This window comes from Dactylosporangium vinaceum (assembly GCF_019904175.1).
Taxonomy (GTDB): Bacteria; Actinomycetota; Actinomycetes; order Mycobacteriales; family Micromonosporaceae; genus Dactylosporangium; species Dactylosporangium vinaceum.
The window spans coordinates 7,637,065-7,693,670 of the sequence record NZ_CP061913.1; the positions used below are offsets into that span (position 1 = coordinate 7,637,065).

Annotated in this window: 53 protein-coding genes (1 of these 53 running past the window's edge); 27 read left to right on the forward strand and 26 right to left on the reverse strand. The window is 72.0% G+C overall.

Annotation, left to right across the window (positions count from 1 at the left end):
• The 6 genes in view from Dvina_RS34240 to Dvina_RS34265 are tightly spaced (at most 57 nt apart) and all read left to right on the forward strand, a layout consistent with a single transcriptional unit that may run on beyond the window.
• Positions 1 to 40: the end of a hypothetical protein gene (locus Dvina_RS34240; protein ID WP_223093414.1), read on the forward strand. 353 nt of this gene lie to the left of the window's left edge; 40 of the gene's 393 nt are visible here — the last part of the coding sequence; the start codon falls outside the window, past its left edge; it ends in the stop codon at positions 38 to 40.
• A gap of 25 nt (positions 41 to 65) precedes the next feature.
• The gene (locus Dvina_RS34245; protein WP_223093415.1) at positions 66 to 668 is read left to right on the forward strand and encodes a hypothetical protein; all 603 of its coding nucleotides are present in this window, start codon (positions 66 to 68) and stop codon (positions 666 to 668) included.
• Positions 669 to 720: 52 nt separating this feature from the next.
• On the forward strand, positions 721 to 1,428 hold the full coding sequence (locus Dvina_RS34250) for a response regulator transcription factor (RefSeq protein WP_223093416.1): 708 nt from the start codon (positions 721 to 723) through the stop codon (positions 1,426 to 1,428).
• Positions 1,425 to 2,744 (forward strand): sensor histidine kinase, encoded by a 1,320-nt coding sequence (locus tag Dvina_RS34255; protein WP_223093417.1) that lies wholly within the window; start codon positions 1,425 to 1,427, stop codon positions 2,742 to 2,744. Before Dvina_RS34250 ends, Dvina_RS34255 begins: the two co-directional genes overlap by 4 nt.
• On the forward strand, positions 2,741 to 3,229 hold the full coding sequence (locus tag Dvina_RS34260) for an aminoglycoside adenylyltransferase domain-containing protein (protein WP_223093418.1): 489 nt from the start codon (positions 2,741 to 2,743) through the stop codon (positions 3,227 to 3,229). Before Dvina_RS34255 ends, Dvina_RS34260 begins: the two co-directional genes overlap by 4 nt.
• 57 nt (positions 3,230 to 3,286) lie before the next feature.
• Positions 3,287 to 6,580, forward strand: coding sequence for an NACHT domain-containing protein (locus Dvina_RS34265; RefSeq protein WP_223093419.1), 3,294 nt, complete (start codon positions 3,287 to 3,289; stop codon positions 6,578 to 6,580).
• Here Dvina_RS34265 and Dvina_RS34270 read toward each other — a convergent pair whose 3' ends face one another.
• The 4 genes from Dvina_RS34270 to Dvina_RS34285 form a co-directional block, all read right to left on the reverse strand.
• A complete protein-coding gene (locus Dvina_RS34270; RefSeq protein WP_223093420.1) occupies positions 6,581 to 7,174 on the reverse strand; it encodes a DinB family protein in 594 nt (197 codons plus the stop codon).
• Complete coding sequence (locus tag Dvina_RS34275) at positions 7,171 to 8,154, reverse strand: SDR family oxidoreductase (RefSeq protein ID WP_223093421.1); 984 nt, start codon at positions 8,152 to 8,154, stop codon at positions 7,171 to 7,173. The genes Dvina_RS34270 and Dvina_RS34275 overlap by 4 nt, the downstream gene beginning before the upstream one ends.
• Positions 8,155 to 8,255: 101 nt before the next feature.
• Positions 8,256 to 8,714, reverse strand: coding sequence for a cold shock domain-containing protein (locus tag Dvina_RS34280; RefSeq protein ID WP_246656620.1), 459 nt, complete (start codon positions 8,712 to 8,714; stop codon positions 8,256 to 8,258).
• A gap of 31 nt (positions 8,715 to 8,745) precedes the next feature.
• Positions 8,746 to 10,131, reverse strand: coding sequence for an acyl-CoA synthetase (locus Dvina_RS34285; protein WP_223093423.1), 1,386 nt, complete (start codon positions 10,129 to 10,131; stop codon positions 8,746 to 8,748).
• A 196-nt stretch (positions 10,132 to 10,327) separates the two neighbouring features.
• Between Dvina_RS34285 and chvE the strand changes: the two genes are divergently transcribed.
• Genes chvE through mmsB form a run of 3 tightly spaced genes read left to right on the forward strand, consistent with a single transcriptional unit; the run spans position 10,328 to position 14,278 of the window.
• Positions 10,328 to 11,458, forward strand: coding sequence for a multiple monosaccharide ABC transporter substrate-binding protein (gene chvE, locus Dvina_RS34290; RefSeq protein ID WP_246655507.1), 1,131 nt, complete (start codon positions 10,328 to 10,330; stop codon positions 11,456 to 11,458).
• 53 nt (positions 11,459 to 11,511) lie between these two features.
• Positions 11,512 to 13,047, forward strand: coding sequence for a multiple monosaccharide ABC transporter ATP-binding protein (gene mmsA / locus Dvina_RS34295; RefSeq protein WP_223093424.1), 1,536 nt, complete (start codon positions 11,512 to 11,514; stop codon positions 13,045 to 13,047).
• Between the two features lie 7 nt (positions 13,048 to 13,054).
• Positions 13,055 to 14,278 (forward strand): multiple monosaccharide ABC transporter permease, encoded by a 1,224-nt coding sequence (gene mmsB, locus Dvina_RS34300; protein WP_223093425.1) that lies wholly within the window; start codon positions 13,055 to 13,057, stop codon positions 14,276 to 14,278.
• Positions 14,279 to 14,361: 83 nt separating this feature from the next.
• Here the strand turns inward: mmsB and Dvina_RS34305 are convergent, their stop codons facing one another.
• Positions 14,362 to 15,105, reverse strand: coding sequence for an alpha/beta fold hydrolase (locus tag Dvina_RS34305; RefSeq protein ID WP_223093426.1), 744 nt, complete (start codon positions 15,103 to 15,105; stop codon positions 14,362 to 14,364).
• An 85-nt stretch (positions 15,106 to 15,190) separates the two neighbouring features.
• Positions 15,191 to 16,606: an MFS transporter gene (locus Dvina_RS34310; RefSeq protein ID WP_223093427.1), complete on the reverse strand. Its 1,416-nt coding sequence runs from the start codon at positions 16,604 to 16,606 to the stop codon at positions 15,191 to 15,193.
• A gap of 56 nt (positions 16,607 to 16,662) precedes the next feature.
• On the opposite strand from Dvina_RS34310, the gene Dvina_RS34315 reads away from it, so the two are divergent.
• On the forward strand, positions 16,663 to 17,073 hold the full coding sequence (locus Dvina_RS34315; RefSeq protein WP_223093428.1) for a MarR family winged helix-turn-helix transcriptional regulator: 411 nt from the start codon (positions 16,663 to 16,665) through the stop codon (positions 17,071 to 17,073).
• 45 nt (positions 17,074 to 17,118) lie between these two features.
• Positions 17,119 to 17,853, forward strand: coding sequence for a hypothetical protein (locus Dvina_RS34320; protein WP_223093429.1), 735 nt, complete (start codon positions 17,119 to 17,121; stop codon positions 17,851 to 17,853).
• A gap of 52 nt (positions 17,854 to 17,905) precedes the next feature.
• Here Dvina_RS34320 and Dvina_RS34325 read toward each other — a convergent pair whose 3' ends face one another.
• From Dvina_RS34325 to Dvina_RS34335, 4 genes are all read right to left on the reverse strand, one after another.
• Positions 17,906 to 18,502 carry a TetR/AcrR family transcriptional regulator gene (locus tag Dvina_RS34325; RefSeq protein WP_246655508.1) on the reverse strand — a complete coding sequence of 199 codons (597 nt, stop codon included), beginning with the start codon at positions 18,500 to 18,502 and terminating at the stop codon, positions 17,906 to 17,908.
• Between the two features lie 27 nt (positions 18,503 to 18,529).
• Positions 18,530 to 19,564 carry a YhgE/Pip family protein gene (locus Dvina_RS54700; protein WP_246655509.1) on the reverse strand — a complete coding sequence of 345 codons (1,035 nt, stop codon included), beginning with the start codon at positions 19,562 to 19,564 and terminating at the stop codon, positions 18,530 to 18,532.
• Positions 19,565 to 19,723: 159 nt separating this feature from the next.
• Entirely contained in the window at positions 19,724 to 20,671 is a 948-nt protein-coding gene (locus tag Dvina_RS54705) for a YhgE/Pip family protein (RefSeq protein ID WP_246655510.1), read from the reverse strand.
• A complete protein-coding gene (locus Dvina_RS34335; protein WP_223093431.1) occupies positions 20,668 to 21,228 on the reverse strand; it encodes an ATP-binding cassette domain-containing protein in 561 nt (186 codons plus the stop codon). The genes Dvina_RS54705 and Dvina_RS34335 overlap by 4 nt, the downstream gene beginning before the upstream one ends.
• Positions 21,229 to 21,332: 104 nt before the next feature.
• On the opposite strand from Dvina_RS34335, the gene Dvina_RS34340 reads away from it, so the two are divergent.
• Positions 21,333 to 21,893 (forward strand): Clp protease N-terminal domain-containing protein, encoded by a 561-nt coding sequence (locus tag Dvina_RS34340; RefSeq protein ID WP_223093432.1) that lies wholly within the window; start codon positions 21,333 to 21,335, stop codon positions 21,891 to 21,893.
• 174 nt (positions 21,894 to 22,067) lie between these two features.
• Here the strand turns inward: Dvina_RS34340 and Dvina_RS34345 are convergent, their stop codons facing one another.
• From Dvina_RS34345 to Dvina_RS34355, 3 genes are all read right to left on the reverse strand, one after another.
• Complete coding sequence (locus Dvina_RS34345) at positions 22,068 to 22,352, reverse strand: hypothetical protein (RefSeq protein ID WP_246655511.1); 285 nt, start codon at positions 22,350 to 22,352, stop codon at positions 22,068 to 22,070.
• Positions 22,353 to 22,596: 244 nt separating this feature from the next.
• Positions 22,597 to 26,160, reverse strand: coding sequence for an HD domain-containing protein (locus tag Dvina_RS34350; protein WP_223093433.1), 3,564 nt, complete (start codon positions 26,158 to 26,160; stop codon positions 22,597 to 22,599).
• Between the two features lie 76 nt (positions 26,161 to 26,236).
• Entirely contained in the window at positions 26,237 to 27,115 is an 879-nt protein-coding gene (locus Dvina_RS34355) for a LysR family transcriptional regulator (RefSeq protein ID WP_223093434.1), read from the reverse strand.
• An 84-nt stretch (positions 27,116 to 27,199) separates the two neighbouring features.
• On the opposite strand from Dvina_RS34355, the gene Dvina_RS34360 reads away from it, so the two are divergent.
• Complete coding sequence (locus tag Dvina_RS34360) at positions 27,200 to 28,420, forward strand: MFS transporter (protein ID WP_223093435.1); 1,221 nt, start codon at positions 27,200 to 27,202, stop codon at positions 28,418 to 28,420.
• A gap of 319 nt (positions 28,421 to 28,739) precedes the next feature.
• Here the strand turns inward: Dvina_RS34360 and Dvina_RS34365 are convergent, their stop codons facing one another.
• The 4 genes from Dvina_RS34365 to Dvina_RS34380 form a co-directional block, all read right to left on the reverse strand.
• On the reverse strand, positions 28,740 to 29,396 hold the full coding sequence (locus Dvina_RS34365; protein ID WP_223093436.1) for a DUF305 domain-containing protein: 657 nt from the start codon (positions 29,394 to 29,396) through the stop codon (positions 28,740 to 28,742).
• Between the two features lie 969 nt (positions 29,397 to 30,365).
• Positions 30,366 to 31,214: an aminoglycoside phosphotransferase family protein gene (locus tag Dvina_RS34370; protein WP_223093437.1), complete on the reverse strand. Its 849-nt coding sequence runs from the start codon at positions 31,212 to 31,214 to the stop codon at positions 30,366 to 30,368.
• Positions 31,215 to 32,249: a LacI family DNA-binding transcriptional regulator gene (locus Dvina_RS34375; protein ID WP_223093438.1), complete on the reverse strand. Its 1,035-nt coding sequence runs from the start codon at positions 32,247 to 32,249 to the stop codon at positions 31,215 to 31,217.
• Positions 32,250 to 32,519: 270 nt separating this feature from the next.
• The gene (locus tag Dvina_RS34380; protein WP_246655512.1) at positions 32,520 to 35,993 is read right to left on the reverse strand and encodes a galactose-binding domain-containing protein; all 3,474 of its coding nucleotides are present in this window, start codon (positions 35,991 to 35,993) and stop codon (positions 32,520 to 32,522) included.
• Between the two features lie 274 nt (positions 35,994 to 36,267).
• Here Dvina_RS34380 and Dvina_RS34385 point away from each other — a divergent pair, with 274 nt between their 5' ends.
• The 3 genes from Dvina_RS34385 (at position 36,268) to Dvina_RS34395 (ending at position 38,676) form a co-directional block, all read left to right on the forward strand.
• Entirely contained in the window at positions 36,268 to 37,677 is a 1,410-nt protein-coding gene (locus Dvina_RS34385; protein ID WP_223093439.1) for a GH1 family beta-glucosidase, read from the forward strand.
• A gap of 241 nt (positions 37,678 to 37,918) precedes the next feature.
• Positions 37,919 to 38,110, forward strand: a complete 192-nt coding sequence (locus tag Dvina_RS34390) for a hypothetical protein (protein WP_223093440.1) — start codon at positions 37,919 to 37,921, stop codon at positions 38,108 to 38,110.
• A 41-nt stretch (positions 38,111 to 38,151) separates the two neighbouring features.
• The gene (locus Dvina_RS34395; RefSeq protein WP_223093441.1) at positions 38,152 to 38,676 is read left to right on the forward strand and encodes a DUF4865 family protein; all 525 of its coding nucleotides are present in this window, start codon (positions 38,152 to 38,154) and stop codon (positions 38,674 to 38,676) included.
• 409 nt (positions 38,677 to 39,085) lie between these two features.
• Here Dvina_RS34395 and Dvina_RS34400 read toward each other — a convergent pair whose 3' ends face one another.
• Positions 39,086 to 39,418 (reverse strand): STAS domain-containing protein, encoded by a 333-nt coding sequence (locus Dvina_RS34400; protein WP_223093442.1) that lies wholly within the window; start codon positions 39,416 to 39,418, stop codon positions 39,086 to 39,088.
• A gap of 96 nt (positions 39,419 to 39,514) precedes the next feature.
• Here Dvina_RS34400 and Dvina_RS34405 point away from each other — a divergent pair, with 96 nt between their 5' ends.
• From Dvina_RS34405 to Dvina_RS34415, 3 genes are all read left to right on the forward strand, one after another.
• Complete coding sequence (locus Dvina_RS34405; RefSeq protein WP_223093443.1) at positions 39,515 to 39,961, forward strand: response regulator; 447 nt, start codon at positions 39,515 to 39,517, stop codon at positions 39,959 to 39,961.
• A gap of 853 nt (positions 39,962 to 40,814) precedes the next feature.
• Positions 40,815 to 41,240 (forward strand): hypothetical protein, encoded by a 426-nt coding sequence (locus Dvina_RS34410; protein WP_223093444.1) that lies wholly within the window; start codon positions 40,815 to 40,817, stop codon positions 41,238 to 41,240.
• A 2-nt stretch (positions 41,241 to 41,242) separates the two neighbouring features.
• The gene (locus tag Dvina_RS34415; protein WP_223105871.1) at positions 41,243 to 41,467 is read left to right on the forward strand and encodes a helix-turn-helix transcriptional regulator; all 225 of its coding nucleotides are present in this window, start codon (positions 41,243 to 41,245) and stop codon (positions 41,465 to 41,467) included.
• On the opposite strand, the gene Dvina_RS34420 is transcribed toward Dvina_RS34415, so the two are convergent.
• Positions 41,443 to 41,727 (reverse strand): hypothetical protein, encoded by a 285-nt coding sequence (locus Dvina_RS34420; protein WP_223093445.1) that lies wholly within the window; start codon positions 41,725 to 41,727, stop codon positions 41,443 to 41,445. The two genes, Dvina_RS34415 and Dvina_RS34420, sit on opposite strands and share 25 nt — an antisense overlap.
• Positions 41,728 to 42,005: 278 nt before the next feature.
• Between Dvina_RS34420 and Dvina_RS34425 the strand changes: the two genes are divergently transcribed.
• Positions 42,006 to 42,965 (forward strand): NAD(P)-dependent alcohol dehydrogenase, encoded by a 960-nt coding sequence (locus tag Dvina_RS34425; protein ID WP_223093446.1) that lies wholly within the window; start codon positions 42,006 to 42,008, stop codon positions 42,963 to 42,965.
• Here the strand turns inward: Dvina_RS34425 and Dvina_RS34430 are convergent.
• Entirely contained in the window at positions 42,955 to 43,881 is a 927-nt protein-coding gene (locus Dvina_RS34430) for a DUF309 domain-containing protein (RefSeq protein WP_223093447.1), read from the reverse strand. The genes Dvina_RS34425 and Dvina_RS34430 overlap by 11 nt on opposite strands.
• Before the next feature lie 91 nt (positions 43,882 to 43,972).
• On the opposite strand from Dvina_RS34430, the gene Dvina_RS34435 reads away from it, so the two are divergent.
• The 4 genes from Dvina_RS34435 (at position 43,973) to Dvina_RS34450 (ending at position 46,038) form a co-directional block, all read left to right on the forward strand.
• The gene (locus Dvina_RS34435) at positions 43,973 to 44,236 is read left to right on the forward strand and encodes a hypothetical protein (RefSeq protein ID WP_223093448.1); all 264 of its coding nucleotides are present in this window, start codon (positions 43,973 to 43,975) and stop codon (positions 44,234 to 44,236) included.
• A 103-nt stretch (positions 44,237 to 44,339) separates the two neighbouring features.
• Positions 44,340 to 44,597 carry a hypothetical protein gene (locus tag Dvina_RS34440; RefSeq protein ID WP_223093449.1) on the forward strand — a complete coding sequence of 86 codons (258 nt, stop codon included), beginning with the start codon at positions 44,340 to 44,342 and terminating at the stop codon, positions 44,595 to 44,597.
• 17 nt (positions 44,598 to 44,614) lie between these two features.
• Complete coding sequence (locus tag Dvina_RS34445) at positions 44,615 to 44,764, forward strand: hypothetical protein (protein ID WP_223093450.1); 150 nt, start codon at positions 44,615 to 44,617, stop codon at positions 44,762 to 44,764.
• Positions 44,765 to 45,309: 545 nt separating this feature from the next.
• Entirely contained in the window at positions 45,310 to 46,038 is a 729-nt protein-coding gene (locus tag Dvina_RS34450) for an LppU/SCO3897 family protein (RefSeq protein ID WP_223093451.1), read from the forward strand.
• A 54-nt stretch (positions 46,039 to 46,092) separates the two neighbouring features.
• Here Dvina_RS34450 and Dvina_RS34455 read toward each other — a convergent pair whose 3' ends face one another.
• Positions 46,093 to 46,884 carry a maleylpyruvate isomerase family mycothiol-dependent enzyme gene (locus Dvina_RS34455; protein WP_223093452.1) on the reverse strand — a complete coding sequence of 264 codons (792 nt, stop codon included), beginning with the start codon at positions 46,882 to 46,884 and terminating at the stop codon, positions 46,093 to 46,095.
• 102 nt (positions 46,885 to 46,986) lie between these two features.
• Here Dvina_RS34455 and Dvina_RS34460 point away from each other — a divergent pair, with 102 nt between their 5' ends.
• Together Dvina_RS34460 and Dvina_RS34465 are read left to right on the forward strand one after the other, a co-directional pair.
• Positions 46,987 to 47,790 carry a phosphatase PAP2 family protein gene (locus Dvina_RS34460; RefSeq protein ID WP_223093453.1) on the forward strand — a complete coding sequence of 268 codons (804 nt, stop codon included), beginning with the start codon at positions 46,987 to 46,989 and terminating at the stop codon, positions 47,788 to 47,790.
• Positions 47,791 to 47,821: 31 nt separating this feature from the next.
• Complete coding sequence (locus Dvina_RS34465; protein ID WP_223093454.1) at positions 47,822 to 48,628, forward strand: DUF2127 domain-containing protein; 807 nt, start codon at positions 47,822 to 47,824, stop codon at positions 48,626 to 48,628.
• 132 nt (positions 48,629 to 48,760) lie between these two features.
• Here Dvina_RS34465 and Dvina_RS34470 read toward each other — a convergent pair whose 3' ends face one another.
• The 3 genes from Dvina_RS34470 to Dvina_RS55800 all read right to left on the reverse strand — a co-directional run bounded on the left by Dvina_RS34470 (position 48,761) and on the right by Dvina_RS55800 (position 51,221).
• Positions 48,761 to 49,426: a GntR family transcriptional regulator gene (locus tag Dvina_RS34470; protein ID WP_223093455.1), complete on the reverse strand. Its 666-nt coding sequence runs from the start codon at positions 49,424 to 49,426 to the stop codon at positions 48,761 to 48,763.
• A gap of 128 nt (positions 49,427 to 49,554) precedes the next feature.
• A complete protein-coding gene (locus tag Dvina_RS55795) occupies positions 49,555 to 50,436 on the reverse strand; it encodes an AMP-binding protein (protein ID WP_281428149.1) in 882 nt (293 codons plus the stop codon).
• Positions 50,430 to 51,221 carry an AMP-binding protein gene (locus Dvina_RS55800; RefSeq protein WP_281428150.1) on the reverse strand — a complete coding sequence of 264 codons (792 nt, stop codon included), beginning with the start codon at positions 51,219 to 51,221 and terminating at the stop codon, positions 50,430 to 50,432. Before Dvina_RS55800 ends, Dvina_RS55795 begins: the two co-directional genes overlap by 7 nt.
• Positions 51,222 to 51,280: 59 nt before the next feature.
• Between Dvina_RS55800 and Dvina_RS34480 the strand changes: the two genes are divergently transcribed.
• The gene (locus tag Dvina_RS34480; RefSeq protein ID WP_223093456.1) at positions 51,281 to 54,901 is read left to right on the forward strand and encodes a SpoIIE family protein phosphatase; all 3,621 of its coding nucleotides are present in this window, start codon (positions 51,281 to 51,283) and stop codon (positions 54,899 to 54,901) included.
• Between the two features lie 123 nt (positions 54,902 to 55,024).
• Here Dvina_RS34480 and Dvina_RS34485 read toward each other — a convergent pair whose 3' ends face one another.
• Entirely contained in the window at positions 55,025 to 56,221 is a 1,197-nt protein-coding gene (locus Dvina_RS34485) for an RNA polymerase sigma factor (RefSeq protein ID WP_380030863.1), read from the reverse strand.
• Complete coding sequence (locus Dvina_RS34490; protein WP_223093457.1) at positions 56,218 to 56,589, reverse strand: YciI family protein; 372 nt, start codon at positions 56,587 to 56,589, stop codon at positions 56,218 to 56,220. Before Dvina_RS34490 ends, Dvina_RS34485 begins: the two co-directional genes overlap by 4 nt.
• Positions 56,590 to 56,606 lie beyond the last annotated feature (17 nt).

A 56,606-nucleotide genomic window follows, 5' to 3' on the forward strand; every position in this document is an offset into this window, starting at 1 on the left:
CGCGACCGTCCGCCGCTTCCGGCGGCACATGGCGGGCTGAGACCGGACAGTGCAAGAATGCCGCGGTGCGGGTTGAGAAGGGCGCGGTGCCGGTCCTGCTGTGGTGCCTGGCCACCACGGCGAGTATCGGCGTGGCCACCCTCGCCCTGCGCCCGGTCCTGCGCACCGCCGTGCCCCAGGACTCGATCCCGGTCGCGGCCGACGACAGCCGCAACGACCGGCCGGTGACGACCCAGACCCTCCCGCCGCCGTCGGCCGCCGCGTCGAAGCCGCCCACGCCGAGCGCCGGGGACACGAAGTCGGCGACGTCGATCCCGGCGACCACCCCGGGCGCGAAGACCACCGGCGCCGCCCCGCCGACCCAGAAGACCACCACCCCGCCCCGGGTCGTCGACGGCTGGACGGTGGCCCCGGGCGACGACGGCGTGGACGTGTACCTGCGGTCGTTCCGCTCCGACGGCGGCGACGCCGTGATGCGCATCCGGGCCGAGGTCGTCTCGGTCGTCACGGCGACGCCCCGGCAGGGTTATTCGGTGTCGCAGGCACAGACCGAGCCGAGCCGGATGGTCGTGCAGTTCGTCAACGGCAACGGTGGCGCCGCGTATCTGGTCGACTGCATGTGGTGGCAGGGCGCCCCGCACGGTGAGGTCACGAAGATCGGCGGTTAGCAGCGCCTTAACGCGCATTGGGCAAGCATTTGACGTGCAGTAGTGTGCCCGCATGCCGCTGATCCTGCTGGTCGAGGACGATGTCGCCGTCTCCGGCGCCCTGTCGCGGGCGCTCACCGACGCCGGCCACGTCGTTCGCCCCGTCGGCAACGCCGGCTCGGCGCTGCGCGTCATCGCCACCGACCCGCCGGACCTGGTCATCCTCGACCTGGGCCTGCCGGACATGGACGGCCTCGACGTGCTGCGCATGCTCCGCGGGATCTCCAACGCGCCGGTCATCGTGGCCACCGCCCGCCGCTCCGAGCGCGACATCATCCGCCTGCTCGACGCCGGCGCCGACGACTACGTGACGAAGCCGTTCTCCAGCGCCCAGATGTCGGCCCGGATCAACGCGGTGCTCCGCCGCGGCCAGGGCACCCCGGGCCCGGCCCAGCCGCCGGCCGGCGTCACCGTCGGCGGCCTGCACGTGAACCCGCAGCAGCGCTCGGCGGCGCTGGACGGGCGGCCGCTGCAGCTGACGAAGAAGGAGTTCGACCTCCTGGCGTACCTCGCGCAGCGGGCCGGGCGCGTCGTCAGCCGGCGCGAGCTGCTGACCGAGGTGTGGCAGCGCCCCGACAGCTCCGGCGAGGACCAGACAATCGACGTGCACGTGTCCTGGCTGCGGCGCAAGCTCGGCGAGAGTGCGACGCAGCCGCGATACCTGCGCACCTTCCGCGGCGTCGGCGTGATGCTCGTCGACCCGGCGCAGCCACCGGCATGAGATCGGCCCTCTGGCGCCTGTCGTTCGCGATCACCTCGATGATCGCGCTGGCGTTCCTCGTCCCCCTCGCGTACGTCACCAAGCAGATCGCCCACGACCGCGCCCTGGTCGAGGCCCGGTCCCAGGCCGACGCGATGGTCGCCGCGCTCGCCTCCGCTCCCGGCGACACGTCGGCGTCGCTGGTCCGCGCCGTGGTCACGCTGCCGGCGGGGCAGTCGGGGCGGCTGGCGGTACACCTGACGGGCCAGCCGACCGTCGGCACCAGCCACGCGCTGGCGGCCGACGTCGAGCGCACCGCCCGCCAGCGCCGCTCGCAGACCGTCGACGCCCCGGGCGGCCTGGCCTACCTGCAGACAGTCGTGCTCGACGGCGACCGGACGGCCGTCGTGGAGGTGTACGTCTCCGACGACGAGCTGTCCCGGGGCGTCAGCGCCGCCTGGCTCGCCCTGGCCGGCCTGGCCGTCGTCCTCGTCGCCGGCTCGACCCTCGTCGCCGACCGCCTCGGCGCGCGGATCGTCGCCTCCACCCGCCGGCTCGCCGAGGGCGCCCGCGCGTTCGGCGACGGCGACCTGCAGGCCCGCGTCGAGCCGGACGGCCCGCCGGAGCTGCGTGACGCGGCCCGCAGCTTCAACCGGATGGCCGAGCAGATGGTCGCGTTCGCCGACGCCGAACGCGAACTGGCCGCGGACCTCTCCCACCGCCTCCGCACCCCGCTGACCGCCCTGCGCCTCGACGCCGACGCCATGCCGCCGGGCCCGATCGGCGAGCGGATGCGCCAGGCGTTCGACGCGCTCGACGACGAGATCGAGCAGATCATCACCCAGGCCCGCCGCTCCGTCGTCGACCGCGGCCCCGAGACCACCGACCTGGTCGAGGTCGTCGCCGACCGCCTGGCCTTCTGGTCGGTCCTGGCGGAGGACCAGAACCGCCCGTGGCGCGTCACGGGCGGCCGCGAGCCCGTCTACGTCCCCGTCTCCGAGTCCGACCTCATCTCCGCCGTCGACTGCCTGCTGGGCAACGTCTTCCAGCACACCGGCGAGGGCACCGGCTTCGAGGTCCACGTCTCCGCCCGCGGCCTCTTCGTCGACGACGCCGGCCCCGGCATAGCCGACCCGGCCGGAGCCCTGCGCCGCGGCGCGAGCGGCGCCGGCTCCACCGGCCTGGGCCTGGACATCGTCCGCCGCGTGGCCGAGTCCGCCGGCGGCCGCCTGATCATCGAACGCAGCCCCCTGCGCGGCGCCCGCATCGCCATCGAACTGGACCCGTTCGCCGCGGAGACCCCCACCCCACGGTCGGCCCGTAAAATCGTCAGATGATCGAGCTCCCCCCGTTCGTGGAGGGCGTCTATCTGGTCGGCTCGTCCGCCCCGATCACCTGGCACACCCTGGCCCACCACGGCGTCACGGTCCGCGGCCCCGAGCCGTCCACCCTGGACATCCACACGCACGACGCCGCCCTCGTCTCCTGGACCCGCGCGAACGCCGACTTCTACTGGCGCCCCTGGCTCCACCACAGCCGCTTCACCCTCCTGCGGGACTGGGGCGTGGCCTGGGGCGTCCTGGGCCTGAGCCGGATCGCCTGCACCATCCGGACCGCGGACATCACCGCGAAGGCCACAGCGGGCGAGTGGGCCCTGTCCGTCTACGACCACCACGCACCGATCCTGCGCGAGGCCCTCCGCCTGCGCCGCGGCGAATCGCAGCGCCTCTTCCACTCCCGCCGGACCCGCCGCGCAGCCGCCGCCGCGTTCATGCATGCGGTGCTGGCCGACGTCTCGGCCCACGGCGCGGAGGATGTCTAGCCGAACGACCGAATCAGTCCGGCACTGCTGCGGCGACGGGCCCCCTAGTGTGATCGGATGTCGCGGTCTCATTTCTCGTTCGCGCAGGCCCTCAAGCTCATCGGCGAGCACGGAGCCTCGACCGCACTGGACCGCCTGCTGGGCACCGCCCTCTTCGCCGGCGCCGCGGTGTCCGGCCCGGCCGCGCTTGTCGTCCTCAGCCTGGTGGACCCGAAGAACGAGGCCACCAAACTCCTGTCCGGCACGGTCGACACACTGGCCGCCAAGGCCCGTGGCACGTCCGGTCGGACGAGACAGGACCTCCTCATGGCCGCCCACACCATCACGGTCCTGTCCGCCTTCTTCGACGCCCTGGTCGAGCACACCGGCACCGACCTGCCCGACGACGACAAGCGCCGCCTCGCCGAGCTGCACCCACAGCTGGGCTTCGTGGACCAGGCCCTCAACGCCGACGTCCCGTTCCCGTCAGCCGAACACCCACTGCTCGACAACCTCCACACCCAGATCCGCCCGCTGTACACCGATCTCGCGCAACAGTCATTGGAGTTCCTGTCGGGCCTCGAAGGCTTCCACGGCCCGGCCGGCCCTGCTCCAGTGGTCGAACGAGCGGCGGCGCTCTACCTCGACCGCATGCTCCAGCTGGGCCCGGAACCACCGTTCGCCCTGTGGCTGACACTGACCGAACACGGCGCCACCCACCACGCACTCGGCGCCCTGGAGCAACTGCTGCGCCAGGTCGCGGCGGGCACCGCCCCGACCGCCGTCCGCGCGAGCCTGGCGACGCATGCCCGCGCGGTGCTGGATGAGCGACTGCTGCGCACCGGCGGCGATGCCGTGCTGACACCCACCATCCGCGACGGCTTCGTCGAACCGGCATTCCGCCATGTCCGCTATGACGCCGACAGCCTGGTATCTGCCTCCTCGTGGTGGGGCCGGCGGCCGGTCCGCGAGGGTCTGGTGGATTTCTTGGCTGCCCACCTGGCCAGTGCGGTCAGTGCAGAACTGCCGCTGCTGGTGCTCGGCGACCCCGGTGCCGGCAAGTCGCTGCTGACCGAGGTCCTCGCGGCCCGCCTTCCGGCCGAGTCGTTCGCGGTCCTGCGCGTGCCGCTGCGCGAGGTCAATCCGGGTGACCGCCTCCATGAGCAGATCACCAAACATCTACGCCGGACGCTGCAGACGGAGCGGATCGAGCTGCAGGATGTGCGCACCGAATGCGGCCCCTGCATTCAGTGCAGGGCCGCCGACCGGATCTGCTGGCATCAGGCCCGGATGGTCGTGCTCCTGGACGGCTTCGATGAACTGGTGCAGGCGACCGGCATCACGCAGTCCGGCTATCTCGAAGACGTCAAGACATTCCAGAAGGATTCCCGCGTACTCGGCGTCCCCGTGGCGGTGATCGTCACGAGCCGCACGCTCGTCGCCGAACGCGCCGAGATTCCCAACGGCGCGCCGATCGTCCGCCTCGAGCGATTCGACAAGCCGCGGATCAAACGTTGGACGACGGCCTGGAACACGGCCCGGGCAGGCGCCGACGGTTTCGTTCCGCTGTCATCGCAGGCGTTGCTGACGAACAGCAGCGTGGCCGAGCTCGTCCGCGATCCGCTGCTCCTGCTGGTGCTGGCGATATACCTGGCCGAGCTGGGACAGCCTGGCTTCGGTACCGAAGCGCTGACGCCCGCACAGCTGTACCGGCGGCTGCTCGACACATTCATCGAGCGCCAGGTCGACAAGGACGAAACCGACCTGTCCGCGGACGAGCGGGCGCGGCGGCAGCGGACCCAGCGCCGCGAGTTGCAGCTAACCGCGTTCGGCATGTTCAACCGCGGCCGCCAGCACATCACGCACGATGAGCTCGACAGCGATCTCGCCGCCCTCATCAAAGCACCCAAACGCGGGGCGACGCTGGCCGAGCAGCTGACGGAAGCGCAGCGGGTCCTCAGTGAGTTCCTGTTCCTGCACAACGCCACGATCCGCGATCAGCGCGGCGTGTACGAATTTCTCCACGCCACGTTCGGCGAGTACCTGGTCGCCGAACTCATCACCACCGAGCTGGCCCGGCTGACCCGGTTGTGTGACGTGGACGAGGACGCCCGGCTGGATGACGCCCGGCTCTGCGCTCTGCTGTCCCACGAGCCGATCACACAGCGCGCTCCGATTCTGCGGTTCGCCCGAGAGCAGCTCACCGAATCCCCGGTCAAGGTGCTGGAAAAGCTCATCCGGGACGCCCGCTACCGCCCGGACAGCGCAGAAGGCCGCTATCTGCCGGTCTCGTACGATCCGGTCCGCCGTCGGGCCGCGTACCTGGCCAACCTGGTCCTGCTGCGCGTGCATCTGGACGATCAACCGGTGCCGACAAGCTGTTTGGCCGACTCGGCTGAGTCGTGGGCGGCAACGGTCGGGCTGTGGCGGGCCGGCCTTCCGGACGCATCGTGGGTGAACGTCATGGGCGCCTTGAGACGCATGAACAATATCGACGCCATCGAGGCAACCAAATTCACCGACAATCCCTCATGGTCGGCGGATTCACGCGAAGCCGACCTGGCCGGCAACCGCTATACAGCCGCCGCCCGTGCCATTGGAGACCGGTTTGCCCGGCCGAGCGAAACCTGGACTGGTGACGATCTCGATGCGCACGAGCAGACAGGAAAGTTGCTGGCGTTTCCAACAGCCGCCCAGGCAACCGGGCAGCTTCTACCCTACGACCTCGATTTTTTGGACGAGTTTGTCGCCTTTTGCAATGCTGCGTCAAGCCTCAATACATCCAGCCGCCGACAAATCGGTAGAATTCTTGCTCGCGACGCTCGAAACCTCCCGTCCCGGCTCGTGGAACAGCTCGCGGCTCACGCGATACCCGGCAGCTCCTCGGCGGAACTGGCAGCGGCCGTCGCCGCGCACCCGAAGCTGCTCAATACGGTGCCTGGCCTCCGTGAGGCGGTGTCCGCTGATCCCGCAGAGTTCACCGATGTCGTAGCTGCCCTCTGGGCGGCCGAAAGCCGAGCCGCTCCAGCGGATGCGGGCCTGCTGCACGATCTGCGGTGCGACATTGATCGCACCGTTCGCAGGACACTCGATTTACAAGTGGATTCTGTATGGTTTTCGCCGGCTTACCTCACCTATTTGCGCTGTGCGCGGCCCAGCCACTGGACCGAGTATGTCCGCCTTCGCGAGCGCATCAACACCTTCAGAACCTCACACCTCCGGCGTATTGCGCCAGAGGATGGGGCGTTCCTGGCCGGGGATGACGGCGCGATTTTCGCCGGCAACTATCTGCGCAGCCGTGGCGTGGACTTCGAGGACGGCGGGGAGATTGCGGCGCTGCGGGAGTATGCCGAGCGCGAGCGCAGTTCGTAGTCAGCCCGCGTCGGCGGCGACGCGGGCGGCGTGCTCGATTTTGGCGTGGAAGGCCTTCAGCTCGTCCTGGGTGTCGAAGGCCATGTTGTCCTTGCCGGGGCGCCAGCCGACCGCGCCGTCGATGGTTTCGCGGATGATGTCGGCCTGGCCGCAGTGGCGTTCCACGTCGGCGATGACGTGGATCATGATTTGGGCCAGGGTCACGCCCGGGTCGTCGGGGCTCCACCACGGGACTCGGCCGGGTGCGTCCAGGTCCAGGGCGTCGAACGTGAGGTCGGCGTGGGCCCAGACGCGCTTGTACAGGCCCACGATGTCCTCGCGGGACTCGTCGGGAGTGGTGTACATGTCCAGGTTGACCTCGGCGTCGGGGTCGTCGAACCACGGGAGGGGCTCGGGGAATCGGCGGCCGAAGGTCTCGCCGAAGTAGCCGGCCTCGATCGAGGCGCAGTGCTTCACCAGGCCGAGCAGGTTGGTGCCGGTGGGGACCAGAGGGCGGCGGATGTCGTACTCGCCCAGGCCGTCCAGTTTCCAGATCAGGTTCTCGCGGGCGACCTGCAGGTAGCGGCGCAGGTGGGACTTGGCGCTGCCGCTCATGCCCGCCACCGCGCGACCAGGTCGTCCATCAGCTTGTCCATCCGTTCGTCGACGACCTGGCGGGCCGGGTCGGCGTCGTGCCAGGCGGCGATCTCGGTGGCGCCCTGGTGGAAGGGGATCGTCGCGGTCCAGCCGGGGGCGATGGAGCGGATCTTCGTGTTGTCGAAGACCATCGAGTGGGCCTTGTCGCCCAGGAGGCCGGCGCCCCAGTCGGGGTCGGCAGCGGCGATGGCGTCCGACGGGACGTGGACGATCTTCGGCGGCGGGGCGCCCAGGGCGGACGCCAACTGCTCCGCGATCTGGTTCCAGGTCAGCACGTCGTCACCGGTGATGTGGAAGGTGTCGCCGACGGCGCGCGGGTGGCCCAGGAGCGGGACGAAGGCGCGGGCGAAGTCCTCGTGGTGGGTCAGGGTCCACAGGCTTGTCCCGTCGCCGTGCACGACGATCTCCTTGCCGGCGCGGAGGCGGGCGGGGACGGTCCAGCCGCCGTCGAAGGGGACCAGGGTGCGGTCGTAGGTGTGCGAGGGGCGCACGATCGTCGCCGGGAAGCCCTTGTCGCGGTACACCTGGACCAGCAGGTCCTCGCAGGCGATCTTGTTGCGGCTGTACTGCCAGAACGGGTTGCGCAGCGGTGAGGACTCGAGGATCGGCAGGCGGGCCGGTGGGGTCTGATACGCGGAGGCGGAGCTGATGAACACGTACTGCCCGGTGCGGCCGCGGAACAGCTCGATGTCGGCGCGCACGTCGTCGGGGGTGAAGGCGACCCAGTCGACGACGGCGTCGAACGTCAGCCCGCTGATCGCCGCGCGCACGGACGCCGGGTCGTGGATGTCCGCGCGCAGCAGCGAGACGCCCTCGGGCAGGGGGCGCTGCCTGGACTCGCCGCGGTTGAGGACGTACAGCTCCAAGCCGTCGTCGACGGCCTGCTGCGAGCACGCCGAGCTGATGATGCCGCTGCCGCCGATGAACAAGACCTTCACGGCACCGACCCTAACCGCTTTCGTCCAGCCGCGCTGCGGCGCGGCAGGGGGTTCCCACCCTGCACCCCCATGCCCACCGGCGGGCACTCAAGCCGGTCGGCTCAGCTTTCCACCCAGCCGTGGCTGCGGGCGAACGCCACGAGGTGCTGGCGGGCCTGGGCGATCTGGGCACCGGTCAGCGACGGGACGTGCTGGATGAGCAGCTCGGTCACCTCGGCCGTGAACTCGCGGCTGGAGAGCACGTCGCACAGGCCGTCGTCGTCGCCGGTCGGGGCGTGGTCGGTGGTCACCGGCGTGAACGGGGCCGACGCCGAGGCCACGGTGCGGGTGTGCTCGCGCCGCGGCGGGGGCGGGGTGTCGAGGATGCGCACCGTCGAGACCTTGAGGCCGCGCTCGCCCTCCTCGACCTCGTATTCGACGCGCATCCCGGGATGGACCAGGTGACGCTGGTCGCCGAAGTCGTTGGCGTGGACGAACACGTCCTCACCGCCGGCGTTCGGCGCGATGAACCCGTATCCCCGCACCTCGTCGAACCGCAGAATTCTGCCGGTCTCCACCACAGACCACCCACCCACACAAGAAACGTCAGGACTACAGCATAGGGCCACCCAGCCGTTTCTTCTGCACCTTGCCCATGGCGTTGCGCGGCAGGGCGTCGAGGAAGTGCACGGCGCGGGGGCGCTTGTGGACGTTGAGGTGGGCGGCGACGAAGTCGATCAGCTCGCGCTCCCCCACGCCGGGGGCCGCGACGACGTAGGCGGTGACGACCTCGCCGAGGTCCTCGTGGGGCACGCCGACGACCGCGGCCTCGCGGACCGCGGGGTGGGCCAGCAGCGCGTCCTCGACCTCGCCGGCGCCGATGCGGTAGCCGCCGCTCTTGATGAGGTCGGTGGAGGCGCGCCCGACGATGCGGTGCCAGCCGTCGGGCGCGATGCGCGCGAGGTCGCCGGTGCGGAACCAGCCGTCCGGGGTGCGGGCGGAGCCGGCGGGCTGCCCGCGGTACCGCCGAAGCAGCATCGGGCCTTTGACGAGCAGCTCCCCGATCGTCTCGCCGTCGCGCGGGGCCTCGGTGCCGTCCTCGGCCAGCAGGCGCGTCGCGACGCCCGCGACGGGGGTGCCGACCTGACCCGGGCGGCGCTCACCGTCGAAGCGGCTGGAGATCGTGATGAGGGTTTCGGTCATGCCGTATCGCTCGACCGGGCGGTGGCCGGTGAGGGCGTACAGGCGCTCGAAGACGGGTGCGGGCAGCGGGGCGCTGCCGGAGACCAGCAGCCGGGCCGGGCGCAGGGCGCGGGCGGCGGCGGGCTCGGCGCAGACGCGCGACCAGACGGTGGGAACGCCGAAGTAGAGGGTGCCGCGGGCGGCGGCGTACGCGGCCGGCGTCGGGCGGCCGGTGTGGACGAGCGGCGAGCCGACCCGCAGGGCACCCAGGACGCCGAGAATGAGGCCGTGGACGTGGAACAGCGGCAGGCCGTGCACGAGGCGGTCCTCGGGCGTCCAGGCCCAGGCGTCGGCGAGCGCGTCCAGGCCGGCCTCGACGGCGCCGTGGGTGAGCTCGACGCCCTTGGGCGATCCGGTGGTACCGCTCGTGTACATCACCAGCGCCACGTCGTCGGGGGCGGGGGCCGGGCCCGCGAACTGCGCCGTGCGGTCCGGGTCGACGGGCGTGGCACCGGGCAACCGGTTGCTCAACGTGACGGCGGCCCCGGAGTCGCGCAGGATGTGCTCGCGCTCGGCCGGGCCGGCGTCGGCCGGCACCGGCACGACGGCGGACCCGGCCAGCAGCGCCCCGGTCACGGCGACCACGGTCTCCAGCGACGGGGTGGCGTCGACGGCGACGGTGGCCGCGCCGTGGACGTCGGCGGCTACCGCGTTGGCGGCGTTGCGTAACCGTTGCGCGGACAGACCGCGACCGTTCACACTGACGGCGGGTCGATGGCCGGTACCGTAGGCGTGCAGACCATTGAGCAGGCGCATGGGCCCATCGTCACACGAGGTCAGTGTGGGGAAACGGCCGGATCACGATCCGATCGCCCGTCTTGACACCCCTCTTTGTGAGCGTTAACACTGTGCCAGCAACGCCCCAGCAACAATTTCGAAACCGTGTCGGTGGCAGCGTTCACACCCTTACGCCCAGCCAGCCGACCGCTGCACGCTGCCCTGAGGGGGAGAAGTGAAGTTCGCACGTATCGCCGCTTCAGCGATCGGCCTGGCCGTCGCCTTCAGCGTCGCCGCCTGTGGCTCGTCGGAGAAGACGGCCGACAAGGACACCAACGCCCCCGGCAACAACGCCGGCGCCCTGGTCGGCGTCACGATGCCGACCAAGTCGTCCGAGCGGTGGATCGCCGACGGCAACAATGTCAAGGCGGCGCTGGAGAAACTCGGCTACAAGGTCGACCTGCAGTACGCCGAGAATGACATCCCGACACAGGTCAACCAGATCGAGAACCAGATCACCAAGGGCGCGAAGCTGCTCATCATCGCGTCGATCGACGGCACGGCCATCACCACCCAGCTGCAGGAGGCGGCCGACAAGAAGATTCCGGTCATCGCCTACGACCGGCTGATCCGCAACTCGCCGAACGTCGACTACTACGCCACCTTCGACAACTACAAGGTCGGCGTACAGCAGGCCACCTCGCTGCTGGTGGGCCTGGGCCTGAAGAAGGAGGACGGCTCGGACGGCACCGCCACGGGCCCGTTCAACATCGAGCTGTTCGCCGGTTCGCCCGACGACAACAACGCGACGTTCTTCTTCAACGGCGCCATGGACACCCTCAAGCCCTACATCGACAAGGGCACACTCGTCGTCAAGAGCGGCGAGAAGGACTTCAAGACTGTCGCGATCCTGCGCTGGGACCCGGCGACGGCCCAGAAGCGCATGGAGGACCTGATCACGAAGGCGTACGGCGGCGGTGCGAAGGTGCAGGGCATCCTCTCGCCGTACGACGGCCTCTCGATCGGCATCCTGTCGGCGCTCAAGAGCGCCGGCTACGGCACCGCCGGCCAGGCGTACCCGATCGTCACCGGCCAGGACGCCGAGGTCGCCTCGGTCAAGTCGATCATCAAGGGCGAGCAGTACGCGACGATCTACAAGGACACCCGCAAGCTGGCCGACGTCACCGTCAAGATGGGTGACGCCGTACTCAAGGGCGGCAAGCCCGAGGTGAACAACACCAAGGACTACGACAACGGCAAGAAGGTCGTTCCCTCGTACCTCCTCGAGCCGGTCGTGGTGTACAAGTCCAACTACAAGTCGATCCTGATCGACGGTGGCTACTACACCGAGGACAAGCTCAAGTAGCAAGGTCTGCGGGGCCCGGGTGCACACCCGGGCCCCCTTGAGGGAGAACGAGCATGACCGAGGCGCTCCTGCAGATGCGGGGCATCACCAAGACGTTCCCGGGCGTGAAGGCCCTGGACGACGTCAACCTCACCGTCCGCCGGGGCGAGATCCACGCCATCTGCGGCGAGAACGGCGCCGGCAAGTCGACCCTGATGAAGGTCCTCTCCGGTGTGTACGGCCACGGCTCCTACGAGGGCGAGATCCTCTTCGAGGGCGAGCCCTGCCACTTCAGCGGCATCCGGGACTCGGAGCGGCGTGGGATCGTCATCATCCACCAGGAGCTGGCGCTCATCCCGTACCTGTCGATCGCCGAGAACATCTTCCTGGGCAACGAGCGGGTCGGCCGCGGCCTGATCGACTGGAACCGCACCAACGACGACGCGGCGAAGCTCCTGGCCCGCGTCGGGCTGCGGGAAAACCCGGTCACGCCGGCGATGGACCTCGGCGTCGGCAAGCAGCAGCTCGTCGAGATCGCCAAGGCGCTGTCCAAGGAGGTCCGGCTGCTGATCCTCGACGAGCCGACCGCGGCGCTCAACGACGAGGACTCCGCGCACCTGCTCGGCCTGCTGCGCGAGCTGCGCGACCAGGGCGTCACCTGCGTGATCATCTCGCACAAGCTCAACGAGATCGAGGCGATCGCCGACTCCACGACGATCCTGCGCGACGGGCGGACCATCGAGACGCTCGACATGCACGCGCCGGGCGGGGTCAGCGAGGACCGGATCATCTCCGGCATGGTCGGCCGCGACCTCGAGCACCGGTTCCCGCCGCACGAGCCGAAGATCGGCGCGGAGGTGCTGCGGATCGAGAACTGGACGGTGCACTCCCCGACCCAGCACGGCCGCACGGTCGTCGACAACGCCTCGCTGACCCTGCGGGCCGGCGAGATCGTCGGCCTGGCCGGGCTGATGGGGGCCGGGCGCACCGAGCTGGCGATGAGCGTGTTCGGCCGCAGCTACGGCGTGGACATCTCCGGCCAGGTGTACAAGGACGGGCGGCCGATCCAGCTGCGCTCGGTGCAGGAGGCGATCGGGCACGGCATCGCCTACGCGACCGAGGACCGCAAGCGCTACGGCCTGAACCTCATCGAGGACATCCAGCGCAACGTCTCCGGCGCGGCCCTGGGCAAGCTGACCGGCCGGGCGGGCTGGGTCGACGACAACCGCGAGTACGAGGTCGCCGAGCGCTACCGCGGCAGCCTCAACATCAAGGCGAAGACCGTCGGCACCATCACCGGCACGCTGTCGGGCGGCAACCAGCAGAAGGTCGTGCTGGCCAAGTGGATCTTCACCGACCCCGACGTGCTGATCCTCGACGAGCCGACCCGCGGCATCGACGTCGGTGCCAAGTACGAGATCTACACGATCATCAACCAGCTCGCGGACCAGGGCAAGGCGATCCTCGTCATCTCCTCCGAGCTGCCCGAGCTGCTCGGCATCTGCGACCGGATCTACGCACTGTCGGCCGGGCGCGTCACCGGCTCGGTCGAGCGGGCCGAGTTCTCCCCGGAGCGTCTGATGCGCCTCATGACCAGGATCAAGGAGTAACCCGTCAATGACCACAGTGGTCGAACCCGCGGTCGAGCCGACCGTCACGCCACCGACGCGGTTCTCGGTGAACCTGCGCCAGAGCGGCATCTACATCGCCTTCGCCGCGATCGTCGTGTTCTTCACGATCCTGACCAACGGCGCGCTGCTCGAGCCGCAGAACCTGTCCAACATGGTCATCCAGAACTCCTATGTGCTGATCCTGGCCATCGGGATGATTCTGGTCATCATCGCCGGGCACATCGACCTGTCCGTCGGCTCGGTCGTCGCCGTCACGGGCGCGCTGTCCGCGGTGCTGATGGTGAAGGCCGACATCCCGTGGCCCCTGGCCATCCTGATCACACTGATCGCGGGCGGGCTGATCGGGGCGTGGCAGGGCTTCTGGATCGCGCACTTCGGCATCCCGGCCTTCATCGTCACCCTGGCCGGCATGCTCATCTTCCGCGCGCTCACGATGATCACGCTGAGCAACCAGGGCATCGGCCCGTTCGCCGAGGACGTGCGCACGCTGTCCAACGGCTTCATCCCGGGCTTCCTCAACAACGTCGGCCTCGGCCCGCTCGGCGGCGCCGACCTGTTCACGCTGCTCGTCGGCGTCGCCACGGTCATCGGCATCGTGCTGGTGCAGTGGCGGGCCCGCCGCGGCCGGATCCGCTACGGCCAGGCCGTCGACTCGATGCCGGTCTTCTGGGCCAAGCTCGCCGGCTCGTCGCTGGTGCTCATGTTCGTCATCGTGCAGCTGGCCCGGTTCAAGAACCTGCCGTGGGTCCTTGTCCTGCTCGCCGTGCTCGTGCTGACGTACACGCTCGTCTCCCAGCGCACCGTCTTCGGCCGCCACATCTACGCCGTCGGCGGCAACCTGCAGGCCGCGAACCTCTCCGGCGTGAAGGTCAAGTCGGTGACGTTCTGGATCTTCGTCAACATGGGCGTCCTGTCGGCGATCGCCGGCATCATCTTCGCCGGCCGCCTCAACCTGGCCGGCCCGACCGCCGGCAACGCCTTCGAGCTCGACGCGATCGCGGCCGCGTTCATCGGCGGCGCCGCGGTCCAGGGCGGTGTCGGCAAGGTCGTCGGCGCCATCACCGGCGGCCTCATCATGGCCGTCATCAGCAACGGCATGTCCCTCAACAGCGAGCCCACCGAGCGGGTGATGCTCGTAAAGGGCATCGTCCTGCTGGCCGCCGTCGCCTTCGACGTGTGGGCCAAGCGCCGCGCGGGCCGTTCGCGCTGAAGCTTCCTTCGGTATCTGGTGAGAAATGAGAAGGGTGGACCGCCTTCGGGGCGTCGGCGGTCCACCCTTTTCCACTGCGCTCGTCAGCTCGCCTCGATGAACGTCCACAGTGCACCGAGCAGCGCCTCCGGGCTCTCCAGCTGCGGCAGGTGGCCGGTGCGCTCCAGCACCACGAAGTCCGCCTTGGGCAGGGCCGCCGCGAACGCCCGTCCATAGCCGGGATCGGCGATGCCGTCGCTGTCTCCCCACACCACAAGCGCCGGTTTGTGTACCGCCACGAGCCGCCCCCGCAGCGTGGGGTCCACCATCGACGGCCGCCCCGCGTAGACCTCGAGGGTCGCGCGGTTGCCCGCCATCACCGCCCGGGCCGCCTCGGGCATGGCGCCCGGGTCGATGACGCGCCCGGTGGGGTCGTAGTAGCTGGCCGCGGCGATCTGCGGGAACGACAGGTTGAAGAAGTCGGCGACCGGATGCCCCTCGACCTCGATCCCGACCCCGTCCACGATCACCAGCGCGCCGATCCGCGGTGAGTCGAGGATCGCCAGCTCGGCCGCGATCCAGCCGCCGATCGAGTTGCCGACGACCACGACGTCGTGCAGGTCGAGCTCGTCGAGGAACGCGTGGTAGGCCGCGGCCAGGTCCTTGACGCCGGCGATACCGGCGGGCCGCTCGGTGCCGTCGAACCCGGGGTGCGTCGGCGTGATGACCCGGACGGGGTGCTCGGCCGCGAACCGGTCCGCGAACCCGGTCACCGACGCCGGGCCGGCGCCGCCGTGCAGCAGCAGGACGGGGCGGCCGGTGCCACGCTCGGTGTATTGGATGCTCATGGCTGTGCTCCTTCGGTGAGGGTTGCTCGATACATCGGATATTTCCTATTTTTAAGGTCTCGCGATGACGTGGTCGTTCTCGTGACTATGCCGAGGTGCCGGGCGCACGGAGCCCCTGAGCCGCAGCGGCCTCGGGGACCGGCTCCTCGGGCTGCTGCGGGTGTCCGGCGCGGTGGCTCAGACGGATCAGGCCGGCCGCGATCACGGCGGTGACGAGCAGGACACCGGTCAGGACGGCGGCGAAGGCGTGCACGGCACTCGCGAGGCCCGACGTGGCGCGGGCGGCCAGGATCGCGCCCAGGACGGCCGGGCCGAGCGCCGCGCCGATCTGGCGCACCGCGTTGCTCGCCGCTCCGGCCAGCCCGGCGAACTGCGGCGGCACCGACTGCACGGCCACCGCCGAACTCGTCGCCATCACCAGGCCGGCCCCGAAGCCCAGCACGGCCAGCCGCCAGGCCAGTGCGCCCGCCCCGGCGCCGTCCACGCTCAGCAGCGACGCCGCCCCGGCGGCCGCGACGACGAGCCCGGCCGTCAGGACGCTCCGGCCGTCGATGCGCCGCTGCAGCCGGCCCGCGGCCACACTGCCCAGGGCGTTGCCGGCAAACAGGCAGCCCAGGCGCAGCGCGATGCCGAACTGCCCCACGTGCTGCCGGCTCAGCGCCAGGCTCAGGAAGAACAGGCCGCCGCCGATCGCGAACAGCACGACCGTCGCCGCGAGGGCGGCCGCCGCGAACCCGCCCGAGGTGAACAGCGCCGGCGGCAGCAGCGGTGCCGCGGCCCGGCGCTCGATAAGCCCGAGCGCCACGAACGCGAGCACCGCCACCGCAGCCGCGCACCAGCCCGCGGCGCCCCCCTCGATCACGGCGAACACCAGCGCGGCCACCCCGGCCGCGGCGGCCACCTGCCCGGCGACGTCCACGGGGCGCCGGGCCGGCCGCGGCACCTCGGCCGCGCCCCGGCCCAGCAGCGCGGCGACCGCGGCGAGCAGCGCGATGGGCGGGTACAGCCACCACCAGCTCGCCACCGCGGTCACCGCGCTCGTCAGGAACGGGCCGCCGCCCAGGCCGCCGACCGTCGCCGCCGCCCAGAACGCGATCCACCGGGCCCGCCGGCGCGGGTCGGGCGCGGCCGCGGCGAGCAGCGACAGCGTGGCCGACATGACCCCGGCCGCGCCGATGCCGGCCACGCCCTGGGCGAGCCAGAGCAGCTCGATCGAGCCCAGCTGTCCGGCCAGCGCGCCGAGCAGGCTCCCGAGGACGGTGCCGCCCAGGCCGGCCAGGGCGACCCGGCGGGGCCCGAGCCGCTCGGCCAGGGCGCCGGCGGGCAGGACGAGCGCGGCGAGGGCCACGGCGAAGGCGTCGGCGACCCACTGCAGCCGCAGCGTGCCCGCCCCGGTGGCCGCGGCGATGGCCCCGAGCGCGCCGTTCGCCGCAGAGAACGGCAGGTAGGACACGAGCATCGCGGCACAGGCGAAGCGCACCGTCCGGGCATCAGCTCTCATATAAGGAACCTTATATCAGCATGTTGATACAAGCAACCTGAGATAGCATGGCCGGCATGACGAGGGCGATCACCGAGATCGGGCTGGCGGTCAAGCGCCTGCAGATCCGCCACCACCGTGAGGCCAATGCGGCCCTGGCCCCGCTCGGCGTGAGCCTGGTGCAGTGGGACGCGCTGCGGCACCTGCACCGCAACCCCGAGGCGTCACTGCACGACCTGGCCCAGCTCACGTTCCAGACCGACCAGTCGTTCGGTACCCTCGCGGCTCGCATGATCGACCGCGGGCTGATCGAGCGCCGGCCGGGGCCGGGCCGGGCGATCCGGCACCGCCTGACCGACCGGGGTGAGGCCGTCCGCGCGCAGGGCCAGCAGCTGATGACCGAGGTCCTCGAGCGCTCGTTCGCGGCCCTCTCCCCGCAGGAGCTGGCCACCTTCGACGCGCTGCTGGTCCGTCTGCTCGGGAGCTAGGTGCCGCACTGGCCGATCGAGATCGACCCGCGTCATCATGGGGGCATGGCCGGCGACCCCGCGCTGGAGCGCGTCCGCGCCGCGATCCGGCGGCTCGACGCCCCGCGGACCCTGGCCGAGCTCGCCCGCGCCGAACCCCGCCTCGGCGCCGACCCCTGGTACCGGACCGTCGCCGACTACGTCCAGCGCCGCCTCTGGCAGCCGGCGTCCGAGCCGGCGCCGGGCAGCCTGGCCGTCGGCTCGCTGCAGCAGGTCCTGCGCTGGCTGCTCGCCGAGGAGATCGCCGCCGCGGCCGGGCTGTTCGCCGAGGGCCGGTACGCCGACACCCGCCGGGTCTGCGAGCGCGCCGCCCGCATCGACGGCCAGTGCGCCCAACTGGCCCTGCTGCGCGGCATGGCGATGGCCGCGGACGCCCCCAAAGACTGGGCCACCCTGATCGAGGCCCGCCGCTGGCTCACGGTCGCCGCCACCGACCCGGCGCTGCAGGACGAGTGCCGCCGGGCCGCCGAGCACCTCGACGCCGCCCTCGACCGCCGCGAACGCACCGAGGTCACCCGCCTCGCCGAGGGCTACGCCGCGATCCGCCGCGTCTACGACCGCACCACCCTGTACTACGTGGAGGCCGTCAACATGCGCGCCTCCCTCGTCGCCCTGGGCGGCAAGGTCGACCGGGCCCGCCGCCGCTGCCGCCCCGGCCGGCCCGGCGCCCGCTCCCTGGACGCCCTCGCCCGCACGATCACGTCCGACCTCGCCGTCCTGCGCGCGGCCCTGGGCCTCTGAGCGCCACCGGAACTCCCCCGCGTGGTCGCGCTTCGGGCCTCTGAGCACTCCGTCAGATGCCGACCCTCGCGCGGATGACGGCTATCAGGGAGTCCTGGACCGACTCCAGGGAGCGGTCCGGTTCGAAGACGAGCCAGTCGACGGCCACCACCAGGCAGACGCCGAACAGGGCGGCGGCGGCCATGCGGACGTCCAGGGTCGGCTCGAAGTGGCCCTCCTGCACGCCGCGGGTCAGGACGCCGGCGATGACGCCCACCGCCTCGTCGCGCAGCAGGTGCAGGGTCTGGTGCCACTCGCGGTTGGTGCGCCACATCTCGGAGAGCAGGAGCTGGGCGAAGGCGCGGTGCTGGTGGATGTAGGCCAGCTCGGCGCGGATCAGTGCCACCGCCTGCTCCGGCGGTGTGCTGAAGGCGGCCACGGCCGTGTGGAAGTCGGCGGTCAGCAGGCCCACGCCGTGGCGCAGGAGCGCTTCGAACAGGGCGTTCTTCGAGGGGAAGTTGTAGTAGACGGTGCCCTTCGCGACGCCGGCGGCGATGGCGATGTCGTCGACCGTCGTGTTGGAGAAGCCGTGCTCGGCGATCAGGTCCATCGCGGCGTCGTACAGGCGCTGGCGGGTGTCGTCGCGGCGGCGGGTGCGTCCGTCGGGCACGGCTTTCTGCTCCATCACGAGGTCCGATCACATCACCAGGTCCGGGTGGAGCTTGGCCGGGGTCAGGCGGCGGCCCCGCCACGCGGCCAGGCACGTCAGCGCGAACGCGGCGGCCGCGAAGCCGGCCAGGACCAGCGCCCCGGTCACCACCGTACCGCCCGGGCCGCCGTTGATCAGGTGGCGCAGGCCCGACACCACGTACGTCATCGGCAGGAACGGGTGGACGGCCTGCAGGAAGCCCGGCGTGGTCTCGATCGGGTACGTGCCGCCCGACGACGTGAGCTGCAGCATCAGCACGGCCAGGGCGACCAGGCGGCCGGCCGGGCCGAGGCGGGCGCCGAACCACTGGATTAGCGCGGTGAACGCCACGGCCGTCAGGCCGAGGAAGGCGTACATCGCCCACGGCGACACGGGCCGCAGCCCCAGGGCGAAGCGGACCACCAGGAACAGGGCGGTGGCCTGGACGACGCCGATGAGCAGGGCGGGCAGCCAGCCGGCCAGGGCGGCGCGCCAGGGCCGGGCGCCGGAGACGAGGTGGCGGCGGGTCAGCGGGCGCAGGACCATGTAGCTGATCATGGCGCCGACCCACAGGGCGAGGCCGAGGAAGTACGGGGCGAAGCCGGCGCCGTAGGTGCCCGCCGGGTGCTCGGTCTGCCGGTTCAGCGCGACCGGGTCACCCAGGACGCCGGCCCGTTCGGCGGCGGTGTCGGGGTCGTACCCGGGGATCTTCCCGGCCCCGGTGGCCAGCCCGTCGGCCAGGCGGGTCGCGCCGTCGCCGAGGCTTGTCAGGCCGGTCGCGAGACGGTGGCCGCCGTCCGCGAGATCCCCGAGCCCGGAGTCGAGCTGGCGGGCGCCCGACGCGAGCCGGTAGAGACCGCCGTTGAGGTCTTTCGCCCCCTGCACTGCCGCGGTGGTACCGCCCTGCAGTCGCGAAGCACCGCCCGCCAGCGCGTCCAGGCCGGCAGCGAGCCGGTCGACCTGGGTGCGGGCGGCGGCGACGTCGTCGGCGAGGTGCGGGGCGGCCTGCGCCACCTGGCGGGCGGTCGCGGCGACCGTGTGCATCTGCGCCCGCAGCTGGTCGAGGTCGCCGGTGCGCAGGCGGGTCTGGAGCGCGGCGGCGGCCTTGGCGGCGGCGTCGGCGGCGGCCAGGGCCGAGCGGTACTCGGGACTGTCGACGATCTGGGGGTACGACCGGCCGAGCTTCTGCAGTTGGCTCCTGGTCTATGCGGCCTGCTCGGCGGCCGTCTGCGCCAGGCCCGGCAGGGCGTCGAGGTGCTGGAGGATCAGGTCGGCGCCGTCGGCGATGGCGGTGGCGGACGCGGCGATGAGCTCGGCGTTGTCGCGCAGGACGGGCTCGATCCGGTCGGCCGCACCGTCCACCTTGGACGCGAGGAGACGGCCGCCGGCAGCGGCCTGGGCGGTGCCGTCGGCGAGCTGGGCGGCGCCCGCGTCGAGCGCGACGAGCCCGTCGTAGAGCTGCTGCGACCCCGCCGTCGCCCGGGCCAGCCCGGTGTCGATCGACCCGGCGCCGGCGTGCGCCTGGTCGATGCCCGTCGCCAGGTCGCCGGCTCCGCCCTTGGCGTCGGCCGCGCCGTTCGCGAGCTGCGAGGCCCCGTCGGCGGCCTGCTGCGTCTGGGACTTCAGGTCGGTGAAGCCGATGAGCATCCGGTCGAAGTAGCCGCGGGCGGCGGTGCTCGACGCGCTCGCCCGGACCTCGGTGAAGACGCTGCGGGCCAGCTGGCCGGAGAGGTAGTTGGTGGCGTCGTCGTTGACGACGGTGAGCCGGCCCCGGGTCGGGTCGCGCTGCGGGTCCGGCGGCGTGACGAGCGAGGCCGAGAAGTCGGCGGGGATGGTGAAGACGAGCTGGTAACGGCCGTCCTCGAGGCCCTGGCGGGCCTGCTCGGCGGTGGCCGGCTGCCAGCCGAAGACGTCGCGGTGCTGCAGCTCGTCGGCCAGGTCGCGGCCGGCGGCGAGCGTGCTGCCGTCGGCGGCCCGCGCGGGCCGGTCGGCGTTGACGACGGCGACGGGGATGTGGCGCATGTTGCCGTACGGGTCCCAGAACGCCCACAGGTACAGGGCGCCGTACAGCAGCGGGATGAGCGCGAGGACCACGAGCGCGGCGACGGTGATGGGCGCGCGGAAGAACCGGCGCAGTTCGAACAGGTTCATGCCAGACGCTCCCGGGCGGTGACGACGACGGCGGCTGCGGTCTCCTGCAGTGCCTTGTGCAGCTCCTGCTGCTCCACTTCGGACAGTCCATTGTCGACGTCGTCGGCGAAGACGATGCCGGGCTCGTGCAGGCTCGCGAGCACGAGCCCGAGCCGGTGGGCCGACAGGCGATCGAGGTCCCGTCCGAGCGCGTCCGGCCGCAGGGGTACCCCCTCCAGCAGCTCCAGCGCCCGGGCCCGCCGGGCGCGCAGCGAGAACGGGGCCCGGCCCAGCAGCACGAGCCGCTCCTCGACGTGCTCGGCGACGGTCAGGCCCGGCTCGGGCTCGTTGACGCCGGCGACGAACCCGAGCGCCGGGCGTACCGTGCGCCGCACCGTCCCCGCGGTGGTCCGGAAGAACCCGGCCAGGGCCAGCAGCAGCGAGGTCCGCCCGCTCCCGGCCGCACCGTCGATGGTCACCAGCTCACCCGCCCGCACGACCAGGTCGACGTCGCGGAACACCCAGCCGCGCCGCGTGCGGGCGCCCAGCCCCTCGGCGACGAGCACCTCGTCCGTCACGGCAGCCTCCTACGTTTCTTGAACTGACCAGTCAGTCTAAAAACATATTGGTGGCCCGGCGCTATTCCTTGCGTCACTAACCCCAATGGGGTTACATAGGGGGCATGCGAATCGAACTCGACCTCCCCGACGCCCTCGCCGCCGCCCTGGAGCGCTCCGGCCTACCCGCGGCGACCCTGTGCGAGCGCGCGCTGGAGCAGGCGGTGGCCCGCGCGGCCGCCCTGCGCTCCCTGGACGCCACCGCCGATGCCGCGAGCCTTCCGCACTTCACCGCCCGCGCCCGGACCGCCGTGACCCTGGCCTTCGAGCGCGGCGGCGCGGCCGCGACAAGCACGGACGTGCTGCACGGCCTCGTGGCGGAAGGCAAGAACCTGGCGGTCCGGCTGCTGCCGGCCCTGGGCGTGGACCCGGCCGCCCTCCCCCAGCCGGACGGCACCGACGATCCCGGCACGGCCGCGGCGGTGGTGGAGCTGGCCCAGCTGGAGGCGGCGGCCCTGGGCCACAACTACGTCGGCGGGGAGCACCTGCTGCTCGGCCTGCTCGCCGAGCCGGACGGCCGGGCCGGCCACGCACTGCGCGCCCAGGGAGTCGATCTGCCGGCCGCACGGGCCGCCGTGGTGGCGGCACTGACCGGCTTCACCCATGCTCGCGCCACGGATAGCTAGCGCGCTGCTGATGCTCGCCCTGGTGCTGCCGGTGCTGCTGGACTGCCTCTCCCGGTAGCACCGCCCGGTGCACGAAAAGTCGGGCGCTCCGCGCCACGACTTTTCGGACTTATCACACCATATTGGCGCCCGTCGGCGGGATCGACGCGGTCATCGACTGGGTGCCGGGGCGGGTCAGGTGGTGCAGGTGGCGCCGGTCAGGGCCAGGCCCCGGGTCGTCGCGCGGCGGCGCTGGTAGACGGCGCCCACCGTGGCGATCGCCCAGCGCATCCGGGCCACGGCGGCGTCCGGGTGGTCGCCGAACTCGCCGGCCACGCAGGCGGCGCAGCCACGGCTGCCCAGGCGGGCGAACGACTCCGCCACCGCCCGGCGCACCGCGACCGGGGCCGGGCATTCCGAGGACTGCACGCTGGAGACGAACAGGGCCTCCGCACGCGCAATCGCCAACACGTCGGGCATCTCGCACCTCCCTGGAACGTTCAGCCTGCTCACACCGTACGGAGACGGCGTGCCCACCCACATCCGGGCCGCAACCCCGGGCCGTCCCCGAACCCGGGCCCTGAGAGGACCCTGGAGATCACGAACGGAGGGCCGCAGCTCCAGTAGATCACCGAGCGTGCGCGCCCGATCACGGAGGTCGTCTACCCGACCGAAGGTATCTACGGGCTACCGTGCGCCGGGCCGGTTGGGTGCGGATAAAGCGTCAGCACTGCTCCACGACAAGACCGAACATCCGCTGGTACCGCACCAGCCGCTCCCTGGTCTCCGCCGGCTTCTCGCGCACGGCGGCCGCGGCCGCTCGGATCGCGGGCGCCCCGACGGTGCCGTGGACGGCCGGCTCGGCTCCGTCGTAGAACTCGCTGAGGACGATGGGGTCGGGCCAGTACACCAGGCCGTCCGGGCAGGCGTCGCCGTCGACGTCGAGGGTGAGGCCGTAGGAGCGGAACCGGGCCAGGCGGGCGTACGCGTCGCGGATCGCCAGCCCGTACCGGCCGGCGGCGAGGACCAGCCGCAGCGGCGCCACCGTCCAGTCGTGCGGGCCGGCGATCGCGGCCTCGATCAGCGCCGCGTCGTAGGGGTCGGGGCGGTAGCCGGCGCTCGCCGGGTCGATCGCCGGGACGGGGGCGCCGAGGTGGCGGTACGGGGCCAGGGCGCTCAGCTGCTGCTCCAGCGTCCGCCCGGACCGCTCGGCCAGGCGGGCCAGGACGTGCGGGGCCAGGGGCTGCCACTCGCCGTGCCCGCCGGTGACCCGCACCAGCGCGGCGGCGACGTCGGGCCCCGGGTGCAGGACGCCGGCCGCGGCGGGGATCGGCTGGGCCAGGGGCAGGCCGGCCGCGGCCTGCTGCAGGGGCCGGCCCTGCTCCGCCGCGGCCATGAGGATCTCGGCCGGGTGGACCCGCTCGACGGGGCCGCGCAGGGGGGCCGGTGGCGGCGCGTTGAGCCGGGCGGCCTCGTCGGTGACCCGCTGGTGGGCCTCGGCGACGGTCGTGCCGAGGTCGCGGGCGAGGCCGGCGATCCGCTGCGGGTCCGGCGGCTCGGTGAGGTGCCGGACGAAGTCGGTGACCGGGTCGGTGGCCGGCTCGTCCTGGGCGGTCCAGAACGCCACCAGGTATCCCGCACCGCGGAGGCGGTCGGCCCGGAACCGCAGCTCGTCGGCGGTCAGGTCCCAGTTGTCGTGGGCCCACTGCAGGCGGCGGTGGGAGACGGCCGGGTGCCAGGGTGCGCCGGTGTGGCCGGAGTCGGCGGCGAAGAGGGCGACGTCGTACCAGTCGGGGACGAAGCCCTGCTCCGGGCCCGCCCCGAACCACTTCGCGGCCACCCGCAGCGCGATACCCAGGCGGGCCGCGGCGACGAGGAGCCGGACCGAGGCCGGGCCGTCGTCCGGCGGCCAGCCCAGGGCGAGCAGGGTGGCGACCGGGTCGCCGCTGCCGACCGGGCGGGCCCGGGCCAGGTCGAGGCCGGTCAGCACAAACCGGCGGGCCCGGTAGCGCACGTCGCTGGTGCGGATCGCCGGTGCCGGCAGCGGGCTCGGGCCCGGTCCGGCGCCGAGCCCGGCCGTCACCTGGGCGTGCACCTCGTCGATGAGCTGCAGGACGTAGCCGTCGAGCGGCTCGGGGACCGGGAACCCGGCCGGGTCGGCCGGGGCGAGCGCGTCGGTGCCGGTGCGGCCCCAGACGGCGCGGCGCCAGCCGGTGAGGCGGGCGGCTGCGGGGTGCGTGGCTCGCAGTACCACCGAGAGGTCCTGGGCCAGACACCCGACGGCGCCGAGCGTCAGGGGCTCGCGGGGTGCGGACGCGTCGAGCGCGAGGCGCTCGGACCGGTGCCATTCGAAGATGAGCTGGGCCAGCCGGGGCTCGGCCGTCGCGACCGACCACAGCCACCGGTAGGTGAAGCCGTCCCACCCGGCGAGGCGGGGCACGCTCGCGGCGACAGCGGCCGCGACCCAGGCGTCGTCGTCGCCGGTGCGGTCGGCGATCCAGCCGTGATGCTCGGCCGGGCGGGCGGCGAGCAGGCCGCCGGCGAGGAGCATCGCGGGACCGTCGATCCACCAGATCCGGTCGGCGCCCGCGCGCGGCCGGGACCGGACGAGGTCCGGGTGGCGAGGGACGCCGGGCTCCCAGCGGGCGATCGGGGCGCCGGCGCGGTGGACCTCGACGGTGTCCGCGGCGACAACGAGGTGCGCGGCCAGGATCTGGTGGACGTCGACGGCCACGCCGGCGGACAGGACCAGCCGGACCCGGGTGCCGGCGGTCTCGGGGCCGCCGGTGTCGCGGTGGATGCGGTACAGGCCGCCGTGGGCCGGGATGCGGGTGTGCAGGCGGCTGTCGCCGGCGGTCGTCCAGATCAGGGCCTCGTCGGCGATGCTCGCGCCGGCGCCCGGGAACGCGGCCCGGGCGGCGCCGTTGTCCTCGCACTCGAGGTACTCGCGGCCCTGCTCGTCCACGCCCTGCCGGAACACGATCCGGCCCGCGTGGGTGAAGCGGCAGGCGTCGCGCGCATTGCGGTACAGCTCCAGGACCGCGCTCGTCGCGTCGCCGCCGCCGGCCGGCTGGAAGCGCGGGAGTTCCTCGCCGGCCAGATCCTGCTCGCAGCGGGCCGGGGCGCCGGCGACGAGGCCGCGGACCGGCCGGCACGCGCGTGCCGCCTCGGCGACCAGGTCGTCGAGCGCGGCGTACAGGGCCGGGTGCGGGCACTCGGCGGCCAGGACCAGCGCGTCGCCGCGGCGGTGCCAGGTCATCGCGGTGGCCAGCGTCTCGTGGACCTGCGCGAGGTCGATCGGCTCGGGGCCGCCGATGTGGTCGGCGAGCACCGCGCTCATCCGGCGCGGGTCGGCGGCGAGGACGCCGGCGAGGCGGAGCAGCGGGTCGTCGTCGCCGGGGTCGGCCGCCTGGTGGGCGAGCCACATCGTCAGGTCGTTGCGCTCGGCCTCGGGCATCCGGGCGGCGCGGCGGGGCAGCCGCGCCGGGTCGGGCTCGACGTCGTCCAGGCGCTGCGCGAGCGCCGCCTCCCGGCGGAACGGGGCGGCGACGAGGGCGGCCACGTCGGCGGCGGGGAGCCGGGCCGGCTCGAGCAGCTCGTACAGCCGGTCGAGGACCCGCAGCGGATGCGCGTCGTCGCTCCAGCGGTCGGTGAGCCCGGTCCGCTCGGCGAGGGCGGCCCGCCGCTGCCGGACCGTCCGCGCGTGCGCCGTCACCTGGTCGCGCACGGTGCTGCGGAGGCGGGCCGCGGCCGGATCGTCGCCGGCGAGGGTCCACAGCCGGGCCGCTTCCGCGCGGGCGGGCCAGTCGTCGACGGGCGGTACCGCGTCGCAGACGACCAGTTCCAGCGCGTCGGGCCGGTTGGACCACCACACGGCGCCGGTGCCCGCGAGGACCTCGCCGAGGGTCGCGGCCGCCGAGTGCCGCCGCAGTCGCCGGGCCAGCGCCCCGGTGCAGCCCTCACCGGCGATGCACACGACGGCCCCCGCTGCGGCGCCGAGGTCGAGCGGGATCAGCCGGTCCGGGCGGCGGCGTCCGGCGTCCGCGGGCACCGCGTAGTCGGCGCCGTCGATCCGCACGACCGGCCCGGCGAGGTACACCAGCAGCGTCGCGCCGTCGGGCACCCCTTCCAGCGCCGCCTCGATCGCGTCCAGGCAGCGGTTGCGGGTCGCCTCCGGGCCGGCACCGAGCTCGGTGACGGCGTAGCCGGACTCGCGCAGTGCCGCGCTGAGCGGCGACCCGTCGTCACCGGGGGCGGTACCGATCACCAGGGCGGGCCGAGACGTCATCGTTTGCTCCACGCAGGCGGCGGTCGCGTCCCGCTCATGCTGTCGAGGCCGTGCCCGCGGGGCAAGAGGCGTTCGGTCACCGATACTCCTCGACAAGGCCCAGCAGCGCCCGCACCGCCGCGGTGGGGCGGCGGGTGGTGGCCGTGGCCACGGCGAACGTCCAGCGCAGGGCGGTGGTGATGGGGATGACGCGCAGCGCGGGCTCGTCGGGGACCGAGAAGCGGGGAATCAGCGCAATGCCGAGACCTTCGCGGATGTACTCCTTCACGGTGGCGATGTCCGCGACCTCCACTGCCACCCGCCGGGCCAGGCCCGCGGCCGCGAAGGCGCGGTCGACCTCGGTGCGGTTGCCGTAGCCGGGCGGTGAGTCGACGAAGGGCTCGTCGGCCAGGTCGGCCAGGTCCAGCGTCGCGCGCTGCGCGAGGGGGTGGGCCACCGGGAGTACCGCCACGATCGGCTCTTCGGCAAGGGTCCGCAGGGACAGGGTGGCGGGCGGGCGGCCCGGCAGGGAGAGGAACGCCACGTCCAGCTCGCCGTCGGCCAGGCTGGCGGCGAGGCCCGCGGAGCCGGTCGGGGCGGCCCGCAGGCGCAGGTCGACGGCCGGGTGGTCGGCCCGGAAGCGGCCGAGCAGGCGGGGCAGGTCGACGAACGGCACCGAGATGAGCGTGCCGATGCGCAGGGTGCCGCGCAGCCCGCCGCCGACCTCCTGCACCGCGTCGCGGGCGGCCTGGGCGGCGTCGATCGTGGCCCGGGCCTCGGGCAGGAGGGCGGCGCCGGCGTCGGTGAGGACGACCCGCTGCGAGGTGCGCTCGAACAGGCGGGCGCCCAGGTCGCGCTCCAGGGCCCGCACGGCGGCGGAGACCCCGGACTGCACGACGCGCAGGCGCTGGGCCGCGCGCGTGAAGTTGCGCTCCTCGGCGACCGTCACGAAGTACACGAGATGCCGCAGTTCCACGCCGCTAGATCTATCACGTTTCGTGATCGCCATGAGCATGAAGATTCGTTGGCGGTGCTGGCCGCGCCGAGGCAACCTGCCATCATGACCACCGTGATCGACCGTCCGGCCGCCGCCGCCCAGACCGAGCGCCGGCGCCTCAGCCACGAGCAGGGGTTCTGGGCCGTCGCGTTCGCCTTCGCCGTCTCCCTGGCGTTCACCGTCGTCCCGACGCCGCTGTGGGCGATCTACCAGCGCCACGACGGGTACTCCACCATCGCCGTCACGATCGCGTTCGCCGCCTACGCGTTCGGCGTCATCCTGTCGCTGTTCCTCGCCGGCCACGTCTCCGACTGGCTGGGGCGCCGCCGGATCCTGCTGCCGGCCGTCCTGCTCGAGGCGGTCTCGGCGGTGCTGTTCCTCACGTCGACCGGCTTCGGCGTGGTCATCGTGGCCCGGGTGCTGTCCGGCCTGGGCATCGGCATGATCACGGCGACCGCGACCGCGCACCTCTCCGAGCTGCACGCCAAGGCCCGCCCGGACGCGTCACGGGCCCGCGGCGACCTGGTGGCGACGGTGGCCAACCTGGGCGGCTTCGCGTTCGGGCCGGTCGTGTCCGGCCTGCTCGCGCAGTACGTGGGGGCGCCGCTGCGCACGCCGTACCTGGTGTTCCTGGGCCTGCTGCTGGCGGCCGCGCTCGCGGTGGCCCTGGCCCCGGAGACGGTCGCCGCAACGGCCCGGCGGTACCGCCCCCAACGCGTCGGCGTGCCTGCGGCGGCCCGGCCCCGCTACTTCGCCGCCGCGACCGGCGCGTTCGCGTCACTGTCGGTCCTGGGCCTGTTCACGTCCCTCGCCCCCGCCTTCGTCGCCGGCACCCTGCACCACCCGTCCCGGGCCCTGGCCGGCGCGGTGGCGTCGCTGGTCTTCGGCTCCGGCGCGGTGGCCCAGGTCCTGCTGCGCCGCCGCTCCATCCGGGCCCAGCTGGGCACCGGCCTCCTCCTGATCGTCCTCGGTCTCGCCACGGTGACGGCGGCGGTGTGGACCGCGTCGCTCACCGCGTTCCTGCTCGGCGGCGTCCTGGCCGGGGCGGGGGCGGGGGCGCTGCTCAAGGGCGGCATCTCGACGGTGGTCGACCTGGCGCCGGCGGGGATTCGCGGTGAGGCGCTGGCGGGGCTGTTCCTGGGCGGGTACCTCGGGCTGGCCGTTCCCGTCCTGGGCTTGGGCGTGCTCACGCAGGTGGTGAGCGCGCCGGTGGCACTGCTGGGCTTCGCGGGCGCCATTGCGGCGCTCGTCGCCCTGGTCAGCCGGCCACTGCTGCGGCGCTGAGCCTGGCGCCGCGGCGCCGCGCACGGTGGCTGCGGCGCTGAGCCTGGCGCCGCGGTGCTGAGCCTGGCGCCGCGGTGCTGAGCCTGGCGCCGCGGTGCTGAGCCTGGCGCCGCGGTGCTGAGCCTGGTGGCTGCGGCGTCGGACTCCGGCGCTGGGCTTGGCGCTACTGCGCTGGGCTGGGCGCTACTGCGCTGGGCTTGGCGCTTCGGCGTTGCGCTCTGTACCGGCGTCGCTTCGTAACGGATTTGGCGGTGGCCATAGGGGCTCTGATCCGACGGTCTCCGGTCATCGCGGTCCGGGCTGGGTGTTGGTCGGCGGGTCAGCCGTTCGTTGCGGCGGCGGGGAGTTTGGCGTTGGCGTCACCGCGGGTCTTGGCGACCTGCTGGGCCAGGGCCTTGACGGTGGGGCTGGTGCCGTTGGTCAGCTCGGAGCCGGCCAGATTGGCGAGCTGGGTGAGGTGCTCGCGGAGGATGTCGAGAGCCTGTTTCTCGAACGCTTCACCGGTACCCGCCCGCAGCGCCGCAAGCCGATCCGCGTCGACGAGCCCCGGCATCTTGTGACCCTTGTGCGGGCTGTCCGTCGGCAGTCCGGCCTGATCGGAGATGGCCCGCAGGCGCGGCAGCTCCGCCGAGTACACCCCGTGCAACTCCCCCGCCACCGCCACCAGCCCCGGGTCGGCCGCCTTGGCCGTGACCAGGTCCAGGACGGGCAGCAGCTGCTCGTCCATCGGGATCATGAGCTCGACCCAGGCCAGGTCGGTACCCCCGAACTCGGACGCGACGACGGCCACCGGCCCACCCGGCGGCGGGGCGGCGGACTGCGTGCCGGCCCCGCATCCGCCGAGCACGACCAGGACCGTCCCCATGCACAGGACGGCCGGAATGCGCAGGTAGGCAGGGACTCGCAGGAAGGCGCGAACCCGCACGAAGGCCGGGACGTCCAGGACTCGTTCCGCTGGGACGGGAGCGGTCGGCACGGGAGCAGCCGGGACGCGCACCGCCTGGACGTGCACCGCCTGGACGGGGACTTTTCGGACGGGGGCTGCCTGGACGGGGACTCGGGCCACGGGTATGACGGCCGGGATTGAGACGGCAGAGACGCGCGCCGCCGGGACTGGGACTGCAGCGACTGGGACTGCGGCGACGGGCATGGCGGCCGGAACCTGAATGGCTGGGGCCGGGGCCGCTGGGGAGCGGACGGCTGGGATCGCCGGGGCGATCGCGGGTGAGGCGGCCGCAGCGGGGGCGGGGCGAAGTGGCAGGTGTCGACGTCGCATGGCGGTGCGGCCTTCCTGTGCCTTCGATGTGCAGTTGTCGTGTGACTCATTGTGGTGGGAGAGCGGTATCCGGGGAACCCTCGATGCCCGGGGCTGCGGCGCTCCCGGGCACCCGAGCCCGTGGTGGAGCGCCGCAACCGCGGATCCGATGGCGGAGACCCCAACCCGGTCACCGCCACGACGGTTGTGGGCGGAACACCCGGCGCAGGGCCGCGCGACGCCGTCCGCTCGCGGGCGCCGGAGGCAACCGGGGCTCCCGGGCGGCCCCCGCCTGGATGACCACCCGAACCACCGTTGCCGTACGCCCTCGCCGAACGCCCCAGTCATCCCCCGTCGGGCCCGCTGACCCGCTGATCTGACCGCCCCGGTTCGCGCTCCCCGCCGGCACCCGATCCATTGGAGAGCGCTCTCCGTAAACTCAGTCTCGCGGCTCACCAAGCCCCTGTCAACAACCGAAAAGGCTACGGAAGCGCCGTCCGGAGCAATCTTGGGAGAGCGCTCTCCGATCCCGGCTCCGCGGGCCCGGACTGCGTCTCGGATCGCGTCGCGCCGATCGGACGACGGCTGAGCGAGTGGATGGTCAGGGGCGGCAACACTCTGCGGGCTCGATCGGCTGCGAGCGGCAACAAATCTCCGACACGGGCTCGGCCGGGACCGTAGCCGGGACGGTCAAGCAACCTCGCGCAGCGCGTGGGCGGCCATCGCGTGCATCTCCGGCGCCCCGGTCGGGTCGGCCGCGATCGCCGCCGCCATGTTCAGCGCCCACCCCCGGCCCCGCTGCCACGTGTCCTCGTCGACATCGAGGGCGCCGCGGAACCGGGCACGGGCGGGCGCGTCGAACACCAGCCACGCCGCGGCCAGGTCGGTGGCCGGGTCACCGGCGGTGAGGTCGCCGAAGTCCAGCACCGCGGCCAGGCGCCCGTCGGGACCGGCGAGCAGGTTCGCCGCGTGCAGGTCGCCGTGGACCCAGCGGGGTCGATCGGGCCAGGGCGGTACAAGCGTCAGGTCTGTCCAGAGTTTTTGCAGTAATCGAGGAACACGACCGGATGCGAAGCGCTCCGCCATCGCCTCGGACCGCGTGGCCAGGGGCACGCCGCGGACCGGGTTGGCCGGGGCGTCCGGGGGTGCGGGCCGGTGCAGGGCGTTGAGGAACCCGGCCAGCTGCTCCGCGAACAGGATGCGTTGCGTGACCGGCACGGCGGTGACCACGGTGCCGGTGATCCAGGCGGTGATGCTCCACGGATAGGGGTAGCCGACGGTGGGCCGGCCGTTGCGGACGGGCACGGGGATCGGCAGCGGCAGGCGCGGCGCCAGGTGCGGCAACCATCGCTGCTCGTGCTCGATGAGCGCCGCGGCCACCTGCCGGCGGGGCACGCGCACGGCCAGGTCGGCGCCGAGCCGGAAGATGGCGTTGTCCCAGCCCGCCGCCACCGGCCGCAGCTCGCCGTCGAGGTCGGGGTGCTGCTCGCGCACCAGGCCGGCGACGAGCGCTGTCGACACGTCGATGTCGGCAAGCATCTACGCCGACTGACGCACGACGAGCTTCGGGTCGAAAATCACGGATTCGACACGCAGCCCGGGATCGTCGATGCGGGCCAGGACCAGGCGGGTCGTCTCCGCCGCCATGTCCTCGAGGGGATGGCGCACAGTCGTCAGCTGGGGCCGGGCGTCCAGGGCGGCGCTGCTGTCGTCGAAGCCGATCACCGCGACATCCTCCGGCACCCGCCGATCCAGGGACCGCAGCGCCATGAGTGCACCCTGCGCCATCAGGTCGTTGGCCACGAACACGCCGTCCAGGTCGGGGTACTGCTTCATGAGCATGAGCAGCGACGATTCGCCGGACTCGTAGGTGAAGCCGCCCTCGACGGTCGGGAACCAGGCGTGCCCGTGCCGGGCCAGGGCCTGGCGGAACCCGGTCAGCCGGTCCTGGGACGCCGGGACGTGCGCCGGGCCGGTGATCATGCCGAGCCGGGTGCAGCCACGACCCACGAGGTGATCGGCGGCGAGCGCACCGCCGGCGTCGTTGGCCAGATCGACGTACGAGATCGGGACCGGCTGGGCCGGCCGCCCGACGAGCGCGGCGGCGATCCCGGCGTCGCACAGCTGCTGCGGCAGCGTGTCCTCGGGGTGCAGGGAGAGCAGCACGGCCCCGTCGGCCTGGCCCTGGCCGAGGTCGCCGACCAGGCGGGTGCGGGCCTCCTGTGTGCCGACGATCTGCAGGGCGAGCTGGATGCCCTTCGGGCGCAGCACGCTCATCACGCCGCCGACGATCCGGCCGAAGAACGGGTCGGCGAAGAACCGGCGCATGAATGGGTCGTCGTCGTGGGACACCGAGTCCGACACGACGAGCGCGACGGTCCCGCTACGCCGGGTGACGAGCGAGCGGGCGGCCCGGTTCGGCACGTATCCGGTGGCGTCGACCGCCTGCCACACGATCTCGTGCAGCTTCGGGTCGACGTTGCGCACGCCGTTGATGACCCGCGAGACGGTCGCGCGGGAGACACCCGCGGCCTCCGCCACGTCCTCCAGCGTGGGTCGTCGCTTGTCGCTCACGCCGACACCTCCGCGGGCTCCGGCGCCGGCGCGGGCTGCGCCCTGCGCCTCCGGTTCGCGGCCACTCCGCTTCGCTCCGTACCGCTCATCACGAAGGTTTATAGCACGACGCCCGGAAAGCGCTCTCCAGGCAAATGGCCCAGAGAGCGCTTTCAGTGCAATTCGCCGGCAATTCGGGACCCGGCGATCGGCCGGGATCAGCGGTTCCCGCTCCCGCCCGGGCCGCAGCGTCGAGGACGAACCATGACGCTGCGGCCCGGCGGGGCGCTCCTACGAGCGGTACACCCCGAACTCCCAGAGCGAGTAGCCGTACGTGGTCGCCCGCACCTGCCCGTTGATCCGCACGTACCGTGCGTTGCCGTTGACGTTGACGTCGTCGAACCCGCCGTCACCGGACGTGGTCGACCAGATCGTCGTCCAGGTGGCGTTGTCGTCGGACGTCTGGATCTGGTAGCCCTTCGCGTACGCGTCCTCCCAGGCCAGGAAGACCTTGTTGAAGGTCTGCTTAGAGCCCAGGTCGACGGTGATCGACGCGGTGTCGACCCATTCGCTGGCCCAGCGGGTGCCGTAGTTGCCGTCCACCGCGAGGGAGGGCAGCTGCGGGCCGTTGGTGCCGGTCGGCTGGTAGCTCGACGCCGTCGCCGTCTTGTTCAGGGCCAGGTTCGTGCCCGGGATGGAGGGCGCGACCACCTTGAACGAGCGGGTCTCGATGCCGACGTTGCCGAACCCGTCGAACGCGTACACGTAGATCTTCCAGACGCCCAGCTTCTCCGGCGCGGTGACCGTGAACGAGCTGCCACTCTGCGTGAAGTTCACGTTGCGGAAGCCGGTGCCGCCGGTGATGTACTTGTCGCTGGCCATCAGGTTGTAGCGGATCGTGTCGCCGTTGGGGTCGCTCGCGGCCACGTTGACCGTGAACTGGCTGCCCGCCGGGACGGCCGTCTGGTTGCTGACGGTCATCGAGGTGATCTGCGGGGCCGTGTTCGCGAGTGGGGTACCCGAATAGGCCTGCTTCAAGGCCCCGTAACCCAGACGGCGCCAGCCACCGGGGTAGGTGTTGAGCCAGACCCCGCCGAAGTCGTTCTCCAGGCCGTAGTGGAACTCGGTCACGCCGAGGGCGACGCCGGGGTGCGACTTGATGGCGTTCCAGCTGGCCGTGTACCCGTCACGCTTCTGCAGATCGGTCGGCTCGTTCGGCACCCCGTTGACGTCGTTGGGCACCTCCCACTCGCCGGCCGGACCACCCTCGGTGACGATGTACGGCTTCGTGTACCCGCCGTTGATCCAGTCCTGCTTGATGTTGCCGATGGCGCCGTAGGAGTTGACGGCCAGCAGGTCGAGGTGCGGCGAGTTCGCCTTGTAGTACGGCCAGGCGCCGGTGTAGGCGTCGGTCGACGTCACCGGGTGGTTGGGGTCGGCCGCGTGGATGGCCACCGCGAGCTCGTCGACGAACTTGGCGTAGGCGACCCGTCGCGCTTCGACGTCGGCCGCGGACAGCCCGTGGTCCTGCATCGTGAGGATGACCTCGTTGCCGACGTCCCACAGCAGCACGCCCGGGTTGTTCTTGAGCGCGTTGACCCGGTTCACGATCTCGGTCTTCGTGTTGTTCTTGTACGTGGTGTCGTTGACGTAGTCGGCGCCCTGGTTCAGCCAGTGCCCGACGACGACCTTCATGCCCTGCTGGGCGGCCCGGTTGAGCAGCTCCGGGGTCTGCGCGTCGTCGACGCCCCAGGTCCGGATGGTGTTGACGCCCATGTTCTTCAGGTCGCGCATGTACCCGTCCGCCGCACCCTGCGGCGGCCCGTACGTGAGGCCCTTGACCTCCCACGGCTGGCCGTTGACCTGCAGCTGCCAGTTGCCCTGGCTGCCGGTCACCTTGACGACGCTCGGACCGGCCGGGGTGGCCGGGTCGGTCATCGCGGCCGGCGCGGTGCCTGTCGACTTCGCCACCGTCACCGAGTCGACGGCGAGGACGCCGCCCGACGTGGTGTTCGGGGTGGGGGTGGTGAACCCGGCGATCGCGTTGGGCAGCGAGCCGCCGACGGACAGGTCGAAGCGCAGGTAGAAGCCGTGGTGGACGGCGTTGTTCCAGGCCGTGACGCCGACCTGGCTCTCGCGCACGACCCAGGACTGCTTGCCGTCGAGGTAGAAGCGGATCTCCTCGTCGGTCTTCGTCCGGTCGATCACCTGGGTGTACTCGTGGTAACCGGTCTGACACCCGACGCACGAGGCGAGCCCGGAGGAGCGGCCGTTGTACTCGCCGCACACGCCGTCCGGCGCGGTGCCGCAGTGCAGGGTCTGCGCCAGCTGGCTGCGGCCGTTGACGTCGGTCATGATGTCGGTCTCGCCGACACCCGGCCAGTTGTTGTAGTTGCCGCGGTACGCGGCGCCCGTGGCCCGGAAGCCCGGCCAGTAGCCGGCGCCGTTGGCGACGTCGGGCTGCTTGAGCACCGCGGTGAACTTGACCTGCTCGCCCGGCGCGGCCTGGAAGTCGGTGCGCTGGGTCTCCAGGCGACCGGAGGTCCAGTTGCCGGCCCCGTCGCGGATCGCCTTGATGTTGAGCTTGCCGGCCCCGTCGAGGTACACGTTGGCCGTGCTGTTGCTGGCCGTCTCGACCTCACCGGTGCCCCAGTTGGCCGCGCCGCCCGGGAACTGCGTGCCGGTGCGCAGCAGCCAGTTGGCTGCGGAGGGTGACGTGTTGGCGCCGCCGTCGAAGGTGTCGGTCCAGACCGTCGTCCAGTTGGTCGGGTCCGGGGACGTCGAGGTCGGCGGGGGCGAGCTCGGCGGGTTGGAGGTCGTGCCGCCGCCGCCCGCGTACACCTTGAACTCCCACAGCGAGTAGCCGTAGCCGCCGGGGCGCGCGGTGCCGTACAGGCGGATGTAGCGCCCGCTGCCGGTGACGCTCAGTGTCTGCGTGCCGCCGGTGCCGGTGGTGGTGGAGTAGATGTCGGTCCAGGCGGTGCCGTTGGCCGACGTCTGGATCTGGAACGCCTTGCCGTAGGCGGACTCCCACTGCAGGACGACCTGGCAGATCGACTGGGTCGAGCCGAGGTCGATCTGGATCCACTGCGGGTCGCTGAACGCGCTCGACCAGCGGGTGCCGGCGTCGCCGTCGACGGCGTACTGCGGGCCGTTGCCGGCGCCCTCCGACGAGGAGGCGGTGGCCGTCTTGCCCTGGGCCACGTTGGCCGCGGTGTTGCACGCGCCGCCGGTCGGGTTCGTGGTGCCGATCGTCCCGAAGACCTGGAACTCGTACAGCGAGTAGCCGTAGCCGGAGCCGCGGACGGTGCCGTACATCCGGATGTACCGTCCCGTTCCGGTCACGCTGAGTGTCTGCTCACCGCCGGTGCCGGTGGTGGTGCTGTAGATGTTCGTCCAGTTCTGGTCGTCGGTCGAGGTCTGGACCTGGAACGCCTTCCCGTAGGCGCCCTCCCAGCTCAGCTTGACCTGACTGATCGTGGCGGTCCCGCCGAGATCGATGCGGATCCACTGCGGGTCGCTCCACTGGCTGCTCCAGCGGGTCCCCGCATTGCCGTCGTTGACGAAACTCGCGGCCACGTCGGGCGCCTGGTCCGACGAGGACGTGACGGGCTTGCCTTGCGAGATCAGGCCGTCGGCGGCCCGCGCGAACGGCGCGACCACGACGGCGACGGCGGCGACGACGGCGAGAACCAGCACGATGCGCCATCGCGAGGTGAGCAGTTTCCGCCATGCGGGGGCGGAGGCGGTGTGCGCCGGATGCACGGGGGCTCCTTGCGGGGTGTTTGGGAGAGCGCGGCGGCGGTTTGGAGAGCGCTCTCCGATTGCACGCAGTGTTGCCCCGCCGTTTCCGCCGTGTCAAGGGCCCAAAGACCCAGCGGGTGTACTTCGAGGGCGCCCACGCTGCCACCAGACCTTGACACCGGCCACCGTCGGTCGCAGTCTGGTCACACAGTTTGGAGAGCGCTCTCCAAGCACCGTTTCCGGCCGGCTCGGACGCCATCGACGAGGCCAGAGTCGACCGAACGCTGAGGGGTTGATGCGTGTGAGCACCACGGTGGTCCAGGCCGAGCCGGTCCGGCTGACCTTTCCCTCGACCTTCTGGTGGGGCGCCGCCACGGCCGCGTACCAGATCGAGGGCTCCGTGGACGCCGACGGCCGTACCCCGTCGATCTGGGACACGTTCGCGGCCGAGCCGGGAAGGATCACCGGCGGCGACACCGGCGCCGTGTCGACCGGCCACTACGAGCGGTTCCGCGAGGACGTCAAGCTGATGGCCGAGCTGGGCCTGTCCGCGTACCGGTTCTCGATCGCCTGGCCCCGCATCCGCCCCGCCGGCGGCCACGGCGTCAACGCGGCCGGCCTCGACTTCTACGACCGCCTGGTCGACGAGCTCCTCGCCGCCGGCATCCAGCCGGTCGCCACCCTCTACCACTGGGACCTCCCCCAGGAGCTCGAGGACACCGGCGGCTGGACCAGCCGCGAGACGGCCCTGCGCTTCGCCGACTACGCCGCGGTCATGGGGGCCCGCCTCGGCGACCGGGTGGCCATGTGGAACACGCTCAACGAGCCGTGGTGTTCGGCATTTCTCGGGTACGGCACCGGCGGCCACGCCCCCGGCCGGCGCGGCCACGTCCACGCCCTGACCGCGACCCACCACCTGCTGCTCGCGCACGGCCTGGGCATCGAGGCGCTGCGCGCGTCCGGGGCCACCGGCACGCTGTCCGTCGCGCTGAACGCCGGGGCGGTGCGCCCGCTCACCGCGAGCGCGGAGGACGCCGACGCCGCCCGCCGCATCGACGGCCTGCTGAACCGCATCTTCTTCGATCCGATCCTGCGCGGCTCCTACCCGGCCGACACCGTCGAGGACACCCGCGACCTGACCGACTGGGGCTTCGTCCGCGCCGGCGACCTGGCGACGATCTCCACCCCGGTCGACGCGGTCTGCGTGAACTACTACCAGCCGGACCTGGTCTCCGCCGCACCCGCGGGCGTCCTGGACCACGGCACCTGCTACCCGACCGCGCAGGCCGTGCAGTTCCACCCGACACCGGGCCCGGTCACGCACATGGGCTGGTCCGTCGACCCGACCGGCCTGCGCGACCTGCTGCTGCGCATCCGCCGCGACTACGGCGACCGCCCCCTCTACGTGACCGAGAACGGCGCCGCCTACGACGACCGCCCCGGCCCGGACGGTGGCGTGGACGACCCGGAGCGGATCGGCTACCTGCGCGGCCACCTCGCCGCGGTGCACGAGGCGATCCTGGCCGGGGTGGACCTGCGCGGGTACTTCGTCTGGTCACTGCTCGACAACTTCGAGTGGGCGTTCGGGTTCAGCCGCCGCTTCGGCCTGATCCGCGTCGACTACGCCACCCTGGAGCGCACGATCAAGGCGAGCGGTCGCTGGTACTCCGAGGCCATCACCCACAACGGCTTCGACCTGCCCTAGCCACGCCACCCCCCGCCGGACCTGCTCGTGGCTGTACCCATCCCCCCGCGCTGGCGGCAGAGTCGGGCCCGGCTCGGGGCCGATGGACCGTCGGCCGGGTGACCTCTCGCACATCCGGCCGCTGCTTGCGCTGCTCAGCTCATGCGTGCGCGCGATCACTCCCGCAACTGTGTTGAACTGCCTGCGATGATCTTTCTGAATCGATACAGTAGACGCAGTTGCGAGAGAATGGAGTGAGCACATGGAGACCACCACCCGCCGCGTGCGCACGGCGATCAGCGGCCGCATCCAGGCCCGACGCGCCCGTCGCCAGCTGGTTCGCGAGATCGGCTCCTACCGGACGCCGGCCGAGCGTCTGGAGCTGGACCTGATCCTGGGCCGGCACACCGAGGAGCAGATCGCCGAGATCGACGCCATCCTGCGGTCCGCCTGACAGTCCGAGCCCCGGACTCTGTACCTACTAGTATGTACGGCATGGACGCGATGCAGTACTCGCTGCCCCTGCCCACCGACTACGACATGGGGATCATCCGGGAGCGCGTGCGCCGCAACGGCCACGCGCTCGACGACCGGGAGGGCCTCGGCTTCAAGGCGTACCTGATCCGGACCGCGGGCGTGGACGGCTCCCCGGTCAACGAGTACGCGCCGTTCTACGTGTGGAACTCCGCCCCGGCGATGACGCAGTTCCTGCTGAGCGGCGGCGGCTTCCAGCACATTGTCCGCGACTTCGGACGCCCCGCGGTCCAGCACTGGACGGTCGTCTCGGCGGTCCGGGGCCCGGCCCGCGATCAACCGCCCCTGTCGGCGACCCGTACGGTCACCCCGCTCGAGTGGGGTGCGGAGCTACCGGCGCCGGCTGTCGGCGCGTACCTGCATACGGCGATCGTGGCCTACGACCCGTCACGGTGGGAACTGCTGCGCTTCGAACTGTGGAGCGCCGCCCACCGCGGGCCGTACGAGGTGCTGCACCTCTCGGCGCCGCCTTCGGAGGGCTTCTGACGCTTGCCCACGCCGGAGCACGCTTTTCCGGGCCAGACCTTGCGTTTCCGGGCCGAACGTTGCGTTTCCGGGGCCGGCGCTCGTGTTTCCGACCGGAGCTCGTGTTTCCTGACCGGAGCTTGCGTTTCCTGACCGGAGCTTGCGTTGCCGGGCCGGAGTTCGCGTTGCCGGGCCGGAGTTCGCGTTGCCGGGGCGGACCTCGCGTTGCCGGGCCGGACCTCGCGTTTTGCGACCGGGGCTTGCGTTTTGCGACCGGGGCTTGCGTTTTGCGACCGGGGCTTGCGTTTTGCGCCGCATCCGAGTTGTCGCCGGAGCTTGAGTGCGTGTCGGAACCTGCGTCAGCGTCGGAGCCCGGGCTTGGCGTCGCAGCTCGATTGTTCGCGCCGGGAGTCGTGTTCCCGCACCCGGATCACAGGACCTCGGACGCCGCTTCGATGGAGTCGACGATCACGAACACCTGGTCGAGGCCGGTGATCCGGAAGATGCGGCTGACCCGCTCGTCGGTGCAGACGACCACGAACGCGCCCCCGGCACCGCGGGCCCGGTTGTACGCGCCGATGAGCACGCCGAGCGTGACCGAGTCCATGAACGTGACAGCCGCCAGGTTGACGACGAGCGTCGGCTGCGCATCCAGGGCGGCGTTGACCGCCGCACGCAGCTCGGCGGCGTTGCCGACGTCGAGCTCACCTTCGGCGTGCACGACACCGTGCCCGCCGCTCAACGTGCCGATCTCGAACCCCACGCGTAGAACCTAGCGGTCGCCGACCCGGAACGGGGCCTCGGGCACGGGTTTTGCCGAAAGCGCTACTGTGGAGCGACCGGTGGGGAAAGGGGCACGATGAGCAGCGCACGGCCGGTCCCGATCGAGATCCTCCTGATCGAGGACGACCCCGGCGACGTGCTCATCACCCGCGATGCGTTCGACGAGAACAAGCTCCGCAACCGCCTGACCGTCTGCACCGACGGCGCCGAGGCCCTACGCTTCCTCCGCCGCACCGCCGCAGACCCCACCGCCACCCGCCCCGACATCATCCTGCTGGACCTGAACCTCCCCGGCATCGACGGCCGCACGGTCCTGAAGGTCATCCACGCCGACCCGGCTCTGAACCGCATCCCGGTCGTGGTCCTGACCTCCTCGACGGCCGAGGAGGACTTCCTACGCAGCCACGCCCTCCAGGTCGACGACTACATCGCCAAGCCGGTCGACTTCGCCGGCCTGATGCACGTGGTCCGCCGGATCGAGGCGTTCCACATCTGCGTAGAACGCACGGCCACCGCCTCGTAGCACCTCAGCCCCCCTCACCGTCGATTTTCGTCAACATCGACGACCGCCGCACGCCACAGCCAGCGCCGCCGATCACCACGACGAGCTCCGCACAAGGCGCCTCGCACCCGACGGCCGGTCGCCGCACTTCGCGTGACACTTGAGGCGCCTCACACAACGACGGCCCTGCGCGAGGCGCCTCACACCACAACGGCCCTGCGCGACGCGCCTCGCACCACAACGAGCCCCGCGCAAATGGCCTCGCACCACAACGGCCCTGCGCGACGCACCTCGCACCACAACGAGCCCCGCGCAAGGCGCTTGATGTCGAGGACGAAGCCAACGCCGACGGCGGCCGCCAAACCTCCGGGTCGATCCCGATGCCCAGGCACACTCACGTTGCGGATGGCCCAGCTGCCCGTCGCCGTCGACATCGATAGCCACCGGCGCCCTACTTTGGCGATTACCCTGCACGGCCGGTCGACATGGACGGTTGTACGCACCGCTGGTCGACGTCGATGCCCGTCCACGCCGCCGGTCGACGTTGATGACTGTTCGCGCCGCCGGTCGACGTCGATGCCCGTCCGCGCCGCCAGTCGACGTTGATGACTGTTCGCGCCGCCGGTCGACGTCGATGCCCGTCCGCGCCGCCAGTCGACGTTGATGACTGTCTGCGCTAGCCGCTGATGTCGACCGTGGTCCGCGGCCCTTGTTCGCGCTGGCGTTGACGGTATGCGCTGGGCGCCGATGTTGAGACGCGGCGCGGTCGGCGTTTGAGTTGGGATCTTGCCTACAGTGTCGTGTAAAGGATTCTTGACATGGTGTCGGGTTCGCTTTACCTTCAACGTGTCAAAGATGTTTGACACTCGGCGAAGTGGGGCGTGCCATGTCGTACCAGGAGAAGCGGGCCTGGATTTATGCCGTTGTCGCGGTGGTCGTGCCGGCTAGCTACGCGATCGTGTTGCTTGCGCGGGCGCCTGCTGGTGGCGTTGCGGCCGGTGAGTACGGGCGGGCGTTGATGATCGCGGTGTCGGCTTCGATTGTGCTCAATGGAGTGGCCGGGGCGTTCGCGGCTGGGGGCGGGCGGAAGGAGCCCGTGGACGAGCGGGACCGGGCGATCGGGCAGCGCGGGGAGTACGTCGGGTTCTACGTCATGAGCGGGGCCGCGATCGTGCCGCTGGCGCTCGCCGTGCGCGAGGCGCCGTACTTCTGGATCGCGAACTCGCTGTATCTGTCGTTCACGCTCGCGGCGGTGGTGTCGGCGGTCGTGAAGATCGTTGCGTACCGGCGGGGGATGTGAGCGTGGGAAAACCTACCCGCGTCACGAACTCGATCCGGGCGCTGCGGTTCGCCCACAACGAAATGACGCAGGCCGAGCTGGCGGAGCGCATCGGCGTCACCCGTCAGACGATCAACGCGATCGAGCAGGGCAAGTACTCGCCGACGCTCGAGGCCGCCTTTCAGATCGCGCGCGCGTTCGGAGTACCACTCGAAACGGTTTTTCAGTATCCGGAGGAGGAGGCATGAGGGCTCGATCCAATGCGGTGACCAGGTGCTTCGCCCCGCCGCCGGTTCGCCTCGCCGGGCTGGCGTGGCCGCAGCGGGCAGTCGATCAGCGGTGCGGCGGTCGTGACAGCAACAACGTCGGCCGCGCCGAGCACGTCGGCCGCCTTGAGCACCCCGGCCGCCTTGAGCACCCCGGCCGCCTTGAGCACCCCGGCCGCCTTGAGCACCTCGGCCGCCTTGAGCACCTCGGCTACCTCGAGCACGTCGGCTACCTCGAGCACGTCGGCCGCCCGAGGCAGAAGGCGCGACTCGGCAGCCTGCTACTCGCCCAGCAGGCCGTATACGTGCACACGGTGCAAGCGACCAAATACACGGGGCGTGCGCAACCAGCTGTGCGGATGCGCAATGCGGAGCCGGCCGTGCACGTGGACACTGCGGAGCGTGCCGGGCCCAGGACCGCCGTGCGGTCGGCCGTGCGTGCGGGCCATGCGTTGCCGGGCGGTGCCGTGGGGGCCGGGCTGCGGTTGGCGGCTGCGGCTCCTCGGGTGGCGGTAGCGGGATGAAGGCTGTCGTGCGGGAGCGGTACGGGGCGGCGCTCGAGGTCAGGGATGTTGCGACGCCGGAGATTGGGGAGCGGGGTGTGCTGGTCGCGGTGCGGGCGGCCGGGGTTGATCAGGGGGTCTGGCATCTGGCTACGGGGCGGCCGTACCTGATCCGGGCGGCCGGGTTCGGGCTGCGGCGGCCCAGGGTGGCTGGGCTCGGGATGGATGTGGCGGGAGTTGTCGCGGCGGTCGGGGCGCAGGTGACGCGGCTGCGGGTCGGGGACGAGGTGTTCGGGGTCGGGGATGCGACGTTCGCCGAGTACGCCGCGTCCGATGAGGACCGGCTCGCCCTCAAGCCCGCGAACGTCTCCTTCGTCCAGGCGGGAGCGGCCGCGTGCTCCGGAGTGGCGGCGCTGCAAGGGTTACGCGACAAGGCGGAGGTGCGGCCGGGACAGCGGGTGCTGGTGTTGGGGGCGGGCGGTGGCGTGGGGTCGTTCGCAGTACAAATGGCGAAGTGTCTTGGCAGTGAAGTGACAGCCGTGTGCTCCACCGGAAAGGTGGAGCTGGTGCGGTCGCTCGGCGCAGCGTGCGTGGTCGACTACGCGGCCGGGGAGCCGCGGGGGACGTGGGACGTCATCATCGACACCGGGGGCGGGCGGTCACTTTCCGCATTGCGACGGCTACTCGGCCCGGCCGGCACGCTGGTGATCGTCGGCTCGGAACAGGGCGGCGGGAAGTGGCTGCAGGGCACCGATCGGCAGCTGCGCGCGGGCCTGCTCAGCCCGTTCACGCGCCAGCGGCTGACCGGGCTCATGTCGAAGATCGCAGCCGAGCCCTTGAATACGCTGCGTGATTGGATGGCCGATTCCGCGGTGGTACCCGTAGTCGACCGCACGTTCCCCCTCGCCGACACCGCCGCGGCGATCGAGCACCTGCGCACGGGCCACCCGGGCGGCAAGGTCGTGCTCACTGTCTGAGACGGGGCGTGCCCACTCCCCCGGCCCGCGCGAAGTCGATCAGGCCGTCGATATCGATGTTGTACGGCCGGGAGTCCGCGAACGTCGCGATCCGCAACGCCGCCCGGTCGAGGAGCCGGGCGGCACCGTCGGTGTTGCCACGCCGGGCGTGCGTCAGGCCGACGGCCAGCTGGGCCAGGCCGCGCCAGAGCTCGCGTTCGTCGTCGGGCGCGGCTTTCCAGGCGGCCTCGAGCACCTCGTGCGCGTGGAACGGTCGGCCCGCGTCGAGCAGGTGCTGCGCCTGGTCGAGCGCCTCGTCGGGGGTGACGGCGAGGTCGTCGGGCATCGTCGGTACGCCGGCCGCACCGCGGGGCAACGGGCGGCCGAGCTCGTCGCGCGGGCGGGCATTGCGGGCTCGGCCCTGCACGTCCCGGTCACGCTCAGGTGAGCAACGCGGCTCTGCGGGCGTCGCTGCGGCCGCGGCGGGCGTCGCTGCGGCCGCGGCGGGCGTCGCTGCGGCCGCGGCGGGCGTCGCTGCGGCCGCGGCGGGCGTCGCTGCGGCCGCGGCGGGCGTCGCTGCGGCCGCGGCGGGCGTCGTTGCGGCTGCGGCGGGCGGCTCGGTGGATGCGTCGAGGCGGTTGCCGGAGAGCCGAGGCGCGTTGAGCGGCGCGGCCGCGGTGGTGGGCGTTGCTGCGCCCTCGGTGGGCGGCTCGGCCGGCGCGGTGAGGCCGTTGGCGGAGAGCGCCGGTGTATCGGGCGTCCCTGCTTTGGCGGCAGGTGTGGCTTCGGCGGCGGCAGGTGCAGTTGCGGTCTTGGCGGGCGGCTCGGTGGACGTGTCGGGGCGGTTGCCGGAGCGTGACGGTGTGCCGGGGTCGGCAACCGTCGGTGGGGAACCGGATTCGACATGCGTTTGGGGGTTGCGGGCCTCGTGCTGCACGCCTTCGTCCCCCTCGTACTCCATGTTGCCCAGCGTAATTCACGGATATCCGTGACGGTGGGGTCGCTCGATGTCAGGCATGATGGATTGCGTGACGCAATGGGAATATGCGCGACTGGAATACCGTGCGGCCGGCACGCTGGGCACGGACAAGTTCGAGGACTGGGACGCGGTCTTCCACCACCCCGGGGGCGTGCAGCGCTGGGGGACGGACGAGCGCTTCAACGACCTGCGCCACCTGAACCGGGCGGGCGCCGAGGGCTGGCAGGCGTATGACCGGGCCGCCATGATCATTGGCCAGCCGCACCGCCTCCATGCGGTGACGTACTCCCTGCGGCGCGTCATCGAGCACTGACGCAGCCGCCGCTTCTCTCCTCCCAGCCGGGTCGCAGCGTCCTGCCACGCCCGGCGCAGCCGCCGCGGAAAGACTCTGCGTAACGGCGACGGAGGAGGCAGAGATGCGACGACACAACGTGATGCGCCGCGCGACGGGCCTGGCGGGCCTGCTGGCGGCCCTGGGGGTGGCAGGCTCCCTGGCCGCGGCGGGCGCGGCCCACGCATCCCGCGTTGCCGAGCAGCGGGCCGCGGTCACGACGCCCGCCCCGGCGAGCATTGCGGCCGCGACGGCGGACAACGGCTCGGCCGGGCCGGTGCTGACCGCACTTCGCCGGTCGACATCGACTGAAGTCCACGTCGTCGCGGCGATTAGCCGATGACCACGGCTAATCCGTGAATGACGCAGGCATGGGCGGCGGCGCACATCGTGGTGGTGGAGCCCGCGATGTTGGACCGGACCGAGGCGCCGGCCGTCGCCGAACTCGCCGCGGTGACGAGGGCTTCGGGCGCCGGAATCCGGGCGGCGTACCGCGATTACGGTCGTTGAATGTCGACGATGTCGATTTGCGTCGACATTGACCTCTGTCCAGCGCGGCACCGCGCGTCGAGAGCAGGATTCTCGGCATTGCGGCACGGCACGGCAACGGCCCACCCACAGCACTGCCCAGCACCGCACAGTCCAAGACACGGCAAGGCACGGTGCACAGTACGGCCCAGCGCACGGCGCGGCATGGCACAGCGGACCGCCCAGCCCAGCCCTGCCCAGCGCACGGCGCGGTGTGGCACGGCGGACCGCCCAGCGCGCGGGGCACGGCGCACGGCGCACGGCGCACGGCGCACGGCGCACGGCGCACGGCGCACGGCGCACGGCATGGGCACGACGTACGGCATACATGGCCTGGCGCACCCGCACGGCGGACTTTTCGTGGCTTGGTGCTGTTGCGGCTTTGCGCGCGTGTGATCGCCGCACGGGTGGTGGGAGCGGAGTTGTGGGCGGGGGCTGTAGTCGGAATATGGACAGTTGGGCGTAGGTGAGGTGTGTGGGCCGATATGCCTCCGGTATCCCCGCTTGATTCCTGGGAGGCTCCAAGCATGACCACACCCGCGCAGCCCGGGCCGCCATCCGAGCCGGCGGCGCAACCCACACAGGTGCCGCAAACCACGCCGTCGCCGCAAACCGCGCCGCAGTTCACGCCACCGTCGCCGTCGCAAACCGCTGCGCCGCAATTCCCGCCGCCGCCGCCGTCGCCGGCGCCGGCGCCGGCGCAGCAGCACCGGTCAGAGGTGGACGGGGTGACGGCATCCGAGGTCCTGCCGCAATCCCCGCTGCCGTCGTCGCCGCAGGAGTTCTCGCCGGGGGTGCAGTCGCCGGTGCCGCACCAGCAGCCGTCGCCGGAGGTGGGCGGGGTGCCGCCCGTCGCGAATACGGGAGCCGGGGCGGCGAGCGGTGGTCAGGGGGCGCAAGCGGCCGGGTCGGGGAGGGCGGCGGCTGGAAGGCGGCGGCAGGTGGTGATTCTGCTGGCGTTGGTCGGGTTGCTCGGGTTGTTGCTCGGCATGGCGTGGTACTTCAACCGGGACGCGGCCACCAATGCCAACGTCGGGGACTGCCTGCACGACCCCGGCGACCAGAAGCTGAAGATCGTCAAGTGTGGCGGCGCGGATGCCGACTACACGGTGCTCGGCAAGGTTTCGGGCAAGGATCAGCGGGAGGCGATCAGCCCGTTCTCGTCGGTGTGTCGGCAGTGGCCGGACAGCACGAACTCGTACTGGCAGGGCGAGGAGGGCAGGAAGGGCGACGTGCTCTGCCTGCGCAAGAGGTAGCGGGTACGCGAAAGGCGGGCCGGAGGACCGGCCCGCCCGGGAGGTGCCGGCGTCTCAGTAGCCGGGGAAGACCGCGCGCAGGTCGTCGAGGCTTATCGGGCCGGTGATCGCCACGTCGGCCGGTGTGTACGCGGGCTTGAGGCGGCCCGCGGCCAGGCGGAGCCACGCGTCGAGCGTCAGCGACAGCTCGCCGTCGGCGGTGGTGGGAGCGGCGCCCAGGGTGACCGGGTCGACCAGGTTGAGGCCGAGGGTCTCGCCGGTGTCGGTCAGGCGCACCAGCAGGGTCGCGGTGCGGCCGTCCAGGTTGGCCGGCTTGGCGATCCAGCCGAACAGGCCCTCCACCCGGTCGGCGATCTGGGCGGCCGCCTCGGGGGCGAGCGTCGCGGCCGGGTCGAGGCCCGCGCGGACGTCCCAGTCGTGGTAGCCGAACTCGGTCAGGCGCAGCAGGGCCGAGGTGCCCACGTCGACCGGCTCCGGCATCCAGCCGATATCGATCTTGTGGGACTCGTGCTGCTCGGGGGTGAACGCCTCGTACGCGCGGACCAGGCGCTCGTTCGCGGGCGGGAAGGCGGCCTGGCGCTCCTGCGGGGTCATCGCGTCCCAGCGCGCCCACACGCCCTTGTTGAACTCGAACTCGGGGGCGGGGCGGCCCTCCAGCGAGGCCTGCACGGCCTCCAGGTTGATCTCGGCGCCGCTGCCCAGGTGGCTGATGACCTGCGACAGGTCCCACTCGTCGGCCGCCGACGGGCCGGTCAGCTGCTCCGTCGTCAGGCCGGCGACGAGCGCGGACAGGTCGTCGTGGCCCTTGCGCAGGGCGGCGATCGCCTGATCTGCCCGTGTGCTCAATGCGACTCCCTCAAAATTGAAGCTTCAACGAAATTCGTGGCACACAACACAGTACCGACGAATCAGAAATCTTGCGCGAACCGCAACATCAGGTAGCTTCACATGATGAACACGGGGGCCCGGGTCGGTGAACATCGGGACACCACACGCTTACGACCCCGGGCCTGGACCGAGCTGCTGCTGGTCGTCAGCCTGTTCCTGGCCTACAAGGTGGGTCGCATCGCGGTCGACGGGCGCATCGGCGCGGCCTACGAGGACGCCCACTTCGTCTGGGACCTCGAGCGCGTGCTGCGCCTGCCGGACGAGGCTGCCGTCCAGCAGCTGCTGCTCAACGCCGACGCCCTGGTCCGGGCGGCGAACGTGTACTACGCCGTCGTGCACTTCCCCGCCACGATCGCGTTCCTGCTCTTCGTGTACTGGCTGCGGCCCGAACACTACATCCGGTTCCGCCGCATCCTCGCCTGGCTCACCGCGATCGGGCTCCTCGTCCACTTCGCGTTCCCGCTCGCCCCGCCGCGGCTGCTCGACGGGCTCGGGCTCATCGACACCGCCGCCGCCTACGGGCCCTCCGTCTACGGGCCGCCGCAGACCGACACCCTCAGCAACCAGTACGCCGCGATGCCCTCCCTGCACGTCGGCTGGGCCCTCGTCGTCGCGGCCGGGCTCATCCACGCCACCCGCAGCAGATGGCGCTGGCTGTGGCTGGCCCACCCGATCCTGACCATGCTCGTCGTCGCCGGCACCGCCAACCACTACTGGCTCGACGGCGCCATCGCCGCGGTCATCGTCGGGGTCCTGCTCATCGCCACGAGCCAGCACCAGCACGCCACCCCGCGGGTACCGCTGCAGCTGACCCGCGACACCGCCGAACGTCACGAACCGATACTAGGCACAAAGACGACATAAAAACGTGCACCCATGCGGTATCAAAGATCGCGTGGACTGGAACCTGCGCACCTGCGCGCGCAAAGGGCACGTGACCTACGCACCCACGGAGGACACGTTCCGGGAGAAGCTGCACACGCCCACCCCGGTCGGCCCGGCCTGGCGCTGCCTGCGCTGCGGCGACTTCGTCATCGGCGAACCGCACCAGACCGGCCCGGCCGACCGGGCGCCGATCGTCCTGCGCGGCCGGGCCCTGCGCGACGCGCTCATCCTGCGGCTGCTGTCGCTCGAGCGGTTCATCAAGGGCATCCTCTGCCTCGCCGCCGCCTACGGCGTCTTCCACTTCCGCAGCCACCGCGACGGCGTCGAGCGCGCCTTCAACGAGGACGTGCCGCTGCTGAAGCCGTTCATGGACAAGATCGGCTGGAAGTTCGAGGAGTCCGGGATGATCCACACGATCCGGACCGTCATCGAAGCCGAGTCCAGGACCCTGCTCTGGGTCGCCGCCGGCCTCGCCCTCTACGGCGCGCTCCAGCTCATCGAAGGCGTCGGCCTGTGGATGCTGAAGCGCTGGGGCGAGTACTTCGCCGTCGTCGCCACCTCCCTCGGCCTGCCCATCGAGATCTACGAGCTCACCGAGAAGATCACGTTCACCCGCGTCGGCGCGCTCGTCATCAACATCGTCGCCGTGCTCTACATCCTGCTGTCCAAGCGCCTCTTCGGGCTCCGCGGCGGGAAGGCCGCCCACGAGGCGGAGCGGCACGAGACGAGCTTCCTCGAAGTCGAGGTCGCCGCCAACGAACCCACGCTGCCCAGGGGCCTGCGCACGGTACCCAGGACACCCGCAGGCGTCCGCTGAGCAAAAAGTCAGCAAACTGCCACTGGCAGGACACGCAACAGCGACGTATAGTCGAACACGAGACCGGCATCTTCCCCCGTGGATGCCGGTCTTCTACTTGCCCGGATCGTCCACTCAGCCGGTGCGGGGGTGCTACGCCTCCAGCGCGGCGTTCTTGCGGATCGTCCGGATGGCGTTCAGGTTGTGCTCCCGTGCGCACGCCTCCAGCACCGACGAGTCGTCCTCGCCCCGCTCCAGCCGGTCCAGCAGCGCGTCGTGCTCCTCCACCGCCGTCGCCAGCCGCAGCGCCGGATACAGCGTGACGAGCACCCGCGACGCGTCGATGCGGTCCCAGATCGTGTCCAGGGACTCGACCACGTACCGGTTGCCGCAGCAGCGGTACAGCGCCCGGTGGAACTGCCGGTGCAGCGCCATGACGAGCCCATGATCGATCTGCTCGGCCGCCGCCACCTCCCGCAGCTGGCCGTTGAAGCCGCGGGCCTCGGCCAGGTCCGACACCTTCACCCGGGTCGCCGCCAGCGCGAACGCGAAGCCGTCGAGCAGCGCCAGCATCTCGACGAGCTGCTCCCACTCGTCGTCCTGCAACGTCGCCACCCGGGCACCGACGTTGCGCTCGAAATGCACGAGGCCCTCGGCCTCCAGCCGGCGGATCGCCTCCCGCACCGGCACCGGTGACACGTCAAGCTCCCGGGCCAGGCTGCTCAGCACGAGCCGCTTCCCCGGCGTGAACCGGCCGTCGATGATGCGCTCACGAATCGCCCGGTACGCCAGCTCGTGCTTCGACGGCTCAGGTTGCACGCGCCACATCCCACTCTTGACAGGGGGCAGCGGCCCCACAATCATATACGATGAATCATATACGATGGATCACCGCCGGTGGTGCGACCGGATGCAACGGGGGCGGCCGCACCATCGGCGGTTCGTCGTCATGAATCCGTCATCGTAAGGCCCAGCTCCCGCGCCGACACCTCGCGCATCTCGACCTTGCGGACCTTTCCCGTCACGGTCATCGGGAACTCATCGACGATCTTCACGTACCGCGGGATCTTGTAGTGCGCGAGCCGCCCGGCGCAGTACTCCCGCACGCCCTCGGCACCCAGCGGCGCGGCCCCCTCGCGCAGCCGCACCCAGGCCATCAGCTCCTCGCCGAAGCGCTCGTCGGGCACGCCGATCACCTGCACGTCGACGATGTCCGGGTGGCCGTAGAGGAACTCCTCGACCTCGCGCGGGTACACGTTCTCGCCCCCGCGGATCACCAGGTCCTTGATCCGCCCGACGATGTTGACGTACCCGTCCTCGTCCATGGTCGCCAGATCGCCGGTGTGCATCCAGCGGGCCGCGTCGACGGCCTCGGCGGTGGCCTCGGGCTGGCGCCAGTAGCCGAGCATCACGCTGTATCCGCGCGTGCACAGCTCCCCCGCGACGCCCCGCGGCACGAGCCGGCCGGTCGACGGGTCGATGATCTTCACCTCGAGGTGCGGGCCGACCCGCCCGACGGTCGACACCCGCCGCTCCAGGTCGTCGTCGCGGGCCGTCTGCGTGGACACCGGCGACGTCTCCGTCATCCCGTAGCAGATGGTCACCTCGGCCATGCCCATGTCGGCGATGACCCGCTTCATGACGTGCACGGGGCACGGCGACCCGGCCATCACCCCGGTCCGCAGCGCCGACAGGTCGAAGTCCGCGAATCCCGGCAGGGCGAGCTCGGCGATGAACATGGTCGGCACGCCATAGAGCACAGTGCACCGCTCATCCTGTACCGCCTGCAGCGTCGCCGCGGGATCGAAGGCGCGGGCCGGGATCACCATGCAGGCGCCGTGCGTGGCGCCTCGGGCGGGCCGCTCGTGCGAAGCCCAGCGGGCCGGCCGGGGCGAGCGCCGAGGTTGCCCATGACCATGCCGAAGCAGTGGTAGAACGGCACCGGCAGGCAGACCCGGTCGGCCTCGGTCCAGCCCTGCGTCTCGGCGACGAAGAAGCCGTTGTTGAGGATGTTGTGGTGCGACAGTGTCGCGCCCTTCGGGAACCCGGTGGTGCCCGAGGTGTACTGGATGTTGATGGGATCGTCGAACGTCAGCTCGGCCGAGCGCTCCCGCAGTACCACATCCGGCACTTGATCGTGTTGCAGGGCGTCCCAGTCCGGCGAGCCGATGAAGATCACGTCGGCCAGGGAGGGCCGGACCTCGGTGACCATCGCGCGGTAGTCGGAGGTCTTGAGGCGCTCGGCCGCGACCAGCAGGCCGACCCCGGACTGCTCGAGCACGTACGCGAGCTCGTGGGTGCGGTAGGCCGGGTTGATGTTGACGAGGATGGTGCCGATCTTGGCCGTGGCGTACTGCAGGATCGTCCACTCGGGACAGTTCGGCGCCCAGATCCCGACCCGGTCGCCCTTCGCGAGCCCCCGCGCGAGCAGTCCGCGGGCCACGGCGTCGACCTCGGCGACGAGCTCGCGGTAGGTCCAGCGCCGGCCGGTCGGCACGTCGACGAGCGCGTCGGCGTCGGGGACACGCGCGGCGGTGCGGTCGAGGTTGGCGCCGATCGTCTCACCCAGCATCGGCCCGTCGGCGGACCCGACGAAGTACGACAGCAGTGTCATGCCCTGCAACGATGCCACCGCGCTGCGCAAAAAGCACGGGCCGCAATAAGCTGTCGGGGATGGGCGACACGGAGGTCAGCCGCGATCTCGCGGCGGTCGACTGGGCGGCCACGCCGCTCGGGCCGCCGGCGGGGTGGCCGCCGAGCCTGCGCTCGGCACTGAGGATCATGCTCGGGTCGCGGTTCGCGATGTGGATGGCGTGGGGGCCGGAGCTCACGTTCCTGTGCAACGACGCGTACCGCCGCGACACCCTCGGCAAGAAGTACCCGTGGGCGCTGGGCCGCCCCGCCAGCGAGGTGTGGGCCGAGATCTGGCCCGACATCGGCCCGCGCATCAGCAGCGTCATCGAGACCGGCGAGGCGACCTGGGACGAGGCCCTGCGGCTGTTCCTGAGCCGCAGCGGCTACACCGAGGAGACCTACCACACGTTCTCCTACAGCCCGCTCACCGGCGACGACGGCGCGATCGCCGGCATGCTCTGCGTCGTCAGCGAGGACACCGACCGGATCATCGCCGAGCGCCGCATGACCACGCTGCGCGACCTGGGCGCACCCCAGAGTGAGGCCGAGCTGTGGGCCGCGGTCGAGGGAGCGCTCGGCGCCCGCCCCGACGACCTGCCATTTACCCTGGTGTACCTCTACCACGCCGACGAACCGGTACTGACCTGCGCGACAGGCGTCCCTGCGGGTCACCCGTGCACCGACCCGGCGCTGTGGCCGGCCCCGGACGGCGCCGCGCACACCGTCGGCGGCCTGGCCGGGCTGCCCCCCGGCGCCTGGGACGAGCCGCCCTCCGCGGCGCGGGTGGTGCCCCTCGGCGAGTACGGCTTCCTGGTCGCCGGGCTCAACCGGTACCGCCCCTTCGACGACGCCTACGCCGGGTTCGTCGACCTCGTCGCCGGGCAGATCACCGCCCGGCTCGCGGCCGCCCGCGCCTACGAGGCCGAGCGGCAGCGGGCCGAGAGCCTGGCCGAGCTCGACCGGGCCAAGACCGCGTTCTTCACCAACGTCAGCCACGAGTTCCGCACCCCGCTCACGCTGCTGCTCGGGCCGGTCGAGGACGCCCTGGCCGACCAGGCCCGGCCGCTGCCGGCGGAGCAGCGCAGCCGGCTCGAGGTCGTGCACCGCAACGCCGAGCGGATGCTCAAGCTGGTCAACACGCTGCTGGACTTCTCCCAGCTGGAGTCCGGCCGCCTGGAGCCGCACCGCGAGCCGCTCGACCTGGCCCGGCTCACCGCCGACCTGGCCGAGCTGTTCGCCGGCGCCGCGGCCCGGGCCGGCCTGCGCATCGAGGTCGACTGCCCGCCGCTGCCCCGGCCGGTGTACGCCGACCGCGACATGTGGGCCAAGATCGTGCTCAACCTGCTGTCGAACGCGCTCAAGTTCACCTTCACCGGCGCGATACGCGTGCGTCTGCGCGTCGTCGAGGAGGACGTCGAGCTCGCCGTCACCGACACCGGCGTCGGCATCGAACCGGCCGACCAGGCCCGCCTCTTCGACCGCTTCCACCGCGTCCACGGCGTCCGGGCGCGCACCCACGAGGGCTCCGGCATCGGCCTGGCCCTCGTCGCCGAGCTGACCGCCCTGCACGACGGCTCCGTCGGCGTCCGCAGCGCGCCCGGTCAGGGCTCCACGTTCACGGTGCGCATCCCGTTCGGCGACGGGCCGGTGTTCCCAACTGCGGACTCCGCGGTGGTACCGCACGTGGCCGGGTATCTCGCGGAGGTCGAACGGTGGGTCGGCGCCCCGGCGGCCGCCCCGCCGCCCGCGCTGCCGGACCTGGCCGCACCCCGCGTCCTGGTGGTCGACGACAACGCGGACATGCGCGAGTACATCCGCCGGGTCCTGGGCTCCGACTACCAGGTCATCGAGGCGGCCGACGGGGTGGAGGCCCTGGAGCGGCTGCGCGCCGGTTCGGTGGATCTGATGCTCACCGATGTGATGATGCCCAACCTCGACGGGTTCGGACTGCTGGCCGCGGTCCGCGCCGACCCCCGGCCCGGCCACCTGCCGATCATCGTGCTCTCCGCCCGGGCCGGCGACGAGGCGACGATCGAGGGCCTCGACGCCGGCGCCGACGACTACCTGGTGAAGCCGTTCAGCCCGCGGGAGCTGCGGGCCCGGGTCCGGGCCAACCTCGAGTACGACCGCATCCGGCGCACCCGCGACGAGCTGCAGCGCAACCGCGAGCTGCTGGACCAGGCGCAGCGGCTGGCGTCGGTCGGCTCCTGGGAGCTGGACCTGGCCACCGGCGACATCCGCGGGTCCGACGAGTTCCTGCGCCAGTTCGCCGTCACGTCCGAGGAGCTGCTCGACGAGCACGGCCGCGCCCTCATCAACAGCCGGGTCCTGCCCGCCGACCGCGACCGGGTCGACGCCGCCATCGACGCCGCCGTGGACGGCGCGGCGCTCGACTACGAGTCGCGGGTCCAGATGGCCGACGGCACCGTGCGGATCTTCCGCACCATCGGCGAGCTCGAACGCGACCCGAGCGGCCACCCGATCCGGCTGCGCGGCGCCAACCAGGACATCACCGAGCAGCGCACCGCCGAGCAGGCCATCGCCGCCGCGGCCGCCGCCCAGGAGGCCGCCGCCCGCGAGCACAGCATCGCCGACCAGCTCCAGCGCAGCCTCCTGCCCCCGGTCACCCTCGCCCCCGAGCACCTGGAGCTGGCCGCCTACTACCGCCCCGGCGTGGCCGGCACCCAGGTCGGCGGCGACTGGTACGACGTCATCGAGCTCGGCGCCGACCGCACCGCCCTCGTCATGGGCGACGTGATGGGCCGCGGCGTCCAGGCGGCCGCGGTCATGGGCCAGCTGCGGGCCGCGGTCCGCGCCTACGCCCGCCTCGACCTGCCACCCGCGGACGTGCTGGAGTACCTCGACGGTGTCGTCCGCGACCTGCGCGAGGACCAGATCGTCACCTGCGTCTACGCCGTCTACGACCCCGGCGAGCGCAGCCTCACCTACGCCAACGCCGGGCACCTCCCGCCCCTGCTGCTCCTGCCCGGCGCCGCCCCGCGCCCGCTCACCTCGTCCGGCCCGCCCCTCGGCACCGGCCCGCTGACCCTGGCCGAGGAGCGCGTCGAGCTCCCGGTCGGCGCGCTGCTCACCCTGTACACTGACGGCCTGGTCGAGCACCGCGACCGCGACATCGACGCCGGCATCTTCGCCCTGGCCGCGCTCGTCGGCGACCTGCACTGCCCCCTCGCCGACGCCCCCGACCGGCTTGTCGCCCAGCTCCTCCCGGACGGCCCCGACGACGACATCACCCTGCTCATGACCCGCGTCGTCGGCGAGCCCGGCGAGGAGCAGTCGGTGATCCAGCACATCCCGGCCCACGAGCGCGCCGTCCGCGACGCCCGCCGCCTTGTCGACTCGACGCTGCGCCGCTGGGCCGCCCCGCCCCGCGTCGTGGACGACATGGTCCTGCTCGTGAGCGAGCTGACCGCGAACGCCGTCCTGCACGGCCGCCCGCCCATCCAGCTGCGCCTGCGCCGCACCCAGACCCACGTCGTCCTGGAGCTGCACGACACGGCGCCGTACCTCCCCCGCAAGCAGCGCCCGACCCCCGACGACGAGCACGGCCGCGGCCTGCAGCTGGTCGCCTCCCTGTGCGACCGCTGGGGCACCCGCCCGACCGCCGACGGCAAGGCGGTCTGGTGCATGCGCTCGATCTGAGCGCTCCGGGTGGCGATATGTCGGGCGCTGACGCGCCTCGACATATCGGACGTATCGCCCGACAGGGTATTCGCCGGATTTCTTGGCTCAGGACCGTCTTGTCGGACGAGAGTCGGCCGGGGTCTAGGCGAGCCGGGCCGCCCGGGACTCCAGGTAGCGCTGCTCGGGCCGGCTGAGCGTGCGCCGGGCCGCCAGGCGGTACTGCTCCCGCGCCCCGGCCCGGTCGCCGGTCAGCTCCAGCAGGTGGGCCCGCACGGCCGCGGTCCGGTGGTGGCGGGCCAGCACCGGGCCGCCGGCCGCCGCGTCCAGGGCGGCCAGCCCGGCCTGCGGACCGTCGACCATGGCGCGGGCGACTATCGCGTTCAGCGTCACCATCGGGCCCGGGTCCAGCGCGTCGAGCAGACCGTAGAGGGCGACGATCTGCTGCCAGTCGGTGTCCTCGGCCCGGGCCGCCTCGCCGTGCACGGCCGCGATCGCCGCCTGCAGCTGCAGCGGGCCGATCGGCGACCGCTCCAGGGCGGCGGTGATGATCGCGACGCCCTCGCTGATCATCGCCGCGTCCCACCGGGCGCGGTCCTGCTCCGCCAGGGGCACCAGGGTGCCGCCGGGACCGGTGCGGGCGGGGCGCCGGGCGTCGGTGAGCAGCATCAGGGCGAGCAGGCCGGCCGTCTCGCCGTCGGCCGGGCGGTGCCGGTGCAGCTGGCGGGCCAGCCGGATCGCCTCCCGGGTCAGCTCCACCCGGTTCAGCTCGTCGCCGGAGCTGGCCGTGTAGCCCTCGTTGAAGATCAGGTACAGCACCTGCCGGACCGCGTGCAGCCGCGCGTCGAACTCGCCGGGCGCGGGCAGCTCGAACCGGGTGCCGGTGTCGCGGATGCGCTGCTTGGCCCGGCTGATCCGCTGCCCGACGGTGGCCTCCGGCAGCAGCAGCGCCCTGGCGATCTCCGCCGTCGTGAGCCCGCCGACGGCCCGCAGGGTGAGCGTCACCTGGGCCGGGCCGCTCAGCGCGGGATGGCAGCACAGGAGCAGCAGCGCCAGCTCGTCGTCCCCGCGGACCTCCGGCGCCGGCTCGTACCGCACCGCCTCCTCGCGCCGCCGCCGAGCTGTCTCGTTGCGCAGCAGCTCCACCCGCCGCCGGGCCGCGACAGTGATCAGCCAGTTGCGGGGCTGCTCGGGGACCCCTGTCTCCGGCCACTGCCGGGCCGCCGCGAGCAGCGCCTCCTGGACCGCGTCCTCGCACGCCTCGAAGTCGCCGTAGCGGCGCACGACGGCCGCCAGGACCTGCGGCGCCAGCTCGCGCAGCAGGTCCGGCCGCGCGGTCACTGCTCCCAGGCGCTCATGTCGAGGACCGGGCGCACCTCGACCCGGGTGTACGCGGCGTCCGGCGCCTTCGCGGCCCACGCCACGGCCTCGTCGAGCCCGGCCACGTCGATCAGGTAGAAGCCGGCCAGATGCTCCTTGACCTCGGCGTACGGCCCGTCGGACGTGATCGTCCGGCCGTCGCGCACCGACACCTGCGTGGCCAGGGCCGGGTCGCCGAGCCCCTCGCTGACGATGAGCACGCCGGCCTCGCGCATCTCGTCGGTGAGCCGGAAGTGGCCGAGGCCGAAGTCGGTGCGCTGCTGGTCGGTGAGCGTCTCCCACACGGCCAGCGACTGCGGGTTGGACTGGATGAGGATCAGGTACTTCACGGATGCTCCTTCGCTCG

Coding starts and splice junctions, on each gene's coding strand:
- Dvina_RS34250 (WP_223093416.1), top strand. CDS start 721: ATGCCGCTGATCCTGCTGGTCGAGGACGATGTCGCCGTCTCCGGCGCC.
- Dvina_RS34255 (WP_223093417.1), top strand. CDS start 1,425: ATGAGATCGGCCCTCTGGCGCCTGTCGTTCGCGATCACCTCGATGATC.
- Dvina_RS34260 (WP_223093418.1), top strand. CDS start 2,741: ATGATCGAGCTCCCCCCGTTCGTGGAGGGCGTCTATCTGGTCGGCTCG.
- Dvina_RS34265 (WP_223093419.1), top strand. CDS start 3,287: ATGTCGCGGTCTCATTTCTCGTTCGCGCAGGCCCTCAAGCTCATCGGC.
- Dvina_RS34270 (WP_223093420.1), bottom strand. CDS start 7,174: ATGAGCGGCAGCGCCAAGTCCCACCTGCGCCGCTACCTGCAGGTCGCC.
- Dvina_RS34285 (WP_223093423.1), bottom strand. CDS start 10,131: ATGCGCCTGCTCAATGGTCTGCACGCCTACGGTACCGGCCATCGACCC.
- mmsA (WP_223093424.1), top strand. CDS start 11,512: ATGACCGAGGCGCTCCTGCAGATGCGGGGCATCACCAAGACGTTCCCG.
- mmsB (WP_223093425.1), top strand. CDS start 13,055: ATGACCACAGTGGTCGAACCCGCGGTCGAGCCGACCGTCACGCCACCG.
- Dvina_RS34305 (WP_223093426.1), bottom strand. CDS start 15,105: ATGAGCATCCAATACACCGAGCGTGGCACCGGCCGCCCCGTCCTGCTG.
- Dvina_RS34310 (WP_223093427.1), bottom strand. CDS start 16,606: ATGAGAGCTGATGCCCGGACGGTGCGCTTCGCCTGTGCCGCGATGCTC.
- Dvina_RS34315 (WP_223093428.1), top strand. CDS start 16,663: ATGACGAGGGCGATCACCGAGATCGGGCTGGCGGTCAAGCGCCTGCAG.
- Dvina_RS34320 (WP_223093429.1), top strand. CDS start 17,119: ATGGCCGGCGACCCCGCGCTGGAGCGCGTCCGCGCCGCGATCCGGCGG.
- Dvina_RS54700 (WP_246655509.1), bottom strand. CDS start 19,564: ATGCACACGGTCGCCGCGACCGCCCGCCAGGTGGCGCAGGCCGCCCCG.
- Dvina_RS54705 (WP_246655510.1), bottom strand. CDS start 20,671: ATGAACCTGTTCGAACTGCGCCGGTTCTTCCGCGCGCCCATCACCGTC.
- Dvina_RS34340 (WP_223093432.1), top strand. CDS start 21,333: ATGCGAATCGAACTCGACCTCCCCGACGCCCTCGCCGCCGCCCTGGAG.
- Dvina_RS34345 (WP_246655511.1), bottom strand. CDS start 22,352: ATGCCCGACGTGTTGGCGATTGCGCGTGCGGAGGCCCTGTTCGTCTCC.
- Dvina_RS34350 (WP_223093433.1), bottom strand. CDS start 26,160: ATGACGTCTCGGCCCGCCCTGGTGATCGGTACCGCCCCCGGTGACGAC.
- Dvina_RS34360 (WP_223093435.1), top strand. CDS start 27,200: ATGACCACCGTGATCGACCGTCCGGCCGCCGCCGCCCAGACCGAGCGC.
- Dvina_RS34370 (WP_223093437.1), bottom strand. CDS start 31,214: ATGCTTGCCGACATCGACGTGTCGACAGCGCTCGTCGCCGGCCTGGTG.
- Dvina_RS34385 (WP_223093439.1), top strand. CDS start 36,268: ATGCGTGTGAGCACCACGGTGGTCCAGGCCGAGCCGGTCCGGCTGACC.
- Dvina_RS34390 (WP_223093440.1), top strand. CDS start 37,919: ATGGAGACCACCACCCGCCGCGTGCGCACGGCGATCAGCGGCCGCATC.
- Dvina_RS34395 (WP_223093441.1), top strand. CDS start 38,152: ATGGACGCGATGCAGTACTCGCTGCCCCTGCCCACCGACTACGACATG.
- Dvina_RS34405 (WP_223093443.1), top strand. CDS start 39,515: ATGAGCAGCGCACGGCCGGTCCCGATCGAGATCCTCCTGATCGAGGAC.
- Dvina_RS34425 (WP_223093446.1), top strand. CDS start 42,006: ATGAAGGCTGTCGTGCGGGAGCGGTACGGGGCGGCGCTCGAGGTCAGG.
- Dvina_RS34440 (WP_223093449.1), top strand. CDS start 44,340: ATGCGACGACACAACGTGATGCGCCGCGCGACGGGCCTGGCGGGCCTG.
- Dvina_RS34445 (WP_223093450.1), top strand. CDS start 44,615: ATGACGCAGGCATGGGCGGCGGCGCACATCGTGGTGGTGGAGCCCGCG.
- Dvina_RS34450 (WP_223093451.1), top strand. CDS start 45,310: ATGACCACACCCGCGCAGCCCGGGCCGCCATCCGAGCCGGCGGCGCAA.
- Dvina_RS34460 (WP_223093453.1), top strand. CDS start 46,987: ATGATGAACACGGGGGCCCGGGTCGGTGAACATCGGGACACCACACGC.
- Dvina_RS55795 (WP_281428149.1), bottom strand. CDS start 50,436: ATGGTGATCCCGGCCCGCGCCTTCGATCCCGCGGCGACGCTGCAGGCG.
- Dvina_RS55800 (WP_281428150.1), bottom strand. CDS start 51,221: ATGACACTGCTGTCGTACTTCGTCGGGTCCGCCGACGGGCCGATGCTG.
- Dvina_RS34480 (WP_223093456.1), top strand. CDS start 51,281: ATGGGCGACACGGAGGTCAGCCGCGATCTCGCGGCGGTCGACTGGGCG.